At 73.4% G+C, this 53,947-nt stretch carries 46 protein-coding genes (1 of these 46 only partly in view); 20 read left to right on the top strand and 26 right to left on the bottom strand.

The genetic code is table 11. From position 1 onward, the window contains the following. The 6 genes from IH00_RS0104080 to IH00_RS0104105 form a co-directional block, all read right to left on the bottom strand. On the bottom strand, positions 1 to 1,198 hold the 5' portion of the coding sequence (locus tag IH00_RS0104080; RefSeq protein WP_031069626.1) for a CHAT domain-containing protein. The gene continues 1,673 nt to the left of window position 1, outside the view; only the first 1,198 of its 2,871 coding nucleotides appear in the window; it begins with the start codon at positions 1,196 to 1,198; its stop codon lies beyond the left edge, outside the window. A 1-nt stretch (position 1,199) separates the two neighbouring features. After that, the gene (locus IH00_RS0104085) at positions 1,200 to 1,874 is read right to left on the bottom strand and encodes an RES family NAD+ phosphorylase (RefSeq protein WP_031069629.1); all 675 of its coding nucleotides are present in this window, start codon (positions 1,872 to 1,874) and stop codon (positions 1,200 to 1,202) included. Positions 1,875 to 1,877: 3 nt separating this feature from the next. Continuing rightward, complete coding sequence (locus IH00_RS0104090; protein ID WP_234334762.1) at positions 1,878 to 2,573, bottom strand: hypothetical protein; 696 nt, start codon at positions 2,571 to 2,573, stop codon at positions 1,878 to 1,880. Continuing rightward, entirely contained in the window at positions 2,564 to 3,706 is a 1,143-nt protein-coding gene (locus tag IH00_RS0104095) for a macro domain-containing protein (protein WP_052411161.1), read from the bottom strand. Before IH00_RS0104095 ends, IH00_RS0104090 begins: the two co-directional genes overlap by 10 nt. A gap of 75 nt (positions 3,707 to 3,781) precedes the next feature. Further along, the gene (locus IH00_RS0104100) at positions 3,782 to 5,143 is read right to left on the bottom strand and encodes an NAD(P)/FAD-dependent oxidoreductase (protein WP_031069635.1); all 1,362 of its coding nucleotides are present in this window, start codon (positions 5,141 to 5,143) and stop codon (positions 3,782 to 3,784) included. Positions 5,144 to 5,467: 324 nt separating this feature from the next. Beyond that, positions 5,468 to 6,370 (bottom strand): TIGR01777 family oxidoreductase, encoded by a 903-nt coding sequence (locus tag IH00_RS0104105; protein ID WP_031069638.1) that lies wholly within the window; start codon positions 6,368 to 6,370, stop codon positions 5,468 to 5,470. A 44-nt stretch (positions 6,371 to 6,414) separates the two neighbouring features. Between IH00_RS0104105 and IH00_RS0104110 the strand changes: the two genes are divergently transcribed. Beyond that, entirely contained in the window at positions 6,415 to 6,924 is a 510-nt protein-coding gene (locus tag IH00_RS0104110; protein ID WP_031069640.1) for a GNAT family N-acetyltransferase, read from the top strand. On the opposite strand, the gene IH00_RS0104115 is transcribed toward IH00_RS0104110, so the two are convergent. After that, on the bottom strand, positions 6,911 to 7,540 hold the full coding sequence (locus tag IH00_RS0104115) for a TetR family transcriptional regulator (protein ID WP_031069642.1): 630 nt from the start codon (positions 7,538 to 7,540) through the stop codon (positions 6,911 to 6,913). The two genes, IH00_RS0104110 and IH00_RS0104115, sit on opposite strands and share 14 nt — an antisense overlap. 76 nt (positions 7,541 to 7,616) lie before the next feature. Here IH00_RS0104115 and IH00_RS0104120 point away from each other — a divergent pair, with 76 nt between their 5' ends. Then, positions 7,617 to 8,381, top strand: coding sequence for an SDR family NAD(P)-dependent oxidoreductase (locus tag IH00_RS0104120; protein ID WP_031069643.1), 765 nt, complete (start codon positions 7,617 to 7,619; stop codon positions 8,379 to 8,381). 29 nt (positions 8,382 to 8,410) lie between these two features. On the opposite strand, the gene IH00_RS0104125 is transcribed toward IH00_RS0104120, so the two are convergent. After that, positions 8,411 to 8,929, bottom strand: coding sequence for a DUF4240 domain-containing protein (locus IH00_RS0104125; protein WP_031069644.1), 519 nt, complete (start codon positions 8,927 to 8,929; stop codon positions 8,411 to 8,413). 98 nt (positions 8,930 to 9,027) lie between these two features. Between IH00_RS0104125 and IH00_RS0104130 the strand changes: the two genes are divergently transcribed. Beyond that, entirely contained in the window at positions 9,028 to 9,957 is a 930-nt protein-coding gene (locus tag IH00_RS0104130) for an SDR family oxidoreductase (RefSeq protein ID WP_031069645.1), read from the top strand. On the opposite strand, the gene IH00_RS0104135 is transcribed toward IH00_RS0104130, so the two are convergent. The 6 genes from IH00_RS0104135 to IH00_RS0104160 all read right to left on the bottom strand — a co-directional run bounded on the left by IH00_RS0104135 (position 9,958) and on the right by IH00_RS0104160 (position 19,968). Continuing rightward, positions 9,958 to 10,926 carry a helix-turn-helix transcriptional regulator gene (locus IH00_RS0104135; protein WP_031069646.1) on the bottom strand — a complete coding sequence of 323 codons (969 nt, stop codon included), beginning with the start codon at positions 10,924 to 10,926 and terminating at the stop codon, positions 9,958 to 9,960. A 64-nt stretch (positions 10,927 to 10,990) separates the two neighbouring features. Then, complete coding sequence (gene aceE / locus IH00_RS0104140) at positions 10,991 to 13,681, bottom strand: pyruvate dehydrogenase (acetyl-transferring), homodimeric type (protein ID WP_031069648.1); 2,691 nt, start codon at positions 13,679 to 13,681, stop codon at positions 10,991 to 10,993. A 475-nt stretch (positions 13,682 to 14,156) separates the two neighbouring features. Next, a complete protein-coding gene (locus IH00_RS0104145; protein ID WP_031069650.1) occupies positions 14,157 to 14,780 on the bottom strand; it encodes a GntR family transcriptional regulator in 624 nt (207 codons plus the stop codon). 158 nt (positions 14,781 to 14,938) lie between these two features. Further along, positions 14,939 to 16,714, bottom strand: coding sequence for a 2-oxoglutarate dehydrogenase, E2 component, dihydrolipoamide succinyltransferase (gene sucB / locus IH00_RS0104150; protein WP_031069652.1), 1,776 nt, complete (start codon positions 16,712 to 16,714; stop codon positions 14,939 to 14,941). Positions 16,715 to 16,800: 86 nt separating this feature from the next. Next, a complete protein-coding gene (gene lpdA / locus IH00_RS0104155) occupies positions 16,801 to 18,189 on the bottom strand; it encodes a dihydrolipoyl dehydrogenase (RefSeq protein ID WP_031069654.1) in 1,389 nt (462 codons plus the stop codon). Positions 18,190 to 18,432: 243 nt separating this feature from the next. Beyond that, positions 18,433 to 19,968: a leucyl aminopeptidase gene (locus tag IH00_RS0104160; protein ID WP_031069656.1), complete on the bottom strand. Its 1,536-nt coding sequence runs from the start codon at positions 19,966 to 19,968 to the stop codon at positions 18,433 to 18,435. 328 nt (positions 19,969 to 20,296) lie between these two features. On the opposite strand from IH00_RS0104160, the gene IH00_RS0104165 reads away from it, so the two are divergent. The 5 genes from IH00_RS0104165 to IH00_RS0104185 are packed head-to-tail and all read left to right on the top strand — an operon-like array spanning position 20,297 to position 26,793. After that, positions 20,297 to 22,339, top strand: coding sequence for a hypothetical protein (locus tag IH00_RS0104165; RefSeq protein WP_052411162.1), 2,043 nt, complete (start codon positions 20,297 to 20,299; stop codon positions 22,337 to 22,339). Positions 22,340 to 22,362: 23 nt separating this feature from the next. Beyond that, entirely contained in the window at positions 22,363 to 23,901 is a 1,539-nt protein-coding gene (pelF, locus tag IH00_RS0104170; protein WP_039946205.1) for a GT4 family glycosyltransferase PelF, read from the top strand. Beyond that, a complete protein-coding gene (locus IH00_RS0104175; protein ID WP_031069662.1) occupies positions 23,902 to 25,359 on the top strand; it encodes a hypothetical protein in 1,458 nt (485 codons plus the stop codon). 43 nt (positions 25,360 to 25,402) lie between these two features. Continuing rightward, a complete protein-coding gene (locus IH00_RS0104180; protein ID WP_031069664.1) occupies positions 25,403 to 26,011 on the top strand; it encodes a spherulation-specific family 4 protein in 609 nt (202 codons plus the stop codon). After that, on the top strand, positions 26,008 to 26,793 hold the full coding sequence (locus IH00_RS0104185; RefSeq protein ID WP_031069666.1) for an endo alpha-1,4 polygalactosaminidase: 786 nt from the start codon (positions 26,008 to 26,010) through the stop codon (positions 26,791 to 26,793). Before IH00_RS0104180 ends, IH00_RS0104185 begins: the two co-directional genes overlap by 4 nt. A 55-nt stretch (positions 26,794 to 26,848) precedes the next feature. On the opposite strand, the gene IH00_RS0104190 is transcribed toward IH00_RS0104185, so the two are convergent. Beyond that, positions 26,849 to 27,655 (bottom strand): adenosylcobinamide-GDP ribazoletransferase, encoded by an 807-nt coding sequence (locus tag IH00_RS0104190; RefSeq protein ID WP_199819697.1) that lies wholly within the window; start codon positions 27,653 to 27,655, stop codon positions 26,849 to 26,851. A 37-nt stretch (positions 27,656 to 27,692) separates the two neighbouring features. On the opposite strand from IH00_RS0104190, the gene IH00_RS0104195 reads away from it, so the two are divergent. Then, positions 27,693 to 28,469 carry a hypothetical protein gene (locus IH00_RS0104195; RefSeq protein ID WP_052411163.1) on the top strand — a complete coding sequence of 259 codons (777 nt, stop codon included), beginning with the start codon at positions 27,693 to 27,695 and terminating at the stop codon, positions 28,467 to 28,469. Here the strand turns inward: IH00_RS0104195 and IH00_RS43240 are convergent. From IH00_RS43240 to IH00_RS0104210, 3 genes are all read right to left on the bottom strand, one after another. Continuing rightward, positions 28,384 to 29,091 carry a hypothetical protein gene (locus IH00_RS43240; RefSeq protein ID WP_031069674.1) on the bottom strand — a complete coding sequence of 236 codons (708 nt, stop codon included), beginning with the start codon at positions 29,089 to 29,091 and terminating at the stop codon, positions 28,384 to 28,386. The two genes, IH00_RS0104195 and IH00_RS43240, sit on opposite strands and share 86 nt — an antisense overlap. A gap of 616 nt (positions 29,092 to 29,707) precedes the next feature. After that, on the bottom strand, positions 29,708 to 30,799 hold the full coding sequence (gene cobT, locus IH00_RS0104205) for a nicotinate-nucleotide--dimethylbenzimidazole phosphoribosyltransferase (protein ID WP_031069676.1): 1,092 nt from the start codon (positions 30,797 to 30,799) through the stop codon (positions 29,708 to 29,710). Positions 30,800 to 30,882: 83 nt separating this feature from the next. Then, positions 30,883 to 32,082 carry a bifunctional adenosylcobinamide kinase/adenosylcobinamide-phosphate guanylyltransferase gene (locus IH00_RS0104210; protein ID WP_031069678.1) on the bottom strand — a complete coding sequence of 400 codons (1,200 nt, stop codon included), beginning with the start codon at positions 32,080 to 32,082 and terminating at the stop codon, positions 30,883 to 30,885. A 90-nt stretch (positions 32,083 to 32,172) separates the two neighbouring features. Between IH00_RS0104210 and IH00_RS0104215 the strand changes: the two genes are divergently transcribed. Then, positions 32,173 to 32,385 (top strand): hypothetical protein, encoded by a 213-nt coding sequence (locus IH00_RS0104215; RefSeq protein ID WP_031069680.1) that lies wholly within the window; start codon positions 32,173 to 32,175, stop codon positions 32,383 to 32,385. A 156-nt stretch (positions 32,386 to 32,541) separates the two neighbouring features. Then, the gene (locus IH00_RS0104220) at positions 32,542 to 33,528 is read left to right on the top strand and encodes an NAD-dependent epimerase/dehydratase family protein (RefSeq protein WP_031069683.1); all 987 of its coding nucleotides are present in this window, start codon (positions 32,542 to 32,544) and stop codon (positions 33,526 to 33,528) included. A gap of 168 nt (positions 33,529 to 33,696) precedes the next feature. Here the strand turns inward: IH00_RS0104220 and IH00_RS0104225 are convergent, their stop codons facing one another. The 4 genes from IH00_RS0104225 to IH00_RS0104240 are packed head-to-tail and all read right to left on the bottom strand — an operon-like array spanning position 33,697 to position 38,154. Continuing rightward, positions 33,697 to 34,794 carry a S1C family serine protease gene (locus IH00_RS0104225; protein WP_078887549.1) on the bottom strand — a complete coding sequence of 366 codons (1,098 nt, stop codon included), beginning with the start codon at positions 34,792 to 34,794 and terminating at the stop codon, positions 33,697 to 33,699. Between the two features lie 50 nt (positions 34,795 to 34,844). Further along, positions 34,845 to 36,716 carry an ABC transporter ATP-binding protein gene (locus IH00_RS0104230; protein WP_078887584.1) on the bottom strand — a complete coding sequence of 624 codons (1,872 nt, stop codon included), beginning with the start codon at positions 36,714 to 36,716 and terminating at the stop codon, positions 34,845 to 34,847. A 47-nt stretch (positions 36,717 to 36,763) separates the two neighbouring features. Continuing rightward, positions 36,764 to 37,498 (bottom strand): class I SAM-dependent methyltransferase, encoded by a 735-nt coding sequence (locus IH00_RS0104235; RefSeq protein ID WP_078887585.1) that lies wholly within the window; start codon positions 37,496 to 37,498, stop codon positions 36,764 to 36,766. Between the two features lie 59 nt (positions 37,499 to 37,557). After that, positions 37,558 to 38,154: a DUF3043 domain-containing protein gene (locus tag IH00_RS0104240; protein ID WP_078887550.1), complete on the bottom strand. Its 597-nt coding sequence runs from the start codon at positions 38,152 to 38,154 to the stop codon at positions 37,558 to 37,560. A 243-nt stretch (positions 38,155 to 38,397) separates the two neighbouring features. On the opposite strand from IH00_RS0104240, the gene IH00_RS0104245 reads away from it, so the two are divergent. The 5 genes from IH00_RS0104245 (at position 38,398) to IH00_RS0104265 (ending at position 44,749) form a co-directional block, all read left to right on the top strand. Beyond that, positions 38,398 to 39,189, top strand: coding sequence for a PspA/IM30 family protein (locus IH00_RS0104245; RefSeq protein ID WP_078887551.1), 792 nt, complete (start codon positions 38,398 to 38,400; stop codon positions 39,187 to 39,189). A 12-nt stretch (positions 39,190 to 39,201) separates the two neighbouring features. Next, positions 39,202 to 39,480 carry a PspA-associated protein PspAA gene (gene pspAA, locus IH00_RS0104250; protein ID WP_031069696.1) on the top strand — a complete coding sequence of 93 codons (279 nt, stop codon included), beginning with the start codon at positions 39,202 to 39,204 and terminating at the stop codon, positions 39,478 to 39,480. 61 nt (positions 39,481 to 39,541) lie between these two features. Next, complete coding sequence (locus IH00_RS0104255; protein ID WP_078887552.1) at positions 39,542 to 40,828, top strand: sensor histidine kinase; 1,287 nt, start codon at positions 39,542 to 39,544, stop codon at positions 40,826 to 40,828. After that, positions 40,825 to 41,502, top strand: a complete 678-nt coding sequence (locus tag IH00_RS0104260; protein WP_031069701.1) for a response regulator — start codon at positions 40,825 to 40,827, stop codon at positions 41,500 to 41,502. The genes IH00_RS0104255 and IH00_RS0104260 overlap by 4 nt, the downstream gene beginning before the upstream one ends. A gap of 130 nt (positions 41,503 to 41,632) precedes the next feature. Continuing rightward, positions 41,633 to 44,749 (top strand): efflux RND transporter permease subunit, encoded by a 3,117-nt coding sequence (locus IH00_RS0104265; protein WP_031069702.1) that lies wholly within the window; start codon positions 41,633 to 41,635, stop codon positions 44,747 to 44,749. A gap of 126 nt (positions 44,750 to 44,875) precedes the next feature. Here the strand turns inward: IH00_RS0104265 and nadA are convergent, their stop codons facing one another. Beyond that, entirely contained in the window at positions 44,876 to 46,063 is a 1,188-nt protein-coding gene (gene nadA / locus IH00_RS0104270; protein WP_031069704.1) for a quinolinate synthase NadA, read from the bottom strand. A 286-nt stretch (positions 46,064 to 46,349) separates the two neighbouring features. Between nadA and erpA the strand changes: the two genes are divergently transcribed. Further along, a complete protein-coding gene (erpA, locus tag IH00_RS0104275; RefSeq protein WP_031069706.1) occupies positions 46,350 to 46,706 on the top strand; it encodes an iron-sulfur cluster insertion protein ErpA in 357 nt (118 codons plus the stop codon). 88 nt (positions 46,707 to 46,794) lie between these two features. Here the strand turns inward: erpA and IH00_RS0104280 are convergent, their stop codons facing one another. Beyond that, a complete protein-coding gene (locus IH00_RS0104280) occupies positions 46,795 to 48,216 on the bottom strand; it encodes a hypothetical protein (RefSeq protein ID WP_031069708.1) in 1,422 nt (473 codons plus the stop codon). A gap of 82 nt (positions 48,217 to 48,298) precedes the next feature. Next, on the bottom strand, positions 48,299 to 48,520 hold the full coding sequence (locus tag IH00_RS0104285) for a hypothetical protein (RefSeq protein ID WP_031069710.1): 222 nt from the start codon (positions 48,518 to 48,520) through the stop codon (positions 48,299 to 48,301). A gap of 129 nt (positions 48,521 to 48,649) precedes the next feature. Here IH00_RS0104285 and IH00_RS0104290 point away from each other — a divergent pair, with 129 nt between their 5' ends. After that, entirely contained in the window at positions 48,650 to 49,624 is a 975-nt protein-coding gene (locus tag IH00_RS0104290; RefSeq protein ID WP_031069712.1) for a carbohydrate kinase family protein, read from the top strand. A 38-nt stretch (positions 49,625 to 49,662) separates the two neighbouring features. Here the strand turns inward: IH00_RS0104290 and IH00_RS0104295 are convergent, their stop codons facing one another. After that, complete coding sequence (locus IH00_RS0104295) at positions 49,663 to 51,045, bottom strand: cysteine desulfurase/sulfurtransferase TusA family protein (RefSeq protein ID WP_031069714.1); 1,383 nt, start codon at positions 51,043 to 51,045, stop codon at positions 49,663 to 49,665. 340 nt (positions 51,046 to 51,385) lie between these two features. Between IH00_RS0104295 and coxB the strand changes: the two genes are divergently transcribed. Both coxB and ctaD read left to right on the top strand, forming a co-directional pair. Next, entirely contained in the window at positions 51,386 to 52,354 is a 969-nt protein-coding gene (gene coxB / locus IH00_RS0104300) for an aa3-type cytochrome oxidase subunit II (protein WP_031069715.1), read from the top strand. Then, on the top strand, positions 52,351 to 53,947 hold a 1,597-nt coding region (ctaD, locus tag IH00_RS37000; protein ID WP_039946214.1), incomplete at its 3' end, for an aa3-type cytochrome oxidase subunit I. The genes coxB and ctaD, both read left to right, overlap by 4 nt.

Genomic DNA, 53,947 nt, shown 5'->3' on the forward strand with positions numbered 1-53,947 from the left:
TGCGGTACGCCATCGCCAGCGACATCCCCAGCGCGCCCCACAGCGGGTACTCGGGGCCGCCGGCGAGCCGCCGCGCGTGGACCAGCCAGGAAATGCCCTGGTCCAGGTGGTCGCCGCGCTGCTGCAACGTACCCGTCATCCCCGCCACGGCGCAGTGGCAGTTGCCGAGGACGCACGCGTAGCGGATCCACCGCTCGTCGTCCGGCTCGATCAGGTCCAGGGCGTCCCCCAGCAGCTCGACGGCCTCCAGGACCCGCTCCGGGCAGCGGGTGAGCAGCCCGCGGACGGTACGGCCGATCGCCGCCTCCCCGAGCTTGTCGGCCCGGGCGCCCGCCGGCAGCGGCGCGAGCTGCCGGCGCACCTCCTCCACCGGCGGCGCGTCCGGCGTACCGGGGTCGTCGACGACCCCGGTACGCCGGCCCCGCAACACCGCCAGACTGCCCCGGGCCGCGTCGAGGTACGACTCGAACGTGACCCGGTCCATGTGGTCGGGCGGCAGCCGCGCCAGCACGGACTCCAGCTCGGGGATCAGCGCCGCGAGCCCGGCCTCGTCGTCGCGGCGCGCGGCCTGGCGCGTCCGGAACGCGGCGAGCTGGCCGGCCATCTCCAGGCGCCGCATGCCGTCGAGCGCGGGTGTGTCGACCAGTCTGCCCAGGTCGTCCAGGGCCGAGTCGAACTCGTCCTCGCCGCCGCCGTACTGCGCGAGGAGCACCCGCAGATGGGCGTGGGTCAGGTCGTACGCGTCCCGTTCCGGGCTGTCGGGGGGCAATTGGGCGCGCGCCTCCTCCACCCGCGCCAGGGCCTGCTCGAGATCGGCGGGGCCGGCGGTGGGCTGATTGAGGACGGACTGGCCGGCGATGCCCGCGACGGCGGCCTGCCAGCGCTCGTCCCGCGGCCCGTGGGCGCGCGCCTCGGCCAGCAGTTCGTCCCGCTGCCGCGTCGTGGCGGACGGCAGGCCGAACTGCAGGACCGTCAGGAGCATGAGGATCTGTCCCGCGCGCAGGCCCGACTCCGCCGATCCGCGCCGCAGCGCCCGCCAGTCGGTGTACAGGCGCTCGAACGCCTCCGCCGGGGTGGCGCGGCCCAGCCGGTCGCAGACCAGCGCGTTCACCCGGGCGAGCTCCTCACCGCTCGTCAGGGGGCCGGTCTTCTGCAGTTCGGACAGCACCGCGTCCAGGTCGTAGGGCCTCACCGTCACGTCAGATCCCCCGCCCGGTCGCTCGCGGCGCGGCCTGCGCCAGGTAGGGCGCCAGCACCCCGTTCAGCCAGCGCTCTCCCTCCGGCGTGCCGAAGTCGACCGGCGGCGCCCCCGCGGGCTCCAGCGGCGGCACGGGGCACCGGTCCTCGAAGAGAACCGCCACCCGGTCGGCGGGCTCCCGCTTCGACGGCCACACGAACCCCTGCGACCAGGGCTTCGTCCGCTGCCGGATCCAGTGGCCCCAGTCCCGCGTCTGCGGGTAGTCCGCGCTCTCCGCGTGCACCAGCCAGGTGTCCTGGCCGACCGCCGCCAGGTCCGCGCCGGACATCAGCGACACCACCTCCAGGTCGGCGGCCAGCCGCAGGAAGGACAGGCTGCGCCGCTCGAAGGCGACCCGGGGCAGCAGGCGCACCCCGCCGTCCCCGTCGAACGGCACCGAGCGCAGCAGCACCTCGCTGACCGCCGCGCCCACGCCGAAGCCCACGTACAGGAAGCCGTAGCGGTCGTACGGCGTGCTGTCGAACCGGCCGCCGTCGTAGAAAGCGCGCGCGGGGTGCGGGTTGAAGGCCGCGGCGGCCCGGTGCGTGGCGTGCACGCGGTACACGGCCGTGCCCGCCGGCAGGGTGGCCCTCGTCGGCGTCCCGGGCAGGACGTCCGGGGGCGGGTACTTGGGCATGCCCTACCACCCCCCGTCCGGACCGTCGGGACCGTCGGGGTCTTCGGTGCCGGCCAGCGCCCGGGCCGCGGCCAGCAGTTCGTCGTCCCGGCCCCGTCCCAGCAGCCCTGCGGGCGGGGTGCCGTTCCACCACGTGTGGGCGGACAGCCACCAGTCGGCCGCGCCCCACGGGTCCGCGCCGGCCCGCAGGACCGTGTTGACCTCCAGGACCACTGCCCACGGCATGGTCCCGGCCTCGAACTGGAAGGCCGGCAGCCGCCGTCCGCCGTCCGGGGCCGACAGCACGATCAGACGCGGATCGGCCGCCCCGGCACCGGTCCACGGCAGGGCGGGGGCGCTCAGCAGCCGGTCCCGGACGGGCCCCAGCACCGGGCCCACCATGGGGTTGCCGTCCACCACGAGCAGGCACAGGTCGGCGGCGCTCCAGCCCTGGTACAGCGCGGCGGGCGACGCGGTGCCCGTGAACCGCCCGCCGTCCCCGTGGCGGCGCAGCCGGGCCGCCTCGTCGTCCGGCAGCGCCTCCAGGACCGTCCGTACGGCCCGTACGGCGCGGTCGGCGTCCCCGGTGCCCGCCGCGCGCAGTTCGGCGAGCAGACCGCTCAGCGCGCTCCGCGCCTCCGGGTCGAGCAGCCGGGACAGCCGGGGCCAGTCGGCCGCGAAGGCGGCCAGCATCACGAAGGGGTTCCCGTTCACCCGCACCCGCACCCGCGTCCTTCCGCCGCACCCTCGGCGTCCCCGGGGAGCGGCTCGGCCCCGAGCACCTCGACCACCAGATCCGCGATCAGCGGTCTTCGTACGATCAGATGCAGCTCCCGGTCCGGGTCGGCGTCCGCGGCCAGTGCCGACCACAGGGCGCTCACGCTCGTCCCCGGCGCCAGCCCGCCGCGGCCGGCCCCCAGCAGCGGGAAGCAGACCGACCGCAGGGGAGGGGTGAAGCCGTCCCGCTCCAGCGACATCAGTGCCAGGGCGCGGGCCGCCGTGCGGGCCACGTCCTGCGGGGTGACGTCGTAGTCGTTCGTACCGGGCCGGGGGACCGTCACCGCGGCGTGGTAGATGCGGCGCACCCCCTGCTCGGCCAGGGCACCCGGCGCGGTCGGCGCCACCGTCCCCGGCAGGGCCGGGCGGCGCGCCACCCCGTGCTCCGCGCGCCACTGCGCCAGCGCGTCGTGCACCGGGTCCGCGATCACGTCGCCCGCCGTGTCCCGCACGGCCCCCGCCCGCCGCAGCGCCGCCGACACGGACGCCTTGTACGGCTCCGGTAACGCCAGGTGCGTATTGGTCGGCGAGACGATCACGTCCATGTCCCGGACCAGCTCCACCGGGTGGACGTGCAGGACGACCGTCCGGGGCCGCCCGGCCCGCGGCACCCGCAGCGCCCGGTGCTGGAGGTGCGGCGGCAGCAGCGCGATCTCGGGGGCCGCGGCGGTCCGGGCCCCGGAGCCGGTGCCCGCGAGCCAGCACACCTGCTCGGCGATCTGGCCCAGGACCATCTCCTCCTGGCTCTTGCGGAAGCGCTCGACACTCAGGCGGTACACCTCGGCCGCCAGCCGGCGCCGGTCGGCCGCCGCCCGGTCGCGCATCCCCGGCGCCAGGCCCAGCGTGCGCTCCGCGGCCTCCTGGAGATCGCCCCCGCCGAGCCGGGACACCGCGGCACGCAGCAGGTTCTCCACCTCGACCGGCCATGCGTCGGTCACGGCGCCGGGAACCGCCACGGCGGCCCGCCGCAGCAGCGGGAGGTCGAGATCGCGGATCCGCACCACGCCTTCCAGGCGGACCATCTTCACCTCCCGCAGAACCGACGCCACGTCAAAAGGCTGTGCTCCGAGGGACATGCGTCCATGATCGTGCTCGGGTGACCGGCGTCACAAGCCCTGTGGACAACGGCTCACGCGGCCCACACGCCCACGCTACGCGGCCGCGCGGCGGCCCTCGGGTCCCTCCGCGGTCGACATCCGGTCGTCCCCGGGTCGCCGGTCCGGGACCCCCAGGTCCCGCAGCACCGCGCGGGCGGCCCGGCGGCCCGAGTGGAGGGCACCCTGCGCGGTACTGGTGTCCCGGTGGTCGCCGCAGACGTACAGTCCGGCCAGCAGCCGCACCGGCCGGCGCAGGTCGTGCGGCGGGGGCATCGCCGGGACGGCCTCCGGGTCGTGGTGGACGGCCAGCAGCTCCCAGTCCGCCGTGCCCGTGCCGTACAGGCCGGCCAACTGCCCGCGCACCAGCGGCTCCAGACCCTCCGGCGGTGTCCCGAGCACCGTGGAGGTGACCAGGACGCGGCCCTCCGGCGCCCGGGCCGGGTCCACCGCGCTCATCACGGCGGTGTACGTGACGGGTCCGGTGCGGTCGGCGTCGAGCAGCAGCGCGGCATCCGCCGGCGGCGGCGCGGGCGCCGTGTGGTGCAGCACCGTCACCGGGTGGAAGTCCGGTACGCGCAGCCCGGGCAGGAGGTCCGCGGCGGCGCGGGCGCCGGTGGCCACGACCAGGGCGCGGCAGGCCAGTTCGCCGTGCTCGGCCGTGACGACCCGGTTGATCGAGGCGTCCTTCACATGGACGCCGGTCTTCACCGTGCCGGGCGGCAGCGCGGCCGCCAGCCGCTCCGGCAGCGCCGACGCGCCACCCGCCGGCACGCACAGCCGGCCCCGCGCGAAACCGCGCAGCGCGAGGTCGGCCGCCCGGCTGGAGGTGGCCGTCAGGTCCGGGTCGCCGAGCAGTGCCGAAAGCAGGGGCCTGAGGAAGCGGTTGACCGTACGGGGCGGCAGGCCGCGCCCCGCCGCCCCCGCGCCCGGCGCATCCGCGGCGGACCGCTCCGGGCGGGCCAGCAGCCGTGTGGCCGGGGTGCTCGCCAGCCTCCCCAGCGCGGCACCCAGACGTGCCTGGTCCAGCGTCCGGGGTGCGTGGGCGAGGGCGCGCGCCCGGGTGAGCGCCGCGTACGGGGTGCGGGCCGCGTCGCCCGCCTCGACCGGGCGGACCGGCGCCATCCGGTGCAGCCGGCCTTCGCTGTGCACCATGACCCCGGGCCGGAACGTCCGCAGCGCGGCGGCGTCGACGCCCGGAGCCCGGCGCAGTTCGGGATACGCGGTGCTGAGCAGCTGACCGATCCGGTCCAGCCGGAACCCGTCGACGTGTTCGGTGCCCATCCTGCCGCCGACCCGCGGGGCGGCCTCCAGGACGCTGACCGTCAGCCCGGCACTGGCCAGCTGGTGGGCCGCGGACAGTCCCGCGAGCCCTGCTCCTACGATGACGACGTCCGCGTGCTGTGCGGTACTGAGCACGTGTCCCTCCCCGGGGTGGCGGTTCGGTGCGTGGGGGGCTCATGCCCTCTGCGAGGCGACGGAATGCCGCGTTCGAGCCCGAGCGTAGGAGCGCCCCGTCGTACCGGTCAGTCGCGCGTGCGGGGGGTCACCGGTGCATGGAGGGGTCGCACGGGCGTGCGACCTCTTGCGCACCCGACGGATCACGCCACGGCTGCCGGCTCCCCGCTGTCCCCCGCGCCGGGGCGTACGGGCGGCCGGCGACCTCCCGACGGGCCGGAACGGTCCGCGTGCCGCTCGTGAGGGCGGCGACCGGATCCCGCCGGGCGGGCTCCCGACCCCCGGTCACGCCGCCGCGATGGCCCCGTCGATCGTCGGGAAGGCGAAGCGGAACCCGGACTCCAGCAGACGGGCCGGCAGGACCCGCTGACTGCCCAGGACGTCCTGGGCGAAGTCGCCGAGGACGATCCGCAGGGCGGGGGAGGGGACGTGCAGGAACGCCGGGCGGCGCAGGACGCGCGCCATCGCGGAGGTGACCTCGCGGTTGGTGACCGGCTCGGGCGCGGTCAGGTTCACCGGCCCGGAGAGCGACCCGGTGTCGAGGATGTGGCGCAGGGCGGCGATCTCGTCGTGCAGGGAGATGTAGCTCCAGTACTGCCGCCCGGAGCCGAGCCGCCCGCCCAGGCCCGCGCGGAACAGCGGGAACAGACGGCCCCACGCGCCGCCCTCCCGGGCCACGACCAGCCCGGTGCGGGCGTACGCCACGCGGATGCCCGCCTCGTGGGCGGCGGCCGCGGCCCCCTCCCACTCCACGCACACCGACGGCAGGAAGCCCTCCCCCGCGGGCGCCGTCTCGTCCACCGCGCGGGCGCCGGTGTCCCCGTAGTAGCCGAGCGCCGTCCCGCACAGCAGCACCTTCGGCGGGGTGTCCAGGGAGGCGACGGCCTCCGCGATCGCCGCCGTCCCGAGCACCCGGCTGTCGCGGATCTCCTTCTTGTACGCCTCGTTCCAGCGGCGCTCGCCGACGCCCGCGCCCGCGAGGTGGACGACGGCGTCGCAGCCGACCAGGCCGGCCACGTCGACGTAACTCCGCCGGGGGTCCCACTCCACCTCGTCCCCGGCCCGCGCGGGACGCCGCACGAGGCGGACGACCTCGTGGCCGTCCGCCCGCAGGGAGCGGGTGAGGGCGGAGCCGATGAGACCGGAGGAACCGGTGACGGCGATACGGGCGGTGTCGGTACGGCGCATGGGCCCATCCTGCCCCGGGGACCCCTCATGGCACAGTGGCGGTCATGACCGACCCCAACATAAGCATCCGGATCGCTCTTCCGGGCGATGAGGAGCCGCTCGGCGAGCTCGACCGGGCCACCTGGTCGCCGCTGCACGCGGTCGCGCCGCGGCCGCAGCCGCCCTACGACCCCTTCTTCGACTCCACCCACCGCCCGCAGGACTTCCTGGTGGCGGAGGCGGAGGACGGCCGCCTCGCCGGTTACGTGCGGGTCGTCCCGCCGACGCGGCTCGCCTGCAACACCCACGTGCGGCAGATCCAGGGCCTCGCCGTCGCCGAGTGGGCGCGCGGCCGCAGCGTCGGACGGGCGCTGCTGCGCGCCGCGTGCGACGAGGCGCGCCGCCAGGGCGCCACCCGCATGACGCTGCGGGTGCTGGGGCACAACGCGCCCGCACGCGCCCTGTACGCGTCCGAGGGGTTCGTCGTCGAGGGCGTGCTGCCGGGCGAGTTCTTCCTGCAGGGGCGGTACGTCGACGACGTCCTCATGGGGCGCAGCCTGCTCACCGGCGACTGAACAGGCGCATCCCGCCGGTCAGCTCGCGCAGGCACCGCACCGCGAGCGCGGCCACCTCGCCGGGCGGCGCCTCGGTCGGTGCCCACGCCTCCAGCGCCACCCGGATCGCGTCCGTGGCCGCGGCCGCCGCGAGCCGGATCTCCAGCGGATCGGCACCCTCGCCCGCGAGCGCCGCGAGCACCGGCCGCAGCCGCTCCTCCGACTCCTGGTTGGCCCGGTACCAGACGGCCCGCAGCGCCGGGTCGCCGTCCGCCGCGCGCAGCAGCCCGCGGGTCCACCGCAGGCCCTCCGCGGCTGTCGCGTCCGGGACGGACAGGGCGTCGGCGACGGAACGCTCCAGCGCCTCGGCCAGGGGCACGGTGCCGGGTTCCGTCGCCGCCAGGCGGGCCCGCCAGCGGTCCGCGCCGCCCGCGAGCAGCGGGGCGACGGCGTCCTGCTTGTTGCGGAAGTACCGGTAGAAGGTGCGCAGCGCGACCCCCGCCCGGTGGGCGATCTCCTCGGCCGTCGTGCCGTCCGGGCCGCGCTCGGCGAAGAGCTCCGCCGCGGCGCGGGCGATGTCGAGCTGCGTCGCGGCCTTGCGGCGTTCGGTCAGCGTCAGCGCGGGCTCGGTGCTCATCGCGGCCCAGCGTACGCCCGCCGTACGGCGCCGTGAGACGGTGGCAAAACGTGCCAGTGCGGCGTAACGTGTCGCCATGAAGCGCTATGAGAACCGCCGCGTCCTGATCACCGGCGCCGGCTCCGGCATCGGCCGCGCCACCACCCTGCGCGTGCTCGCCGAGGGCGGCCGGGTCGTCGCCGCCGACGTCGACGCGGCGGGGCTGGCGGAGACGCACGCCCGGGCCGGGGCGGACGCGGCGCGCCTCACCACCACCCTCCTCGACGTCGCGGACGAAGCCTCGGCTACCGCCGGTACGGCCGGCGCCGTGGAGACGCTCGGCGGGCTCGACGTCCTGGTCAACGCCGCCGGGATCCTGCGCTCCGAGCACACCCACCGCACGAGCCTCGACCTCTTCAACACGGTCCTCGCGGTCAACCTCACCGGAACCTTCCTCATGATCCGCGAGGCCCTCCCCGCCCTCCTCGACGGCGACCGGCCCGTCGTCGTGAACTTCTCCTCCACCTCCGCGAGCTTCGCCCACCCCTACATGGCGGCGTACGCGGCCTCCAAGGGCGGCATCCGGGCGCTGACCCACACCATCGCGAGCGAGTACAGCAAGCAGGGCCTGCGCGCGGTCTGCGTGGCCCCCGGCTCCATCGCCTCCGGCATGACCACCGGCAAGGGCCCCGGCCTGCCGCAGGACGCCGACATGAGCCTGTTCATGAAGCTGATCCCGGCCATCGGCCAGGGCTTCGCCGCACCCGAGACCGTCGCCGGGGTCGTCGCCATGCTCGGCTCCGAGGACGGCGCGTTCATCACCGGCACCGAGATCCGCATCGACGGCGGCACCCACTTCTGACGGCCCCGCCGCCGCACGGCACCCTGCCGTCACACACCGAAGCGCTCCCAGAGCCGGGGGAACCTCTCCTCCAGCGCCGCGTCGTCGTCGAAGTCGAACGGCGTGCCCTCCGGCTCCGGCGGCTGCGGCGGAATGCCCAGGTCCGGCGCGACCGTCCCGGTGAGCTGCTCGTACGCCTCGTCCGCCGCGTACCCCAGCTCCTCGCCGTCCCCGTCGATCTCCTCGTCGAAGTCGCCCAGCAGCTCCGCCAGCGAATCCGGGTCGTGCACCGCGCCCTCGAACACCTCCCGGCCCTGGCCGATCAGCCAGCAGCGGAAGTAGTCGAACGCGTCGTCGCTCGCGCCGCCCAGCAGCACGGCGGCCGCGCCCCACAGGTCCCAGGTGTAGGCCCGTTGGTAACGGGACTCGAAGTGCCGTGCGAAGTCCAGCACGGAGTCGGGGTCGAGCTGCAGCAGCCGCTCCACGAGCAGCTCGGCATGGTCCTCGGGGTCGCCCTCGGCGGCCTCGCGGGTCGTGTCGATGATCTCCCAGAACTCCGTTTCGTCCATCACGGGACCAGCATCCTGGCTCACGGCGAGCGCCGCACGCGGAGCGACCGAAATGAAACGGGACAGAGGATGTCGCCTTTGGGTGACACCGTCGTCGTATGAAGCATCCGAACCAGGACAAGCCGCTCAGCGGGAAGATCGCACTCGTCGCGGGCGCCACGCGCGGCGCGGGCCGCGCCATCGCCGTCGAACTCGGCGCCGCGGGTGCCACCGTGTACGCCACCGGCCGCACCACCCGGACCCGTGTCAGCGAGGTGGGCCGGCCGACCGAGACCATCGAGGAGACCGCCGAACTGGTCACCGCCGCGGGCGGCCGGGGCATCGCCGTCCCGGCCGACCACCTCGTACCCGACCAGGTCCGCTCCGTGGTCGCCCGCATCGACGAGGAACACGGGCGGCTCGACGTCCTCGTCAACAGCCTCTGGGGCGGTGACCACCTCATCCCCTGGGGCAAGAAGATGTGGGAGACGGACCTGGACCAGGGCCTGCGGATGCTGGAGCTCGGCGTCCGCAGCCACGTCATCACCAGCAGCTGCGCCCTGCCGCTCCTGATCCGCCACCCGGGCGGGCTGGTCGTCGAGATGACGGACGGCACCACCGAGTACAACAAGCGCTTCCGCGAGAACTTCTACTTCGACCTGGCGAAGAACGCGCCCCTGCGCATGGCCTTCGCCCTCGGCGAGGACCTCGAGGAGGTGGGCGGTACGGCGGTGGCGCTGAGCCCCGGATACCTCCGCTCCGAGATGATGCTCGACATCTACGGCGTCACGGAGGAGAACTGGCGCGACGCCCTCGCGAAGGAGCCGCACTTCGCCGTCGCGGAATCGCCCGCGTACGTCGGCCGGGCGGTCGCCGCGCTCGCCGCCGACCCCGACAGGGCCCGGTGGAACGGGCAGTCGCTGTCCAGCGGGCAGCTCGCCAAGGTGTACGGCTTCACGGACACCGACGGCTCGCGGCCGGACGGCTGGGCGTACTTCCTCGACGTCGTCCACGGCGGCAAGGACGCACCGGTCGAGGACTACCGCTGATCAGGGTGCGTAGAGGCGGCACATCCGGTCCGCCGCCCGTGCGAACAGCGCGCGCAGCGAGGCCGGCTCCAGCACCTCGGCCTCCGGGCCGAGCTGCAGGAGCTGGCCGTACGCCACCTCCTCGGACTCCACCCGCAGGGTGACCGTCACCCGGCCCTCCGCGTCCGGCGGACCGGCCGCCTCCAGGGCCTCCCGGGCGGCGGCCCGGTCCGTCACGTACGGCAGGCCGCGCGCCCCCGCCTCCGTCAGCCGCACCACGGCTTCCGCCCGCAGGATCGAGCGGGCGAACTCGGCCGCCCGCTCCTCCCAGAACCCCGGCAGGTCGAAGTCCTCCTCCCGGACGAACCGGTCGTCCCCCACCGCCACGGCGGTGAAGCGGTCCACCCGGTACACCCGGAACGCCTCCCCGGCGCGGGCGCACAGGTACCAGACACCCGCCTTCAGCACGAGCCCGTGGGGCGCCAGCTCCCGCTCCACCTCGGTGTCGTCACGGCGGTAGCGGACGGAGACCAGCCGGTCGTCCCACACCGCTTCCGCGATCGCCGGCAGCAGCTCCGGGGTCTCCGGCTCCTGGTACCAGCCCGGCGCGTCCAGGTGGAAGCGCTGGGCCGCCGCCACCGGCGCGTCCCGCAGCGACGGCACCAGCGCCGCCGACACCTTCAGCCGGGCCGCCGACGCCGCGTCGTCGAGCCCCATCTCCCGCAGCGCCCCCGGCACCCCCGACAGGAACAGCGCCTCCGCCTCGCTGCGCGCGAGGCCCGTCAGCCGCGTGCGGTAACCGCCGATCAGCCGGTAGCCGCCCGCGCGCCCCCGGTCCGCGTACACCGGGACCCCAGCCTCGGACAGGGCGAGCGCGTCCCGCGTGATGGTGCGCTCCGACACCTCCAGCTCGCGCGCCAGCTCGGCGGCGGTCATGGACGGCCGGGACTGGAGCAGGAGCACCATCTTGATCAGCCGGGCAGCGCGCATGCCCCACATCATGCAGGAGTCCCCCCACGCCCGGGTGGGCGTGGGGGGACTCCTGGAGGCGGCTCTACAGGCCGTAGCGCTCGCGAGCGTCCTTCACCAGCGACGCCGCGACCTCACCGCGCTTGGCGAGCTGCGCCAGGGCGGCGACCACGATCGACGGGGCGTCCACGCCGAAGTGGCGGCGTGCCGCCTCACGGGTGTCCGACAGGCCGAAGCCGTCCGCGCCGAGCGAGCTGTAGTCCTGCTCGATCCACTGCGCGATCTGGTCCGGGACCTGGCGCATGTAGTCGCTGACCGCCAGCACCGGGCCCTGGGCGTCGGCCAGCGCCTCGCGGACGTACGGCACCCGCTCCTCGCCGCGCAGCAGCGCCGCGTCGGCCTCCAGCGCGTCGCGCCGCAGCTCCGACCACGAGGTCGCGGACCACACGTCGGCGGTGACGCCCCACTCCGCGGCCAGCAGCTCCTGGGCCTCCAGGGCCCAGTGGATCGCCGTACCCGACGACAGCAGCTGGATGCGCGGCGCGTCGGCCGTGACCGGCGTGCCCTCCTTGAAGCGGTACAGGCCCTTGATGATGCCCTCGTCCACGCCCTCCGGCTTGGCGGGCTGCGGCATCGGCTCGTTGTAGACGGTCAGGTAGTAGAAGACGTTCTGGTCCTCGCCCGGCGCGGTCTCGCCGTACATCCGGCGCAGACCCTCCTTGACGATCACCGCGACCTCGTACGCGAACGCCGGGTCGTACGTCAGGGCCGCCGGGTTCGTCGCCGCGATGACGGGGGAGTGGCCGTCGGCGTGCTGGAGGCCCTCACCGGTCAGGGTGGTGCGGCCGGCCGTGGCACCGATGAGGAAGCCGCGGCCGAGCTGGTCGCCGAGCTGCCACATCTGGTCGGCCGTCCGCTGCCAGCCGAACATCGAGTAGAAGATGTAGAAGGGGATCATCGGCTCGCCGTGCGTGGAGTACGCGGTCGACGCGGCGATGAAGTCGGCCATCGAGCCGGCCTCGGTGATGCCCTCGTTGAGGATCTGGCCGTTCCTGGCCTCGCGGTAGTACATCAGCTGGTCGCGGTCGACCGGCTCGTACGTCTGGCCCTTCGGCGAGTAGATGCCGAGCGACGGGAACAGCGACTCCATGCCGAAGGTACGGGCCTCGTCCGGGACGATCGGGACCCAGCGCTTGCCGGTCTCCTTGTCGCGGATGAGGTCCTTCATCAGCCGTACGAACGCCATGGTCGTGGCGACCGACTGGCTGCCGGAGCCCTTGTCGAACGCGGTGAACGCCTTCTCGGCCGGGGCCGGCAGCGGCGCCACGGGCTGGACGCGGCGGGCCGGGGCCGGGCCGCCGAGGGCCGCGCGGCGCTCCTGGAGGTAGCGGACCTCGGGGGAGTCGGCGCCGGGGTGGCCGTAGGGCACCTGGCCGTCGGCGAAGGCGGAGTCCGGGATCGGCAGGCCCAGCAGGTCCCGCATGTCCTTGAACTCCTCCACCGAGAGCTTCTTCATCTGGTGGTTGGCGTTCTTGGACTCGAAGCCCTTGCCGAGGGTGAAGCCCTTGACGGTCTGGGCGAGGATCACGGTCGGCGCGCCCTTGTGCGCCAGGGCCGCCTTGTACGCGGCGTACACCTTGCGCGACTCGTGACCGCCGCGGGAGTGGTGGAAGCACTCGACGATCTTGTCGTCGGACAGCAGCCCGGCCATCTCGACGAGCGCCGGGTCCTTGCCGAAGAAGTCCTCGCGGATGTAGGCCGCGTCGCGCGTCTGGTACGTCTGGATCTGCGCGTCCGGTACCTCGCGCAGCCGGCGTACGAGCGCGCCCGTGGTGTCGAGCTGGAACAGCTCGTCCCAGGCGGTGCCCCACAGCGACTTCACGACGTTCCAGCCGGCGCCGCGGAACTGGGCCTCCAGCTCCTGCACGATCTTGAAGTTCGCGCGCACCGGGCCGTCGAGGCGCTGCAGGTTGCAGTTGATGACGAAGGTGAGGTTGTCCAGACCCTCCCGGGCGGCGAGCGCGAGGGCCGCCGTCGACTCGGGCTCGTCCATCTCGCCGTCGCCGAGGAACGCCCACACGTGCGATCCGGAGACGTCCTTGATGCCGCGGTTGGTCAGGTAGTGGTTGAAGCGCGCCTGGTAGATCGCGGAGAGCGGGCCCAGCCCCATCGACACGGTCGGGAACTCCCACAGCCACGGCAGGCGGCGCGGGTGCGGGTACGACGGCAGGCCGTTGCCGCCGCTCTCCTGGCGGAAGTTGTCCAGGTGCTGCTCGGTGAGGCGGCCGTCGAGGAAAGCGCGGGCGTAGATGCCGGGCGACGCGTGGCCCTGGATGTAGAGCTGGTCGCCGGAGCCGTCCTGCTCCTTGCCGCGGAAGAAGTGGTTGAAGCCCGTCTCGTAGAGCCAGGCGGCGGAGGCGAAGGTGGCGATGTGGCCGCCGACGCCGTACTTGGAGCCCCGGCTCACCATGGCGGCCGCGTTCCAGCGGTTCCAGGCCGTGATGCGGGCTTCCAGCTCCTCGTCGCCGTCGAAGCCGTACGCGGCTTCGGCGCCGGTCGGGATGGTGTTGACGTAGTCGGTTTCGAGCAGCTTCGGCAGCGCGAGACCGGCGCCCTCGGCGCGCTCCAGGGTGCGACGCATCAGGTACGCGGCGCGGTGCGGCCCGGCGGCCCGGGCGACGGCGTCGAGGGACGCCTGCCACTCGGCGGTCTCCTCGGGGTCGCGGTCCGGCAGCTGGTCGAGCTCGCTCGGCTGGATGCGGGTGGGGTCGGTCATGATCGCCGCCTTCCGGAGTCGAAGGGGTGTGGAGCCCTTGGTCTTGGCAGGACAGGGCGAGGGAACCTCTGTTGAAGTCCGCGCACGACTGTACGACTGTGATCGATGATCGATCAAAGCGTTGGGCGAAAAATCTTTACCCAAAGCCCAAAGTCGGCATCCGGTGCCACATTTCCGGGCACCCGGTGCCTTGTTTTCGCAGGTGACCCGTCACTTTGAGCGCCCGCCCCACCCGATGAGCGGCGCGGTTTTTTCTGCCGCTCGGTTCGCCTCCGGGGCGCCCAAGTCGGTGTCGACGGTCGATCGGCTCGGCTGCTCGTTCCTCGCAGCGTCCGCGCGCTCTCCCTTTCGACACTGCCGCGCCCCTTCGGCTCACTCGCCGTGGGCGCCGGGGGTCGGCGCAGAGGATCACCGACAGCAGGGGCCACGGGCACGCACGCGCGGGCGCCCCGGAGGCGAACCGAGCCCCGAGAAATCAAGCCCGCGGGGCGCAGCCGAGGACGTGTTGCTTCACCAGGACGCCGATCCGGGGGTCGCGGCGCCGGAAGGCCTGGACGAGCTCGTCGTGCTCCTCGGCGTACGACTTCTGTACGGTGCCGAGCCAGCGGATGGACAGGGCGGTGAAGACCTCGATGCCGAGGCCCTCCCAGGTGTGCAGCAGCACGCCGTTGCGGGCGGCGCGCACCAGCTCCCGGTGGAAGGCCACCGTGTGCCGCACCTGTGCGGTCCCGTCGGCGCGCGCGTCCGCCTCGTAGAGCGCCGCGACATGGGGTTCCAGGGCCGAGCAGTCCGCACCGAGCCGGTCGGCGGCGAGTTCCGCGGCGATCTGCTCCAGTCCGGCCCGTACCGGGTAGCTCTCCTCCAGGTCGGCCGCGGTCAGGTTGCGCACGCGGACACCCTTGTTGGGCGCCGACTCGATGAGCCGGAGGCTTTCGAGTTCGCGCAGCGCCTCGCGCACGGGTGTCTGGCTCACCTGGAGCTCGGTGGCGATCCGCCGTTCCACGATCCGCTCGCCCGGCTTCCAGCGGCCGCTGACGATGCCCTCCACGATGTGCTCGCGGATCTGCTCGCGCAGCGAGTGGACGACGGGCGGGGTCATGGGGGCTCCTTCGCTGCTGCGGCGGTCGTCCGCCATTATTCCGCCCGGTCAGCCCGTACGGCTGCCCCCCGTGCGAGACACCCGTCACTCCGGGTCACCTATGACGGCGCCCCCGGCCGGAGAGCTCCGGACCGGGGGCGCCGCTCGCACCGGGGTGACTACAGGCCGAGGTCGACCTCGAACTCGCCGGCCTCCAGGATCGCCTTGACGGCCGTCAGGTAGCGGGCCGCGTCGGCGCCGTCCACCAGACGGTGGTCGTAGGAGAGCGACAGGTAGGTCATGTCGCGCACCGCGATGGTCTCGCCGAGGTCCGGGTGGTCGATGACCACCGGGCGCTTGACGGTGGCGCCGATGCCCAGGATGGCGACCTGGTTCGGCGGCACGATGACCGTGTCGAACAGCGCACCGCGCGAGCCGGTGTTGCTGATCGTGAAGGTGGCGCCGGACAGCTCGTCCGGGGTGATCTTGTTCCCGCGGACCTTGCCCGCGAGCTCGGCGGTGGCCTTGGAGATGCCCGCGATGTTCAGGTCGCCCGCATTCTTGATGACCGGGGTCATCAGGCCCTTCTCGGAGTCCACGGCGATGCCGATGTTCTCCGAGTCGAAGTACGTGATCGTGCCCTCGTCCTCGTTGATCCGGGCGTTGATGACCGGGTGGGCCTTCAGCGCCTGGGCGGCCGCCTTCACGAAGAACGGCATCGGGGAGAGCTTGACGCCCTCGCGGGCGGCGAACGCGTCCTTCGCGCGGCCCCGCAGCTTCATCAGCTTGGTGATGTCGACCTCGACGACCGAGGTCAGCTGGGCCTGCGTGTGCAGCGCCTTCAGCATGTTGTCGCCGATGACCTTGCGCATGCGGGTCATCTTGACCGTCTGGCCGCGCAGCGGGGACGCCTCGAGCGCCGGCGCCTTCGGGGCGGCGGCGGACGGAGCGGCCGCGGCGGGGGCCGGCGCGGCGGCGGCCTTGGCGGCCTCGGCGGCGGCCAGGACGTCCTGCTTGCGGATGCGGCCGCCGACACCGGTGCCCTTGACGGCCGACAGGTCGACGCCGTTCTCGGCGGCCAGCTTGCGGACGAGCGGGGTCACGTAGGCGCCCTCGTCCGCCGGCTGCGCGGGAGCGGCGGGGGCGGCAGCCGGAGCCGGAGCGGCCGGAGCCGGGGCAGGTGCCGGAGCGGCGGCCGGAGCCGGGGCGGGAGCGGCCGGAGCCGGAGCAGCCGGGGCGGGGGCCGGAGCGGCCGCCGGAGCAGCCGGAGCCGGGGCCTCGGCTGCCGGAGCCGGAGCGGCGGGGGCCTCGGCGGCGGCCGGAGCCGCACCCGGGGCGCCGATGACGGCCAGCTTGGCGCCGACCTCGGCGGTCTCGTCCTCGCCCACCACGATCTCCAGCAGCACACCGGCGGCCGGGGCGGGGATCTCGGTGTCGACCTTGTCCGTGGAGACCTCGAGCAGCGGCTCGTCGGCCTCGACGGACTCGCCGACCTGCTTCAGCCAGCGCGTCACGGTGCCCTCGGTGACCGACTCGCCCAGCGCGGGCAGGACGACGTCGGTGCCCTCGGCGCTGCCGGCCGGAGCGGCGGCGGGGGCCTCGGCCGCGGGAGCCGGGGCGGGGGCCTCGGCGGCCGGGGCCGGAGCCGCGGGGGCTTCGGGGGCGGGCGCGGGGGCCTCGGCGGCGGCCGGAGCCGGAGCCTCGGCCGGCGCGCCGGTGCCGTCGTCGATGATGGCCAGCTCGGCACCGACCTCGACGGTCTCGTCCTCGGCGACCTTGATGGAGGACAGCACACCGGAAGCCGGGGCCGGGATCTCCGTGTCGACCTTGTCGGTCGACACCTCGAGCAGCGGCTCGTCGGCCTCGACGCGCTCGCCCTCGGCCTTCAGCCAGCGGGTGACAGTGCCCTCGGTGACGCTCTCGCCGAGCGCCGGCAGGGTTACGGAAACCGACATGGTTTCAGTTGCTCCTAACGAATTGCGGTAAGTGGTCGTCGCGCCCGGACCGGGCCTCCCGGGGCCACCGGACCCCGGGGAGCGCGTCAGTCGTGGGAGTGGAGGGGCTTGCCCGCCAGCGCCAGGTGCGCCTCGCCGAGCGCCTCGTTCTGCGTCGGGTGGGCGTGGATGAGCTGGGCGACCTCGGCCGGCAGCGCCTCCCAGTTGTAGATCAGCTGCGCTTCGCCGACCTGCTCGCCCATGCGGTCACCGACCATGTGGACGCCGACCACGGCACCGTCCTTGACCTGGACGAGCTTGATCTCGCCCGCGGTCTTGAGGATCTTGCTCTTGCCGTTGCCCGCGAGGTTGTACTTCAGAGCGACGACCTTGTCCGCGCCGTAGATCTCCTTGGCCTTGGCCTCGGTGATGCCCACGGAGGCGACCTCGGGGTGGCAGTACGTCACCCGCGGCACGCCGTCGTAGTCGATCGGGACGGGCTTGAGACCGGCCAGACGCTCCGCCACCAGGATGCCCTCGGCGAAGCCGACGTGCGCGAGCTGGAGGGTCGGGACGAGGTCGCCGACCGCCGAGATCGTCGGCACGTTCGTGCGCATGTACTCGTCGACCAGGACGTAGCCCCGTTCCATCGCGACGCCCTGCTCCTCGTACCCGAGGCCGGCCGAGACCGGGCCGCGGCCGATGGCGACGAGCAGTACCTCGGCCTCGAAGGTCTTGCCGTCCGCGAGGGTGACCTTGACGCCGTCCTCGGTGTACTCGGCGCTCTGGAAGAAGGTGCCGAGGTTGAACTTGATGCCGCGCTTGCGGAAGGCGCGCTCAAGAAGCTTCGAGCTGTTCTCGTCCTCGACCGGGACGAGGTGCTTCAGGCCCTCGATGATGGTCACGTCGGTGCCGAAGGACTTCCACGCCGAGGCGAACTCGACGCCGATGACGCCGCCGCCCAGGATGATCGCGGACTGCGGGACGCGGTCCAGGGTCAGCGCGTGGTCCGAGGAGATGATGCGGTTGCCGTCGATCTCCAGACCCGGCAGCGACTTCGGTACGGAACCGGTGGCGAGGAGGACGTGGCGGCCCTCGATCCGCCGGCCGTTCACATCGACCGAGGTGGGGGAGGACAGCCGGCCCTCGCCCTCGATGTAGGTCACCTTGCGGGAGGCGACCAGACCCTGCAGGCCCTTGTACAGGCCGGCGATCACGTCGTCCTTGTACTTGTGGACGGCCTTGATGTCGATGCCCTCGAAGGAGGCCAGCACGCCGAACTGGTCCGCCTCGCGGGCCTGGTCGGCGATCTCACCGGCGTGGAGCAGGGCCTTGGTGGGGATGCATCCGTTGTGCAGGCAGGTGCCGCCGAGCTTGTTCTTCTCGATCAGTGCGACGTCCAGGCCCAGCTGCGCACCCCGCAGGGCCGCGGCGTAACCGCCACTGCCACCGCCGAGGATCACTAGGTCGAAAACGGTGCTGGCGTCGTTCGCCACGTCACGTCCTCCATGCATGTGCGCCGGTCGCCGGGTCCCCTTCCTCGGGGGACGACCGGCCGGTCGGCTGGTGTTCGGCCGCTTTTATTTCGGCCCTGTGGTGGGGGCCCTGTCCTGCCGAGAACCCATCTTCGCACTTGTTGCCGGAACAGGAGACGCCGGGCCCGTGGTGTGAGACGGCAGGGCGGCGGCCCCGGACTCGCCGTCCGGGACCGCCGCGCCTCGGGCTCGCGGGGGCTCTCCCTAGCCCAGGTCGCCCGCCGCCGTGCGCTCGGCGAGCCGGACCAGGGTGCGGATCGCCGAGCCCGTGCCGCCCTTGGGGGTGTAGCCGTAGGGGCCGCTCTCGTTGAAGCCCGGGCCCGCGATGTCCAGGTGCGCCCAGGTGATGCCCTCGCCGATGAACTCCTTCAGGAACAGGCCGGCCACCAGGCCGCCGCCCATCCGCTCGCCCATGTTGGCGATGTCGGCGGTGGGCGAGTCCATGCCCTTGCGCAGGTCCGCCGGGAGCGGCATCGGCCAGGACGCCTCGCCGACCTCCTCCGCGGTCTCGTGGACCGCGGTGCGGAAGGCGTCGTCGTTCGCCATGATCCCGAAGGTGCGGTTGCCCAGCGCCAGCACCATGGCGCCGGTGAGGGTCGCCACGTCGACGATCGCGTCCGGGTTCTCCTCCGAAGCGCGGGTCAGGGCGTCGGCCAGCACCAGGCGGCCCTCGGCGTCGGTGTTCAGCACCTCCACCGTCTTGCCGCTGTACATGCGGAGCACGTCACCCGGGCGGAGGGCCGAGCCGGACGGCATGTTCTCGGCGAGCGCCAGCCAGCCCGTGACGTTGACCTCCAGGCCGAGGCGGGCGGCCGCGACGACCGCGGCGAACACCGCGGCGGCACCCGCCATGTCGCACTTCATCGTCTCGTTGTGACCGGCCGGCTTCAGGGAGATGCCGCCCGAGTCGTACGTGATGCCCTTGCCGACCAGGGCCAGGGTCTTCTCGGCCTTCGGGTGCGTGTAAGCGAGCTTCACCAGGCGCGGACCGTGCACGGAACCCTGGCCGACGCCGAGGATGCCGCCGTACCCGCCCTTGACGAGCGCCTTCTCGTCGAGCACCTGCACCTTGAGGCCGTGCTCCTTGCCGGCCGCGGTGGCGATGGCGGCGAAGGACTCGGGGTAGAGGTCGTTCGGCGGGGTGTTGACCAGGTCGCGGGCGCGGTTGACCTCCTCGGCCAGCGCGGCCGCGCGCTCCGCCGCCGCCTTGTACGCCTTGTCGCGCGGCTTCCCGCCGAGCAGCGTCACCTCGGCGACCGGTCCCTTCGCGTCCTTGGCCGCCGTGCCGTTCGCGGCGGACCGGTACGCGGTGAAGGCGTACGCGCCGAGCAGCGCGCCCTCCGCGATCGCCTCCGCGTCCTCGACGGCCTCGACCGGCAGGGCGAACGCGGCCTTGCGGGTGCCGGCCAGCGCGCGGGCGGCGGACCCCGCGGCGCGCCGCAGGGTCTCGGCGGCGTACGCGTCGTCCTTCTCCGGAGCCTGGCCGAGGCCGACGGCGAGCACGACGGGCGACTTGAGGCCGGACGGCGCCGGCACCTTGGTCACCTCTCCCTCGGCGCCGGAGGCACCCAGGGTCTCCAGGACGGTGGCGAGCTTCCCGCCGAACGCCTTGTCGACGGCCTCGGCGCCCGGCGCGACGACGAGCCCCTTGCCGCCCTTCGGGCTCTTGGCGACGCCGACGACGAGAGCGTCGGCGCGCAGTGTCGCCGCGCCGGCGGTGCTGAGAGTGAGAGCAGTCACGGTGGTGAAATCTCGCTTCCGTTTGAGTTCCGAGGCGGCCTGCGCGGTCGAGGCTGCGGTCGAGGGGTGGGCCGACCCTGCCCGTCGCATCGTAATTCGGCCGGAGAATCGCCGGGAACGAGCCTACGCTCACGCCCCTGTTTCGCTCGGGCCGCCCGCAATTCACTCATCCGCGGCGTCTCTTAGGGGTTTGCCGTCCATACGGGTGAGAGCTCGGTCACACTCGGCTGAATCACGCTGGGCAGCGATCCGGCCCTTTGCATCATCTCCACAGATCCTCCGGACGCCCCCACGCGTCTTCGGGGGTTCCCGCGAGGGGGGAAAGAACATGCACGTACCCGCGTTCCGGGCCGGACGAGTCACCGGCACACTGCTCGCCGCACTGCTGGTCGCCGGCACCGTCCCGGCGTCCGCCGCCGCCGAGCCTGCGCCACGCATCGACCTCACGGTCCTCGTCGTGGACGACGGCGGCGGCGCCGTCGGGGCCATCACCTCCGAACTGAAAGGTTCCGGCACGCCGTACCGCACCGTCCGCCTGAACGACCCCGGACGGCCCGTCATCGACGCCGCGTTCCTGTCGGAAGCCCGCGACGAGGCGACCGGACGCCCGCGCGCCAAGTACCAGGGCGTGGTCCTGCCCGACGAGGCACCGGCGGCCCTGACCGAGGCGGAACGATCCGCCCTCGCCTCCTACGAGCGGACGTACGCGATCCCGCAGATCGACGCCTACACCTGGGCCCACCCCGGCGTCGGGCTCGACCACACGAGTGACGGCGGGCGCTCCGGAGTGCTCGACGGCGCCGTCACCGCCGTCACCGCCGCCGGCCGGACGGGTCCCTTCCGCTACCTCGACGGGCCGGTCGTGTTCGAGGACAACGACCCGGAGATCTCCGAGAGTTACGGCTACGCCGGACGGCCCCGCACGGGCTACACCAGCTACCTCGACGTGCCCGTCGACGGCGGCGGCCGGGCCAGCCTCGTCGGCGAGTACGCCCACGACGGACGCCGCGAACTGGTCGTCACCTTCGCCTACAACCAGCACCAGCGGCAGTTCCGGGCGCTGGCCAGAGGCATGGTGGAGTGGCTCACCCAGGGCGTGCACCTGGGGCAGAGCCGCAACTGGTTCTCCGTCCACGTCGACGACGTCTTCGCGCCCGACGCCCGCTGGGACACCGCACGCAACTGCACCCCCGGCGATTTCGACTGCGTCGGCGGCGACGGCGAAGGCACCGCGCCCATCCGCATGACCGCCGCGGACGCGCAGTACGCCGCCCAGTGGCAGCGCGCCAGCGGCTTCACCCTCGACATGGTCTACAACGCCGGCTCCGGCGAGGAGTGGAAGGCCGAGAACGGCGGCAGCGACCCGCTCGCCGCCCAGCTGGTGGCCGACCGCGCCCAGTACCGCTGGATCAACCACACCTGGACGCACCCCTTCCTCGGCTGCGTCCAGGACACCTCCACCGTCCCGTGGAGCTGCGCCAAGGACGCGTCCGGGAACATCCGCTGGATGAGCCGCGCCGAGATCGCCGCCCAGATCCGCGACAACCACACCTGGGCCGTGAACAAGGGCCTCGCCGTCGACCGCACCGAGCTCGTCACCGGCGAGCACTCCGGCCTCAGGACCCTGCCGCAGCAGCCCGCCGACAACCCCGGCCTCGCCGGAGCCCTCGCCGACACCGGCGTGAAGTGGATCGCGAGCGACAACTCCCGCGAGCCGCAGCAACGGGCCGTGGGCGCCGCGAAGACCGTGCCCCGCCACCCGATGAACGTGTACTACAACGTCGGCACGGCCGAGGAGATGACCGACGAGTACAACTGGATCTACACCTCCGCGGAGGACGGCGGCAGCGGTGTCTGCGCCACCAACCCCGCCTCCACCTGCCTCGACCAGCCCCTGGACGTGCGCACGGGCTACGCCGACCACATCGTCCCCCAGGAGGCCCGCATCGCCCTCGGGCACATCGTCGCCAACGATCCCCGCCCGCACTACGTCCACCAGTCCAACCTGGCGGAGGAACGGCTCCTCTACCCCGTCCTCGACAAGGTCCTCGCCGACTACCGGGCCCTGTTCGCCGACAACACCCCGCTCGTCAACCCCCGCCAGCGCGACACCGGTACGGAACTGACCCGCCGTGCCGCTTGGGACCAGGCCCTCGCGGCCGGCCGGGTCACCGCGTACCGCATCGGCGGCACCGTCACCGTCAAGGCGCCGGCCGGCGTGACCGCCCCGGTCACCGCGCCCGAGGGGACCCGCAAGCAGCAACTGCTCGGCTCCACCGCCTTCGGCACCCCGTACGCGGGGGCGCGTTCCGCCTGGACCGCTCCCGACGTCCTCCAGTCGGCGATCACGCTCACCCTGCCGACCGCCTGACCAGCTCACTTCCGGGGGAACCGATGCCGACCACAGGCCGCCATGTCACCATGCTCACCGAAGGCACCTACCCGCACGTCCACGGGGGCGTCTCCACCTGGTGCGACCAGCTCGTGCGGGGCATGCCCCAGGTGGACTTCGAGATCCTCGCCCTCACCGGCAGCGGCCGCGAACCGGTCACCTGGGAGCTGCCGCCCAACGTCCGCCGGCACACCGCCTTCCCGCTGTGGGGACCGGCGCCCGGGCGCGGGCGGCCGCTGATCGGCCGGGAGAAGCGCCGCTTCACCGACACCTACGAGCGCTTCCTGCTGTCGATACTCGACCCGTCCGCCGGCTGCGACTTCGGCGAGAGCCTCTACGGCCTCGCCGAGACCGCCCGCCGCGGACGACTGTCGGCCGCCCTGCGCTCCGAACCGGCGCTGCGGTCCCTGATGTGGATATGGACCATGCCGCACCTGCAGACCGCCGCGGCCCGCCCCACCGTCCACGACGCCCTGACCGCCACCGACCTCCTCGAACACGCGCTGCGGCCGCTCGCCGCCCGCATCCCCGCCGACAGCGTCGCCCACGCCGTCTCCAGCGGCCTCGCCACCCTCCCCGCCCTCGCCGCCCAGCGCTTCGACGGCGTACCGTTTCTTCTCACCGAGCACGGCATCTACCTGCGCGAGCGCTACCTCGGCTACCGCTCCGCCGCGCAGCGCTGGCCCGTCAAGGCCCTGATGCTCGGCTTCTACCGCGAGCTCAACACCCTCGGCTACCGCCAGGCCGACCTCATCACCCCGTGCAACCAGTACAACCGGCGCTGGGAGGAGCGCGGCGGGGCGCCCGCCGCCCGCATCCGCACCGTCTACAACGGTGTCGACCCGCACGCCTTCCCGCTCGCCGGGCCCGAGCCCGCCGTGCCCACCCTCAGCTGGTGCGGCCGCATCGACCCCATCAAGGACCTGGAGACGCTGATCCGGGCGTACGCCATCGCCCGCGCCGAAGTACCCGAACTGCGGCTGCGGCTCTTCGGGCCCGTCCCCGCCGGCAACGAGGATTACCGCACCCGGCTGGAGAAGCTCGCCGCCGAGCGGGGCGTCACCGACGGCATCACCTACGAGGGCCGGATATCCGACGTGGCGAGCGCCTACGCGGCGGGCACCCTCGTCATGCTCTCCTCCATCAGCGAAGGCTTTCCCTTCTCCCTCATCGAAGCCATGTCCTGCGGCCGGGCCACCGTCTCCACCGACGTGGGCGGGGTACGGGAAGCGGTCGGGGACACGGGCCTCGTGGTGCCGCCGCGCGAACCCGCCGTGATGGCCGAGGCCGTCGTCGCGCTGCTGCGCGACGCCGAGCGGCGCGCCGAGCTGGGCCGGCGGGCCCGGCAGCGGGTCGTGGACCGGTTCACCCTGCACCGCTCCGTCGACGGCTTCCGCCGCATCTACCTGGAGCTGGCCGGGCTGCCCGAACCCGAGCCCCTCGACAGCGACGACTGGACCCTGCAACTGCGGATCGCCGACCTCCCCTCCGGTTTCGCCGGAGGGACCCCCAGGATCCGCGAGCTCGATCGGACGATGTGAATGAGCGGCTCCCTCTGGCTCACCCCGCCCCCCTCCGGCACCGCCACCGACACGCTGCCCGCCCTGCCCCGCCCGCGCCCCGGATGGGCCGCGGCCGACCCGATCGACGAACTCACCCACCGCCTCGAGGACGTGATAGCGGCCGCCGTCCACCCCGACGAGATAGCCGCCATCCTCGAATCCGACGGCATGACGGACGACCACATACGGCTCACCTACGGCCGGGAGGACTCCTTCGCCCTCGCCGAGGACCTCTACGCGCGCGTGGACCGGCGCTTCCCCGAACCGGAAGGCCCGCCCGCCGACCGCTGGCACACCGGCCTCGCCGGGTGCCTGCTGCGCGGCCTGGTCTTCGCCCTGCCCGGCCTCGCGTACGTCGTGGGGGCGCCCTTCCTGGCGGGGCCGCCCGGCGCGCTCGGCCTGCCCGCCGGCACCGTCCCGCTGCTCGCCGGCGCGGTCACCGGCTGGGTCTGGAACCAGGCCCTGTCCCACCGCGCCTACTCCTGGCTCGGCCTCGGCGACCGGCGGGCCGCCGCCCGTGCCCTGCTCATTGGCGCCCCCGCCGGCGCCCTGACCGGCGCGGTCGCCGCCGTCGCCGCGGCGAGCCCGGGGGAGTGGCGCGCCGCCGCCTTCGCCGCCGGGCAGGCCCTGTACCTGGCGGCCGCGACCGTCCTGCTGGTCCTGCACCGCGAGAAGGCGCTGCTGTACGCGCTGCTGCCGCTCGCGGTGGGCGCCCCGCTCGCCTTCTGGTTCGACCTGCCCCTCGCCGTGCGCACCGCCCTGCTGCTCGTCCCCCTCGGCCTGTCCCTCGCCCTCACCCTGCGCGTCCTGCTCCCCGCCGCCGCACCCGGCGTACCCGGGCGCGCCGCGCCGAGACTCGCCGCGTCCCTGCCGTACGGGCTGTTCGGGCTCGGCACCGGCGGGCTTGTGCTGTACGCGGCGGCCGGCGACGTCCTCGCCGACGGGCCGGGCGCCGCGGTGGCCGCGCCCTCGGCGGTGGCGCTGACGCTGTCCATGGGGCCCGCCGAGTGGCTGCTGCACCGGTTCCGCAGCGAGAGCCTCGCCGGGCTGCGGGCCAGCACCAGCGCCCGCGCCTTCCGCCGCGACACGGCCGCCACCCTGGCGCTCTGCCTCACCGCGTACCTGACGGTGCTCCTGGTCCTGGCCGCCGCCGGGACCGCGCTGTGGCCCGGGGCGCCCGAACTCGGCGGAGTGCGCCTGGTGTCGCTGCTGCTGATCGGCGCGGTGCTGTGGGCGGCGCTGCTGCTGCAGTCCTTCGGGGCGGTGCTCAGCGCGGCCCTGGTGTGCGCGGCCGCCACCGGCGTCCAGTCGGTGGCCCTGGCCACCGGCACCGGGGACCCGGAGCTGGTCGGCGCGGGCGTCGCGGGGGCCGCGGCCGCGGTGCTCGCCGTACTGGGCTGGATATTGCTCGGACGGGCGACCAGCCACCGTCACTGAGCACCCTCCGCACGCGTCACGACCCGCACGAAAAGGAACGCCCGTGGACCTCCTTGTCCCGTACTACGAGCACCCCGCCCTCCGGCCCGCCGAATGGGACGCGCTCATCTCCGCCGCGCCGCTGCTCTACGGGGTGGTGCTCAACCCCGCCAGCGGCGCCGGCGACGCCCCCGACCCCGCCTTCGTGACCGTCGCCGACCGGCTGCGCGCGGCCGGGGTGTGCGTCCTCGGCTACACCGACACCGACTACGGCCGCCGCCCGCACGCCGACGTCCTCAAGGACCTGGTCCGCCACCGCGACTGGTACGGCGCCGACGGCGCGTTCCTCGACCAGGTCCCGACCGACCCGCACTTCGTCGAGCACTACCGCCGCCTGGGCGTGGCCGCCCGCGCGGCCGGGGCCGCCACCCTCGTCCTCAACCACGGGGCGCACCCCCACCCCGGGTACGCCCCGCTTGCCGATCTGCTGGTCACGTTCGAGGGGCCCTGGGACACCTACCGCGCGCTCGACCTGCCCGTCGCCGACCACTACTGCCACCTGGTCTACGCGGCCCCGCCCGACGCCCGCGTCACCACCCGCGTGCGCTGCGCCGTCCCCGGCGGCGGCGCGCACCCCTGGGGCACCCTGCCGCACCCCCTGGAGCGCACATGAGCCGCCGCGCCCTTCTCCTCGTGGCCGCGCTGCTGCTGGCCGGCTGCACGAGCCCGTCCGACGACACGCCCGCCCCCCGCACGGGCCGCTGGCGGCCCGAGCCGGGCCAGGAGTGGCAGTGGCAGCTCAGCGGCCGCCTCGACCCGGCCGTCGACGTGCCCGTGTACGACATCGACGGCTTCGACCACAGCGCCGGCACCGTCGCCGACCTGCACCGGCGCGGCCGCAAGGTGATCTGCTACCTGTCCACCGGCGCCCACGAGGACTGGCGCCCCGACGCGGGCAGGTTCCCCGGGGAGGTCCTCGGGCGCGGCAACGGCTGGGAGGGCGAGCGCTGGCTCGACATCCGCCGCACCGACGTCCTGGAGCCGCTGATGGCCGCACGCCTCGACATGTGCCGGGACAAGGGCTTCGACGCCGTGGAGCCCGACAACATGGACGGCTACGCCAACGACACCGGCTTCCCCCTCACCGCGTCCGACCAGCTCCGCTACAACCGGCTGATCGCCCGCCTCGCCCACGAGCGCGGCCTCGCCGTCGGCCTCAAGAACGACCTGGACCAGGTCCCCGAACTCCTCGGCGACTTCGACTTCGCCGTCAACGAGCAGTGCGCCGAGTTCCGCGAGTGCGAGCTGCTCAGCCCGTTCGTCCGGGCCGGCAAGGCGGTCTTCCACGTGGAGTACGAGCTGCGCAAGCGTGACTTCTGCCCCGACGCCGAGCGGCTGCGGATGAGCTCGATGAGGAAGCGGTACGAGCTGGGGGTCTGGCGCGACCCCTGCTGACCCGGCACCTGACCCGGCACCGCCGGTAGGCCGGGGACGGCCGGGAACCTCGACCTCACCGCCCGAACGTCAGCACGACGAGGGCCACCGTCGCGGCCGTCTCGGCCACCGCCCCGAAGACATCGCCCGTCACCCCGCCGAAGCGCCGCACACAGCGCCGCAGCAGCAGCTCCGCCGCCCCGACCGCCGCCACCGCCGCCAGCGCGCCCAGGACGGCGCCGTACGGCCCCGCGCCGAGCAGTCCGCCCGCCGCGCACACCGTTCCCACCAGCACGCCCGCGCCGAGGGCCGCCCGTGCCGGGACCGTCCCCGCGACGACCGCCCCCAGGCCCTCCGGCCGGGCCGCCGGGACCGAGGCGCGGGACGCGAGGGTGAGCGCGAGCCGGGCCACCGTCCCCGCGAGGACCGCGCCGGCCGCGCCGACGGCCCAGCCCTCCGCGTACAGCTCGTGGCCCGCGGCGACCTGGGCGAGCAGTACGAACAGCAGCGTGATGACCCCGAACGGCCCGATGTCCGACTGCTTCATGATGCGCAGCGCGTCCTCGGCGGGCTTGCCGCTGCCCAGGCCGTCCGCCGTGTCCGCGAGCCCGTCGAGGTGCAGGCCCCGGGTCAGCACAGCGGGGACGGCGGCGGAGGCGACCGCGGCGAGCAGCGGTCCGGCGCCCAGCAGCAGCACCAGTCCGCCGGCCGCCGCCGCGCACACCCCCACCACGAGCCCGGCCAGTGGGGCGCAGAGCATTCCGGCGCGGGCCGCCTCGCGGTCCCAGCGGGTCACGCGGGCGGGCAGCACGGTGAGGGTGCCGAAGGCGAACCGTATGCCGTCGACGGTCGTACGGGTGCGGGAAAGGGTCACCGCGCGCAGGGTAGTCGCTAGAAGGCGCGATCCTGGAGCGAGTGGGATGGGTCACTGGTTTTACCGCAACATCATCGAACCGGGGAAGCTCCCGCTGCTCGTCGCCCTGTCCTCCTTCGTCCTGACCTTCCTGATCACCCGGACGGTCACCCGGCTGATCCGGGCCGGCAAGGGGCCCTTCCGCAACGTCACCCCCGGCGGGATGCACATCCACCACGTGGTGCCCGGTGTGGTGCTCACCCTGATCGGCGGTTTCGGCGCGGTCGCCGTCGGGCGGCACGGCGCGGCGACCATCGTCTGCGCGGTGCTCCTCGGCATGGGCGCGGGCCTCGTCCTGGACGAGTTCGCGCTGATCCTCCACCTCGACGACGTCTACTGGAGCGAGCAGGGCCGCCAGAGCGTGGAGGTCGTGGTCCTCACGACCTCGCTGCTCCTGCTCGTCCTGCTCGGGTTCTCACCGCTCGGCGTCGACCAGGTCAGCCCGGAGGAGCGGCAGAGCCGCGCCAGCCTGCTCGTCAACTTCGGACTGAACTTCGTCTTCGTGCTGGTCGCGCTGTTCAAGGGCAAGTTCCGCATGGCCGTCATCGGCCTGTTTCTGCTCCCCGTCGCGATCTTCGGCGCCCTGCGGCTGGCCCGCCCGGGCTCCCTGTGGGCCCGCCGCTTCTACGGCCGCCGGCCCCGCGCCCGCGCGAAGGCCGGGCTGCGCGCCTACCACCACGACCGCCGCTGGAACCGGGTCAGGCACCGCTTCCAGGACCTGATCGCCGGCGCTCCCGACCGCGGCCGGCAACTGCGGCGCTCCTCCCGCGACGAGAGGCGCTGAGCGCTTCCCCGAGCGCGCACGCCACCAGCACCGCGGCGATCGCCGCCAGGTGCTCCTTGCCCGCGAGGTTGTTCTTCACCAGCACCTCGACCACCATCGCCACGACCACCAGGGAGCCGGTCAGCCAGGCCCGGTGGCGCCAGCAGACGACGACCGCCAGCCCCACCACGGCCGCCGACGGACCGGTGTCGACGACCCGCGCGTCGGACGCGGGCAGTCCGAGCACGCTGTCGGGGCCGAGCGCGATGCCGAGGCGCGCGTACATCGTCCCGGCCAGCGTCGCGGCGTACGCGACCAGCAGGGTGAGCCGCCGGCCCAGGCAGATCTCGGCGATGCCGAACACCAGCAGGATCTGTGCCAGGGCGCCCCAGACGGGCAGGTCGAGAGCCGGCACGAACAGGGACAGCGGGGTGCGCAGCAGCGCCTGCCACAGCGGGTCCTGCGCCCGCACCGACCCGATGTCCTGCACGGGCTGGTAACCCCAGGGCTGGTTCTGTACGAGCTGGAACAGCGCGGTGAGAGTGACGGCCCCGAGGGTCATGGTGATCGCGCGCCACCCCCGGGCGGCGAGCCCCGTGCGTACCGCCGCGAGCAGCGGCCCCCACTCGCGGCGGACGGACATGTGGGCTCCCGATCGGTCGGTATGGCTTCGAGCACGTTCGAAGACCGTGACGACCATCGGGAAGTTGACCCGGAGGGGAGTGATCCAGATCTCCCCGCGCGGGGGCGCTACGGCCATCCGCCCGGCTCGGTGCCGCTCCCGGGCGGGAATCCTTTCGACCGGTCCGCCTCCCGCGGCGGCCCTCCGCCCGGCCGGTTCCTGCGTCCGTGTGGCCGTCGGTCCGGCCGATTCCTGCGTCCGTGCGACCGGTGCCTGCGCGGAGCGGCTGTCGGTCCGGTCGGCGCCGGCGCCCGTGCGGCCGGCCGTCCGCCCACTGCCGCACATGTGGCCATCCGTCAGTCCCGTTCAAGCGCTGCCGCTCCGGTCACGGCCATACCTTCGGCCGGTCCGCCTCCCGCCGCGGCCATACGTCCAAGCCCTGCCGCTCCGGTCGCGGCCATCCATCCAGCCGGTCACGCTCCCGCGCGGCCATCCGTCCAGCCGGCCCGCGCCCCGCGCGCCGTCCGTCCCACCCGGTGCCCGCGCCCGCGCGGTTGTTCCGCCCGGGTGCGTCTCCCGCCGGTGCCGTGCCGGTGCCGCGCCGGTCCGGGCGCGGCCGCGGGCGGCGGCGCGCCGGTCAGGCCCCCGGCTCGTCCTGCGCCTTCTCCTGCGCCGTCTCCCGCTCCGCCCGGGGCTCCTTCTCCGGCAGCTCCGCCGCCAGCGCCGCGGCGGCCCGGACCAGGGGCAGGGCGAGCAGCGCCCCGGTCCCTTCCCCGACCGTGACGCCGTGGTCGAGCAGCGGGTTGAGCGCCATCCGGTCCAGCGCCTTCGCCTGCGCGGGCTCGCCGCTCACCTGGCCCGCCAGCCACCAGTCCGGCGCGCGGAAGGCCGCCCGCTGCGCGACCAGCGCGCACGCCGCCGACACCACGCCGTCCAGGATCACCGGCATCCGCCGCACCGCGCTCTGCAGCAGGAACCCGGTCATCGCCGCCAGGTCCGCCCCGCCGACCGCCGCCAGCAGCTCCAGCTGGTCGCCGAGCACCGGGCGCGCGCGGCGCAGTGCGTCACGGACCGCCGCGCACTTGCGCATCCACGCCAGGTCGTCGATCCCGGCCCCGCCACGGCCGGTCACGACCGAGGCGTCGGTGCCGCACAGGGCGGCGATCAGCGTGCTCGCGGGGGTCGTGCCGCCCACGCTCAGGTCGCCCAGCACGACCAGGTCGGTCCCCGAGTCCGCCTCCTCGTCGGCGAGCGCCATGCCGAGGCGTACCGCCTGCTCGGCCTCCTCCGGCGTCAGCGCGTCCTCGACGTCGATGCGGCCGCTGCCGCGGCGCACCCGGTGGCGCACGACCTCCTCGGGCAGCAGCTCCGGGTCGCAGTCCAGGCCGGCGTCGACGACCCGCACCGGGACACCCATCCGGCGGGCGAGTACGGCGACGGGGCTCGCGCCGTCCAGCACGGCCCGTACGAGCGCGTGGGCGCCTCCCGCCGGGCGGCCCGAGACACCCAGCGAGGCCACCCCGTGGTCCCCGGCGAACAGCACCACACGCGGCCGGTCGACCGGCCGGACCGGGACGGCGCCCTGGGCGGCCGCCAGCCACTCGCCCAGCTCGTCGAGGCGGCCGAGCGCCCCGGGCGGGACCACGAGGCGCTCCCGGCGTTCCTCGGCGTCACGCCGGGTACCGCTGTCGGGGCGCTCGATCAGTTCGGAGAAGTCGTCGAGATCGATCCTGCTCATTCGCCGAACAGTACCGTCCGCCGCCCGCGCCGCGCCGGGCGCCGGCGGGACCGGCAGCCGCCCCGCCCGGGCGGTCAGCCGCGCAGCACCAGGGCCTGGCCCGCGACCACCAGCAGGACGTGCTCGCACTCGTCCGCGAAGGCCGCGTTGAGCCGCCCCAGCTCGTCGCGGAACCGCCGCCCGGAGGCGGTGGCGGGCACCACCCCGGACCCCGCCTCGTTCGTCACGGCCACGACCGTGCGGCGCGTGGCGCGCACCGCCGCCACCAGCTCGGCCACCCGCTCCCGCAGCTCGCGCTCACCCCGCTTCGCCCAGACGTCGTCGTCCCAGGCCCCGGCCCGGTCCATCGCGTCCGTCAGCCACAGCGAAAGGCAGTCGATCAGCAGCGGTGGCCCGTCCTGCCGCAGCAGGGGCACCAGCTCGCACGTCTCCTCCGTGCGCCACGACCCGGGCCGCCGGTCGCGGTGGGCGGTCACCCGGGACGCCCACTCCGCGTCGCCGTCCCGGGTGCCGCCCGTCGCGACGTACACCACCTCGGGGCAGGACTCCAGGCGCCGCTCGGCCTCCAGGGACTTGCCGGACCGGGCCCCGCCGGTCACGAGGGTCCGGCGCGGCACGTCGGGCACGTCCCCGTGATCGCCGACGACCAGGGTCGTGCCGTCCGGCACCGCCCGCGCCCCGGCGGCGGCCAGCCGCCGGTCCAGCTCGGTGCCGGGCGGTACGTCGTGGTCCAGGTGCACGGCGACGACGTCGGTCGCCGCGCCGATGCGGCCGGCGCCCCGCAGCCGTGCCACAGCGTCCGGCCGTCCGAGCACGTCGCCGACGACCATGTCGTACGGCCGCCTCGCCTCGGTGACCCCGGCGGGGGCGCCGCCCGGCGGCAGGTACAGCAGCCGCAGGCCCTCGGGGGAGGTCACCTCGTACCCCGTGCCCGGCGAGTCCATCGCCACCGCACGCACCCGGTGCCCGCTGATCAGCGTCAGCTCCCGCCCGTCGGGCACCCGCCCGGCTGCCGGCAACCCGGCGGGCACCTCCACGGCCGGCCCGTCGTGCGGGTGTGTCAGCAGCACCTGCCGTACGCCGGTGAGGGACCGCCCCGCCCGCGCGGCGGCCAGCGCGGCCCCCGGCGTGAGGTCCAGCAGCAGCGCCCCGTCCACGAGCAGAGCGGTCGCGGCACGCACGGCAGCGCCGCGGGCGGCGGCGCACCGGGCGCAGGGGCAGTCGGGGCGGGGCAGCCCGTCGGGGGCGCCGGTGCCGAGCAGAGTCAGTTCCACGGGAAGATCCTCCCGCGTCCCCGCACGGGCTGCGCGCCCGGCTACGCTGCGGGCAGGAAACCGATCACCTGGTGAACCCGGGAGGCGCACATGGCATGGACGTGGCGATTCGAGAAGTCCGACGGCACGGAGGCCCGGCCGGCGTCCCCGCCGGAGGAGTTCACCACGCAGGGCGACGCCGAGTCCTGGATCGGTGAGACCTGGAAGGACCTCCTCGAGGAGGGCGTGGACCAGGTCCGCCTCTACGAGGACGCCACCGAGATCTACGGCCCCATGAGCCTGCACGAGGCCGCCGCCGGGTAGCGCACCGCGCCGCGCCCCGTCGAGGGACCAGGCCCCGCCCGGCCGTGCCGGGCGGGGACTGCGCGTGTGCAGGAGGGCACGGGTGCCGCCGCCGCGGTCGTCTGCTGTGGGCTAATCCGTGCCCGGACCCGGTGCTTCCGGTGCTTGGGTGGCGGGATGGAGATCCTGATTCTGGGCGGGACGGCATGGCTGGGCCGCGAGCTGTCGCGGCAGGCGGTCGCGCGTGGCCACCGGGTGACGTGTCTGGCGCGCGGAGAGAGCGGCCCGGTCGCGGCCGGAGCGGCACTGGTGACCGCCGACCGGCGCGACCCCGCGGCGTACGCGCCGCTGCTCGACCGCCGGTGGGACGCGGTCGTCGAGGTGTCGTGGCAGCCGGGCTTCGTCCGGGACGCGCTGGACGCCCTGGGCGGACGGGCCGCGCACTGGACCTACGTCTCCTCCATCAGCGCCTACGCCTCCCACGCGGCGCCCGGCGCGGACGAGTCCGCGGCCCTCCTCCCCCCGACCGACCGGAGGGAGGCAGACCGCTCGCTCTACGGCGAGGCGAAGGCCGCCTGCGAGCAGGCGTCCGCGGCCGTCGTGGGCGACCGCCTCCTGACGGCCCGAGCCGGTCTCATCGGCGGCCCCGGCGACCACAGCGGCCGCTCCGGCTACTGGGTGGTCCGCGCCGCACGCGACCCGCACGGGCCGATGCTGGTCCCCGGCACACCGGACCTGCCGACCCAGGCGGTCGACGTCCGGGACCTGGCGGCCTGGCTGCTCGACGCCGCGGAGAAGGGGATCACCGGGACGTACGACGCCGTGGGTCCGGCGGTTCCGTTCGGTGAGTGGACGGAGCTGTCGAGGGCCGTCGGCGGGCACACCGGCCCGGTGGTCACCGCCGGCTCCGCCTGGCTGCTGGCCCGGGGCGTGGCCCAGTTCATGGGCGAGGAGTCCCTGCCGATGTGGGTGGCCGACCCGGACCTGCTGGGCTGGTCGGCGCGGGACGGGTCCGCGGCGCGCGCCGCGGGGCTGCGGCACCGGCCCCGGGAGCGGATGCTGGCCGACACCCTGCGCTGGGAACGGGAGGAGGGCCTGGACCGGCCCCGCCGCTCCGGCCTCGGCGCGCGGCGCGAGCGGGAGCTCCTCGACGCCCTCCGATGACGCCCCCCGGCAACGCCCTTTGATGACGCCCCCGGCAACGCCCTTTGATGACCTCCGGCGACCGCGGCCCCGCAGGGGAGGGCCGCGGTCGCCGGTGCAAGGCCGCGGTCACCGCTGCATGGCCGCCCGGGGGGCGGGCCCGGTCCTGGTGGAGTCCCGGACCTGCGGTCAGATCTCGCCCAGCGTGACCGTGACCGTGGCCTCCCGCCCGTCCCGTACGTAGGTCACCGGCAGCCGGTCGCCGGGCTTCGCCGACGCCAGCACCTCCAGCAGGGAGGTGATCGTGGTGATGTCCGTGTCACCGATCCGGATGATGATGTCGCCGGTCCGCAGCCCCGCCCGCGCCGCCGCCCCGCCCTCGGCGGCCTCGACGACCGCCACGCCCGCCGGCCGGTACCGGTCGTCCAGGACGGTGCGGCCGGAGATGTCGAGGGCGGCCCGGCCCGAGTCCGTGACGCGGCCCGTGCGGACGATCTGGTCCGCGACCGTGCGCACCAGCGAGGCGGGGATCGCGAAGCCGATGCCCGGCGCCGCGCTGCCGCCCGTCCCCGGGTCGGTCGCGGCCAGCGTCGGGATGCCGATGACCTCGCCGTCCAGGTCGACCAGCGCGCCCCCGCTGTTGCCGGGGTTGATGGCCGCCGACGTCTGGACCATGTTGCCGATCGTCGCGCCGGTCCCGCCGCCCACGCCGGGTTCGCTCACCGTGCGGCCGGTCGCCGAGACGATGCCCTGGGTGACGCTGCCGGCCAGCCCGAGCGGCGACCCCATCGCCAGCACGATCCGGCCCACCTCGACCGCGGACGAGTCGCCGAACCGTGCCGGTTTCAGACCCGGCGGCGGGGCGTCCAGCTTGATGACGGCGAGGTCCTGCTCCGGATAGCTGGAGACGAGCCGGGCGCCCAGCTCGTCCCCGCCCGTCGCGACGGTGACGCGGAACGACCGCTGCTCGCCGACGACATGGGCGTTCGTCACGATGTGACCCCGCTCATCCCAGACGACCCCGGAGCCGAGGGCCGGGCCCGCCTCGATCTGGACGACCGACGGCAGGACGTCCCTGATGACCCTGAGGTAGTCGGCCTCCAGCTCCTGCGCCGCCCGCGGGGCCCCGGCAGGGGTCGCCGACGTCGACACGGCGGGTGACGCGGGCGGGGCCGCGGCCGGCGGGCTCACGGCGCACCCGCCGGCCAGGCCGACGGCGGCGATCACCGGCAGCGGCACCAGCACACGTACGGCGGCACTCACCGGCACACGTACGGCAGCACTCATGCCGCGAGTTTCCTCCGTGTCCCCCGTCGCGGCCCGTGCAAGGCACCCGATCAGGGGGCGGAGGCGAGGAACTGAGTCGCCGCCAGCTCCCCGTACAGCGGATCGCCGGCCACCAGCTCGGCGTGCGTGCCGACCGCGCGCACCCGCCCCGCCTCCATCACCACGATCCGGTCGGCGAGCGTCACCGTCGACAGCCGGTGCGCCACCACCAGCACCGTCACCTCGCGCGCCGCCTCCGCCACCACGTCCCGCAGCGCCAGCTCGTTGACCGCGTCGAGCTGGGAGGTCGCCTCGTCCAGCAGCAGCAGCCGGGGCCTGCGCAGCAGCGCCCGGGCGATCGCGACGCGCTGCCGCTCACCGCCCGACAGCTTGGAGCCCCGGTGCCCCACCACCGTGTCCAGGCCGTCCGGCAGCCGCTCCACCAGGGCGTCCAGCTTCGCCCGGACCAGCACCTCGCGGATCCGCTCCTCCGTGGCGTCCGGCGCGGCGAACGCCAGGTTCTCGCGCAGCGTGCCCGCCAGCACCGGAGCGTCCTGCTCGACGTACCCGATGGCCGCCCGCAGCTCCGCCAGGGGCCAGTCCCGTACGTCCCTGCCGTCGACGAGGATCCGGCCGCCGGTCGCCTCGTAGAACCGCTCGATCAGCCCGAACACCGTCGTCTTGCCCGCGCCCGACGGCCCGACGAACGCCGTCATCCCGGCACCCGGTACCTCGAAGGAGACGCCGTGGTGCACGTACGGCAGGCCGTCGCGGTACCGGAAGGACACGTCCTCGAAGACGACCGTCGCGGGGCCCGCGGCGGCCGGGGCCGGCGCGGGGGACACCGGCTCGGTCTCCAGCCGCTCCGCCTCCTCGATCCGGGCGATCGCCGCCGCCCCCACCTGGTACTGCGTCGCCGCCTCCACCAGCTTCGTCACCGGATCGATCAGGTAGAAGAGGTACAGCAGGAAGGCGACGAGCGTGGCCACCGAGATCGCGCCCGACGCGACCCGCGCGCCGCCGACGCCCAGCACCGCCAGGAACGACACCTGCACGGCCAGCCCGACCGACGACCAGGCGACCGACTGCCACTTCGCCGACGTCAGCCCGTGCCGCCACGCGTCCGTCGCGGCCTCGTCGACGACCGCCGCCTCCCGCTCCTCGGCGCCCGACGCCTTGACCGTGCGGAACGCCCCGAAGGCCCGCTCCAGCCGGGTGGAGATCTCGCCGACGGCCTCCTGGGAGCGCTTCGTCGCCTGTGAGATCTTCGGCATGACGAGCGCGAAGGAGCTGCCGATCACCACGATCACGGCGAGGGTGACGCCGAGCAGCACCAGGTCCATCACCGCCATCATCACGATCGTGGCGAGGAACCCGAGGCCGCCCACCGCCGCCGAGACGATCGAGTCGGTCGTGACCGCCCGCAGCAGGGTGGTGTCCGAGGTGATCCGCGACATCAGGTCGCCCGGCTGGGTGCGCTCCACCTCCGGCAGCCGCAGCCGCAGCAGCCGTCCGATCAGGGTGCGGCGCGCGGCGAGCACCACGGATTCGGCGGTGCGCTCCAGGACGTACGCGCCGACCGCCTCGATCGCCGTGCCGAGCACCACCAGCGCGGTCAGCGCCAGCAGGACGGCGGTGATCGGCTCCTCCTGCCCGAGCCGCTCCACCAGCGCCTTGGCCGCAAGCGGCTGGGCGATGCCGGTGGCGGCACCGATCAGGGCGAGCAGGCCGCCGAACGCGACGGTCCAGCGGTGCGGCCGGAAGTGCCGGTACAGGGCCCGCCAGGTCTCGCGGGCGGGCAGCTTCGGGGTCTCCGCGGGGCTCAGCGCCCCGGAGCCCCGGGTTCCGGAATCCTCGGTCCCCGGCTTCCGCGGCCCGGGGTCGCGGCCTGCCGGGATCCTGCCCCCGGAGGGCGTCCGGTGCGTCTCGGGGTTCTGCTCCATGCTCACGTCGGCAAGGACGCGTCAACCCCCGCCGCCACCTGAGTGGATCAGCCGCGTACCCCGCACAAGTGCAGCAGCGCCGCCACCCGCCGGTACGGCTCGGTGCGCGCGGCGCGGTCCTCCGCCGCCAGGAGCCGCTCCAGCTCCTCGGCCGCGGGCAGCCCCTCCTCGTTCGGCACGAGGTCGGTGAAGACCCGCACCCCGTACCAGGCCTGCAACGGCGCGGCGATCCCCGCCAGCGTCGCCGTCAGCGCCTCCAGCCGGTCGGCCCGCACCTGGAGCCCGAGCCGGTTGACGTACACGTCGGACTCGAACGCCGCCAGCGCCCCCGACCAGTCCCCGGCCAGGCCCGGCCGCATCGCCAGCGCGTCCGCGTTCCGCACCAGCAGGGACAGCAGCCCGCCCGGTGCCAGCATGCGGGCGAGCCCCGCCAGCATGGCGTCCGGCTCCTCCACGTACATCAGCACGCCGTGGCACAGCACCACGTCGAAGCTGCCCGGCAGGAAGTGCACGCCGGTCTCCCGGCCGTCCCCCTCGATCAGCCGGACCCGCTCCCGTATGCCGGCGGGCTCGGTCGCCAGCGACTCCCGCGCCACCTTCAGCATCTCGGCGTCGGACTCCAGGCCGGTGACCGTGTGCCCGGCCCGGGCCAGGCGCAGCGCCTGCGTGCCCTGGCCCATCCCGACGTCCAGGATCCGCAGCCGCTGCCCCACGGGGTAGCGGGCGGCTATCTGCTCGTCCAGCTGGCGGGCGACGAGCTCCTGGCGCACCGTGTTGCGCAGTCCGCCCAGCCCGTCCAGCCACACCCCCGATGCGCCTCCGAAACCGGAGACCTGGGTGCTCAGGGCCGCTCTCCGCGCTTGACCTGCGGCTTCGGCAGCCGCAGTCGGCGCATCTGGAGCGAACGCATCAGGCCGTAAGCCACGGCGCCGCGCTTCGGCTCGTTCGGGAAGCGCTCGTTCAGCTGCTTCTTGAGCCGGATCCAGATGCCGATCGAGTCGACCACGATCATCGCGATCACACCGAGCCACAGCAGCAGCGCGATGTTCTGCAGCTGCGCGACCCGGACCATGGACAGCACCAGGATGACCACGGCCATCGGCAGGAAGAACTCGGCGATGCAGAACCGCGAGTCGATGAAGTCGCGGACGAAGCGGCGCACCGGCCCCTTGTCACGGACGGGCAGGAAACGCTCGTCACCGCTCGCGAGCGCCTCGCGCTGCTTGGCCAGGTCCGCGCGGCGGGCCTCGCGCTGGCGACGCATGGCCTCCTTGCGGTCGAGCGGCACACTCTGGGCGCGGCGGCGCTGCGTCTGGGCCTCACTCCGCTTCGGGGTAGGGCGGCCCTTGGGGGCCTGAGGGTCGCGGGGCTGCTTGGAGAGGTCCGCCGTCACCTTGTCGGTGGGGGCCTTCTCTTCCTTCGAACGGCTACGGAACACAAAGCCCAAGGGTACGGGGTACCCGGCATGGACCCCACCCCCGCGGGGAACGATCCGGCAACAGCCTGCGTCCCCACCGGACAAGGGCCCCTACTCCTTGCGCCGGATCACAGCCGTACCCAGTCGTCCTTGGGGATGAGCGCATCACCGCTCGAACAGTGCGGTAATGGATGCAGGGCCCGTACTGTGGGTTCTGTTGGAGTGCTGGAGAGAAGTCCGTCACGAAGGGGGCGCGCGAAGCCCATGAGCGGTGTCATGAAGCGTATGGGGATGATCTTCCGCGCGAAGGCGAACAAGGCCCTCGACCGGGCCGAGGATCCGCGCGAGACCCTCGACTACTCGTACCAGAAGCAGCTGGAACTGCTGCAAAAGGTGCGCCGCGGCGTCGCCGACGTGGCGACCTCGCGCAAGCGTCTGGAGCTCCAGCTGAACCAGCTCCAGAGCCAGTCGGCCAAGCTGGAGGACCAGGGCCGCAAGGCGCTCGCCCTCGGCCGTGAGGACCTGGCGCGGGAGGCGCTGTCCCGCAGGGCGGCGCTCCAGCAGCAGGTCACGGACCTGGAGACGCAGCACCAGACCCTCCAGGGCGAGGAGGAGAAGCTCACGCTGGCCGCGCAGCGGCTCCAGGCCAAGGTGGACGCCTTCCGTACGAAGAAGGAGACCATCAAGGCCACCTACACCGCCGCCCAGGCGCAGACCCGGATCGCCGAGTCCTTCTCCGGCATCTCGGAGGAGATGAGCGACGTCGGCGTCGCCATCCAGCGGGCCGAGGACAAGACCGCGCAGCTCCAGGCGCGGGCGGGCGCGATCGACGAGCTGCTCGCCTCCGGTGCGCTCGACGACCAGTCGGGGCTTCAGAAGGACGACATCCAGGCCGAGCTGGACCGCCTGTCGGGCGGTACGGACGTCGAGCTGGAGCTCCAGCGCATGAAGGCGGAGCTGGCCGGGGGCACCACCCCGCAGCAGGCCATCGAGGGCGGCACCCCGCAGGACCAGGCCCAGCAGCAGTCCTCCCACCCGAAGTTCGACAAGCAGTAAGGACGAGGCGTCATGATCGTGAGGATCATGGGGGAGGGCCAGGTGAAGCTGGCGGACAGCCACTTCGCCGAACTGAACAAGCTCGACGACGAGCTGCTCGCCGAGATGGAGAACGGCGACGGGGAGGGCTTCCGCCGCACGCTCCACGCACTGCTGGAAACGGTGCGTCAGCTCGGCGAGCCGCTTGCCGACGACTCCCTCGAACCCTCCGAGCTGATCCTGCCGGCCCCCGACGCGACCCTCGAAGAGGTCCGCTCCCTCCTCTCCGACGACGGCCTCTTCCCGGGCTGACACCCGCGTCCGGCGCCGCCCGCCGCCCCGCGGGGTCCGGGGGCGCGGCGGCGCCGTAGCGTTGCGAGGCGTGACCTCTCTCGGAAACCGGGTGGGGCGCGGACGGCGCTGGCTGCGCGAGCATCCCCTCGCGTTCGACGGCGCCCTCGCCCTCGCCGTCCTCGTCTGCATGGTCGTCGGCTCGTTCGTCGATCCGCACGGGCATCGCCACGGTCCCTCCTTCGGCGAGCGCACCCCGGACGCGCGCAGCGTGCTGCTCATGCTCACCGGCGCCGCCGCGCTGGTGTGGCGCCGCCGCAGGCCCCTGCCGGTCCTGCTGCTCACCGGCGCCGCGGGGGTCGTCGAGTACGCCGAGGGCGACCCGGCCGCACCCGTCGCCATGAGCGCCGTGATCGCGCTGTACACCGTCGCCTCGCGCACCGACCGGCCCACCACCTGGCGGGTCGGCCTGCTGACGATGACGGTCCTCACCGGCGCCGCCATGCTGCTGGGTGCCGCGCCCTGGTACAGCCAGGAGAACCTGGGCGTCTTCGCCTGGACCGGCATGGCCGCGGCGGCCGGGGACGCCGTGCGCAGCCGCCGCGCCTTCGTCGACGCCATCCGCGAGCGCGCCGAACGCGCCGAGCGCACCCGGGAGGAGGAGGCCCGCCGCCGGGTCGCCGAGGAGCGGCTGCGCATCGCGCGCGACCTGCACGACGTGGTCGCGCACCACATCGCCCTGGTCAACGTGCAGGCCGGGGTCGCCGCCCACGTCATGGACAAGCGGCCCGACCAGGCCAAGGAGGCCCTGGCACACGTCCGCGAGGCGAGCCGTTCCGCCCTCGGCGAGCTACGGGCCACCGTCGGTCTGCTGCGCCAGTCCGGCGACCCCGAGGCGCCCACGGAACCGGCCCCGGGGCTCGCCGTCCTCGACGAGCTGCTCGCCACCTTCCGGCACGCCGGCCTCCCGGTGGACCTGGCCCGCACCGACCGGGGCACGACGCTCCCCGCGGCCGTCGATCTCGCCGCGTACCGGATCATCCAGGAGGCGCTGACCAACGTCCGCAAGCACGCGGGCCCGGACGCGAAGGCCGAGGTGAGCGTCGTCCGGGTGGGCCGCACGGTCGAGGTCACGGTCCTCGACGACGGCGCACCCGCCACCGCCCCGGACGGCGCCGCCCACCGCGACGGCCACGGCGACAGGCACGGGGACGGCCCCGACCGCGGGCACGGGGGCCACGGGCTGATCGGCATGCGCGAGCGCGTCACCGCCCTCGGCGGCTCCCTCACCGCGGCCCCCCGCTACGGCGGCGGCTTCCGCGTCCACGCGATACTGCCCCTCACCGCACCGACCGGGGAGGCCACGTGACCATCAGGGTGTTGCTCGCCGACGACCAGGCGCTGCTGCGCAGCGCGTTCAAGGTCCTGGTGGACTCCGAGCCCGACATGCGGGTGGTCGGCGAGGCGGCGGACGGTGCCGAGGCGGTGGCCCTGGCCCGCTCGCGGCGGGCGGACGTCGTCCTGATGGACATCCGGATGCCGGGCACGGACGGCCTGGCCGCCACCCGCATGATCAGCGAGGACCCCGACCTCGCCGGGGTCCGGGTGGTCATGCTCACCACCTTCGAGGTGGACGAGTACGTCGTGCAGTCCCTGCGCGCCGGCGCCTCCGGCTTCCTCGGCAAGGGCGCCGAGCCCGACGACCTGCTGGACGCCATCCGGGTGGCGGCCGCCGGCGAAGCGCTCCTGTCGCCCGCCGCGACGAAGGCCCTCATCGGCCGGTTCCTCGCCCAGGCCCCGGACGGCACCGGCACCTCGGCCCACTCCGACCGGATCGCCGCCCTGACCGTCCGGGAACGGGAGGTCCTGGTCCTGGTCGGCGGCGGCCATTCCAACGACGAGATCGCCGACCGCCTGGAGGTCAGCCCCCTCACCGTCAAGACCCACGTCAACCGGGCCATGGCGAAGCTCGGTGCCCGCGACCGCGCGCAGCTGGTGGTCACGGCGTACGAATCCGGTCTGGTCCGACCACGGGTGGAGTGACGGAGCACCCGCGTGTACTCCATTCGGTGTATGCCGCGGATAAGCAAACGGGACCTGGGGGCGACGGATACCCCCTCCCTGATGGCTGATCGTATGAAGACCTGCCGATCCGCCACGGAAGAGAGACCCCATGTCCTGGCTGTCCAGATTCAGCCTCGCGCAACGGGCCCTGATCGGGCTGATGTCCATCGTGGCGATCGTCTTCGGGGCGATCGCCATCCCGCAGCTCAAGCAGCAGCTGCTGCCCTCCATCGAACTCCCGATGGTCTCCGTCCTCGCGCCCTACCAGGGCGCGTCGCCCGACGTGGTCGAGAAGCAGGTCGTCGAACCGCTCGAATCGGCCCTCAAGGCGGTCGACGGCATCAAGGGCATCACCTCCACGGCGAGCGAGGGCAACGCCGTGATCATGGCCACGTTCGACTACGGCGACGGGGCCACCAAGCAGCTCGTCGCCGACGTCCAGCAGGCCGTCAACCGCGCCCGGGTGCAGCTGCCCGAGAACGTGGACCCGCAGGTCGTGGCCGGCTCGACCGACGACATACCGACGGTCGTCCTCGCCGCCACCTCCGACAAGGACCCGCAGGCGCTCGCCGACCAGCTGGAGCGGACCGTGGTCCCCGCCCTGGAGGACATCGACGGGGTCGGCCAGGTCTCCATCGACGGCGTCCAGGACCTCCAGGTCTCGGTCATCCCGGACACCGCCGCGCTCGCGAAGGCCGGGCTGGACACCATGGCCCTGGCCGAGGCGCTGAAGTCGGGCGGCGCGACCGTCCCGGCCGGCTCCTTCTCCGAGGACGGCAAGAGCCGCACGGTCCAGGTCGGCGGCGGCTTCACCTCCCTGTCCGCGATACAGAACCTGCGCATCCCGGCGGGCAAGGGCCCGGCGGTGCGCCTCGCGGACGTCGCCACCGTGAAGGAACAGGAGGCGGCCCGCGTCTCCATCACCCGCACCAACGGCAAGCCCAGCCTCGCCGTCATGGCGACGATGGACAACGACGGCAGCGCCGTCGCCATCTCCGAGGCCGTCCGCGACAAGCTCCCGGAGCTGCGCGAGGACCTCGGCTCCGGCGCGGAGCTGACCGTGGTCAGCGACCAGGGCCCGGCGGTCTCCAAGTCGATCTCCGGCCTCACCACCGAGGGCGCGCTCGGCCTCCTCTTCGCCGTGATCGTCATCCTGGTGTTCCTGGCGTCCGTGCGCTCCACCCTGGTGACGGCGGTCTCCATCCCGCTCTCCGTGGTCCTCGCCCTGATCGTCCTGTGGACGCGGGACCTCTCCCTCAACATGCTGACGCTGGGCGCCCTGACCATCGCGATCGGCCGGGTCGTCGACGACTCGATCGTGGTGCTGGAGAACATCAAGCGCCACCTCGGCTACGGCGAGGAGCGCCAGGCGGCGATCCTCACCGCCGTGCGCGAGGTCGCCGGCGCGGTGACCTCCTCCACGCTCACCACCGTCGCCGTGTTCCTGCCGATCGGCCTGGTCGGCGGCATGGTCGGCGAACTCTTCGGCTCCTTCAGCCTCACCGTCACCGCGGCCCTGCTCGCCTCGCTGCTCGTCTCGCTCACCGTCGTACCGGTCCTGTCGTACTGGTTCCTGCGCGCCCCCAAGGGCACGTCCGAGGACCCGGAGCAGGCGCGCCGCGAGGCCGAGGAGAAGGAGTCCCGCAGCCGGCTGCAGCGGCTGTACGTTCCGGTCCTGCGCTTCGCCACCCGGCGCCGCCTCACCAGCGTGGCCATCGCGGTCGTCGTCCTCGTGGGCACCTTCGGCATGGCGCCGCTGCTGAAGACCAACTTCTTCGACCAGGGCGATCAGGAGGTGCTCTCCATCAAGCAGGAGCTCGCCCCGGGCACCAGCCTGGAGGCGGCCGACGCCTCCGCCCGCAGGATCGAGAAGGTCCTCTCCTCGCTCGACGAGGTGAAGGACTACCAGGTCACCGTCGGCTCCTCCGGTTTCATGGCGGCGTTCGGCGGCGGTACGGGCGCCAACCAGGCCTCGTACCAGGTCACCCTCAGCGACTCCGCGTCGTACGAGAAGACCCGCGACCGCATCGACGAGGAGCTGGCCCGGCTCGACGGCATCGGCGAGACGACCATCGCGGCCGGTGACGGCTTCGGCAACCAGGACCTCAGCGTCGTCGTCAAGGCGGCCGACGCCGCCACCCTGCGCAAGGCGGCGGACCAGGTCCGTACCGAGGTCGCCGAGCTGAAGGACGTCACCGACGTCCAGAGCGACCTGTCGCAGTCCGTCCCGCGCGTCTCCGTCACGGCCAACGCCAAGGCCGCGGACGCCGGCTTCAACGACGCCACCCTGGGCATGGCGGTCGCCCAGGCGGTACGCGGCACCCCGGTCGGCACGGCGATCCTGGACGACACCGAGCGCGACATCGTCATCGCGTCGGCCTCCCCGGCGCGCACGATCGCCCAGCTCGAGGCCCTGCCGCTCGGGCCGGCGAAGCTCGGCGACCTCGCCGAGGTGAAGCTTGTCCCCGGCCCGGTGTCCATGACCCGGATCGACGGCTCGCGGGCCGCCACGATCACGGCGAAGCCGACCGGTGACAACACCGGCGCGGTCAGCACCCAGCTCCAGTCGAAGATCGACGCGCTGGACCTGCCCGACGGGGCGACGGCCACCATCGGCGGCGTCTCCGAGGACCAGCAGGAGGCCTTCGCCAACCTGGCCCTGGCCATGCTGGCGGCGATCGCGATCGTCTTCATGCTGCTCGTCGCCACCTTCAAGTCGCTGATCCAGCCGCTGATCCTGCTGGTCTCCATCCCGTTCGCGGCCACCGGCGCCATCGGCCTGCTGATCGCGACCGGCACCGCCATGGGCGTCCCGGCACTGATCGGCATGCTGATGCTGATCGGCATCGTCGTCACCAACGCGATCGTGCTGATCGACCTGATCAACCAGTACCGGGCCCAGGGCCTCGGGGTCGTCGAGTCCGTCATCGAGGGCGGCCGCCACCGGCTGCGCCCCATCCTCATGACGGCACTCGCGACGATCTTCGCCCTGCTCCCGATGGCCCTCGGCATCACGGGTGAGGGCGGCTTCATCGCCCAGCCGCTCGCGGTGGTGGTGATCGGCGGCCTGGTGACGTCCACCCTGCTCACCCTGCTGCTGGTGCCGACGCTCTACGCGATGGTCGAGCTCCGCAAGGAGCGCCGCCGCGCCAAGCGTGCCGCCAAGCGTGGCGCCAAGCGCGACACGCCCGCCCCCGCGCCGGAGCGCACCCCCACTCCGGCGTGACCCTCCCCGCTCCGGACCCCGGCCCGGCCCCGCACCCGCGGGGCCGGGCCGGGGCCGTCGGGCGGGCACACGGAAGGGGCGCCCCGCACCGGCGGGACGCCCCTCACAGCACTGCGGCGGCGCGCTCTACGGCAGCGCCAGCATCCGCTCCAGCGCCAGCCTCGCGAAGCTCTCCGTCTCCCGGTCGACCTCGATGCGGTTGACCAGGTTGCCCTCGGCGAGCGACTCCAGCGCCCACACCAGGTGCGGCAGGTCGATGCGGTTCATCGTCGAGCAGAAGCAGACCGTCTTGTCGAGGAAGACGATCTCCTTGCCCTCGCTGGCGAAACGGTTCGCCAGACGGCGGACCAGGTTCAGCTCCGTACCGATGGCCCACTTCGACCCGGCCGGCGCCGCCTCCAGCGTCTTGATGATGTACTCGGTCGACCCCACGTAGTCTGCCGCGGCCACGACCTCGTGCTTGCACTCCGGGTGCACCAGCACGTTGACGCCCGGGATCCGCTCCCGCACGTCGTTCACGGAGTCCAGCGAGAAGCGGCCGTGCACCGAGCAGTGGCCGCGCCACAGGATCATCTTCGCCGCGCGCAGCTCGTCCGCCGTCAGGCCGCCGCCGGGCTTGTGCGGGTTGTAGACGACGCAGTCGTCCAGCGACATGCCCATGTCCCGCACGGCGGTGTTGCGGCCGAGGTGCTGGTCCGGCAGGAAGAGCACCTTCTCGCCCTGCTCGAAGGCCCAGTCCAGGGCGCGCTTGGCGTTGGAGGAGGTGCAGATCGTGCCGCCGTGCTTGCCGGTGAAGGCCTTGATGTCGGCGGACGAGTTCATGTACGAGACCGGGACGACCTGGTCGGCGATGCCCGCCTCGGTGAGCACGTCCCAGCACTCGGCGACCTGCTCGGCCGTGGCCATGTCGGCCATGGAGCAGCCAGCCGCCAGGTCCGGCAGGACGACCTTCTGGTCGTCGCCGGTCAGGATGTCGGCCGACTCGGCCATGAAGTGCACACCGCAGAAGACGATGTACTCGGCCTCCGGCCGCGCCGCCGCGTCCCGGGCGAGCTTGAAGGAGTCACCGGTGACGTCGGCGAACTGGATGACCTCGTCGCGCTGGTAGTGGTGCCCCAGCACGAAGACCTTGTCCCCGAGCTTCTCCTTGGCCGCGCGGGCGCGCTCCACCAGGTCCGGGTCGGAGGGCGACGGCAGATCGCCGGGGCACTCGACGCCGCGCTCGCTCTTGGGGTCGGCCTCGCGGCCGAGCAGGAGCAGGGCGAGCGGCGTCGGCTGGACATCCAGGGGCTGGGCGGTGGTCACGTCACGCACCCTTTCTTCTCTCGATAAGCGCGGCGAAGCCGCTCCAGGGGGGAGCCGGTGGCTTGCACCGGAGAGCCTTTTCGTCTAAATGACGCTATCTATCATAACCGCTTCATGTCACTTTGACGATGTCCATAGCGTCGATGTGACACATCACCCCTCGGCGGACCGGCGCTTGCCCGGAACGCGGTGTGCGAGCATGGAGAGGTCAAGCACTCGGCCCGGAATGAATCCGCGGCCCCGCCGGTTGCAACCGTCGGCAAAGCAGTCTCCGTACACACCGGGAGAGAAGCAGATGTCCGTATCGGACGAGAAGACCACTGTCAGCGACGGCATCCTCCTGACGGACGCCGCGGCGGCCAAGGTCAAGGCCCTGCTCGACCAGGAAGGCCGTGACGACCTGGCGCTGCGCGTCGCCGTTCAGCCCGGCGGCTGCTCCGGCCTGCGCTACCAGCTCTTCTTCGACGAGCGTTCCCTCGACGGCGACGTCGTCAAGGACTTCAACGGCGTCAAGGTCGTCACCGACCGCATGAGCGCCCCCTACCTGGGCGGCGCCTCCATCGACTTCGTCGACACGATCGAGAAGCAGGGCTTCACCATCGACAACCCGAACGCCACGGGCTCCTGCGCCTGCGGCGACTCGTTCAGCTGACGCGCCGGCCTGCGCGCAGGCCCTCCGCGTACGAAGGCGGCGGCCCCGGTATCCCAGGGCCGCCGCCTTCCTCGTACCGCCGTACGGGCTATTTCCGCGGCACGGCCCCGCCGGTCGCCGCGTCCACGACCTCGCGGTCGCCCAGCGGAGCCTTGAGCGTCACCGTGACGGTCTGCTCCTCGGCGATGGCGATGCAGTAGCGCTCCGGCTCCGGCGGCGACTCGACCACCGTCACCTTCACCTGCGCCGCGCTCTCCTCGGCCTCGGCCGTGTACGTGCTGCACACACCGGCCCAGAAGGTGACGGTGAGCTTCCGCCCGCTGCCGTCCACGCGGTACGACTCGGCCTGCCGCCCCGACGCGTCGGGCAGCTCCGGCCGCGACGCGGTCGGGGTGGGCTTCGGCGTGGGCACCGGCGCCAGGTGCTCCGGCGACACCGCCGGATAGGTGATCGTGAACGGCAGCGCGCCGCCCTGCGGCTTCACCTCGAACAACCACGACGGCACGAGCGCGGGGCGCCCCTGCGTGAACTGCGCCGCCAGGCCGAAGACGGCCTTGCCGATCGTCACCGTCTCCCGCGCTGGTGTCCGCTCCGGGTCGCACGCGACGTCCCGCTCGGTGGCCTCGCCCTCCAGCGGCGCGGGGGTCGCGCAGCCGCCGATCCCGACGCGGCCGTCCCGCGCGGACCCCGCGTTCAGCAGCTTCAGCGCCTCGCCGGCGCCGATCACCGGGTACTCGGCGCCCCGGACCGGCTCCTTCAGCCGCCCGCTGCCGCCCACGAGCCGCCCGTCCGGGCCCACCTGGATCCCCGTCGACCAGCCGTACGTCGGCAGCCCGCCGACCACCGGATCGGCGTTCACCACCCGGACCGAGCCCATCACCTGCGTGGCGTCCAGCTTCGCCGCGTCCTGACCGAGCGCCTTCAGCAGGGGCGCGGCCGCCCTCTTCGCGGCGTCCTCGCCCACCGGCCGCCCGCCCGAGGCCGAGCCGCCCGCGGGGCACCGGGTGCCCTTGCCGCAGTCGTCACCCGTCGGCGCCGCCCCGAAGGTCCATGTGCCCGGCGCCTCCTTGCCGACCTGGAGCACCGCGCCCGAGCCGTCCTTCTCCGCGACCTTCCAGGCGTCACCGTCCAGCCGCGGCGTGCCCGGCACGCCCAGGGCCCGCGCCAGCCGCGCGACCTCGTCCGCGCCGACCGCGCCCTGCGCCCGGTACACGGGCGCCGCCTCCGGCCCGTCCGGCAGGTCGCCCGCCGCCCGGTAGACCACCCCGCGGGGGTCCGGCTCCCCGGGCGCGATCCCGGAGCCCTCCGTGTGCCCGTCCAGCACCAGCGGCGGCGGGTTCGTGCCCTCCGCCGCGGGCCGGGCCGTGCCGCCGTCCGACGCGCTCGTGGCGAGGTACGCACCACCACCCCCGGCGAGCAGCACCGCCGCCGCCACCGAGGCGACGACCAGCGGCGAACGCCGCCGACGGGGGGTGTCCTGCGTGGGTCCGGGCTCCGTACTGCTGCTCACCGCAACGCTCCTTCGTCCGTCGTATCCCCTTGACGGGGGACACCCATGGGACGGAACGGGGGAGCGGCCGGTTCCCCCGGTCTCAGGCGCCGTACTCCGCGGTGGCGGCGATCAGCCGGGCGGAGGCGGGCGGCACGACCACCCCGTGGATCAGGGACGGCGAGACGGGGGCCGGGGGCGCGTCCTCGGCCGGCACCACCCAGTGCCGCACCATCCGGGCGCTGTCCCCGCGCAACTCCGCCAGGCCGAACTCCCGGCTCGACTCGGACTCCCACTGCCCCCGCGAAGCGATGAAATTGGTCATGTCCGCACCGTACGCACGCCGACCGCCACCGAAAAAGACCTACTATCGGGTAGTTTCCGCACTTCGGGACCGGTTGCCGACCCGGTAGCGTTAACCGTCAACTCCACCTCCCAGCAGGAGCTCCCAGCCGTGCGTATCGCAGTCACCGGCTCCATCGCCACCGACCACCTGATGACCTTCCCCGGCCGATTCGCCGACCAGCTGGTCGCCGATCAGCTGCACACGGTCTCCCTCTCCTTCCTCGTCGACACCCTCGACGTCCGCAGGGGAGGCGTCGGTGCCACCATCTGCTTCGGCATGGGCCAGCTCGGGACCCGCCCGATCCTGGTCGGCGCCGCGGGCTACGACTTCGACGAGTACCGCGCCTGGCTCGACCGGCACGGCGTCGACACCGGCTCCGTACGGATCTCCGAGGTCCTGCACACCGCGCGCTTCGTCTGCACCACCGACGCCGACCACAACCAGATCGGCTCCTTCTACACCGGTGCCATGAGCGAGGCCCGGCAGATCGAGCTCCAGGCGGTCGCCGACCGCGTCGGCGGCCTCGACCTGGTCCTCATCGGCGCGGACGACCCCGAGGCGATGCTGCGCCACACCGAGGAGTGCCGCTCGCGCGGGATCCCGTTCGCCGCGGACTTCTCCCAGCAGATCGCGCGCATGGACGGCGACGAGATCCGCATCCTGCTGGACGGTGCGACCTACCTCTTCTCCAACGAATACGAGAAGGGGCTCATCGAGAACAAGACCGGCTGGACCGACGCGGAGATCCTCGGCCGGGTCGGCCACCGCGTCACCACCCTCGGCGCGCGCGGCGTCCGCATCGAGCGGGCCGGCGAGCCGGCCATCGAGGTCGGCTGCCCCGACGAGGAGGCGAAGGTCGACCCGACCGGCGTCGGCGACGCCTTCCGCGCCGGCTTCCTCTCCGGCCTCTCCTGGGGCGTCAGCCTGGAGCGCGCCGCCCAGGTCGGCTGCATGCTCGCCACCCTCGTGATCGAGACGCTCGGCACCCAGGAGTACACCCTGCGCCGCGCCCACTTCATGGAGCGGTTCATCAAGGCGTACGGCGACGAGGCCGGCGCCGAGGTCCAGGCGCACCTCGCCTGACCACCTGCCGGGAGGGGTACGCCGTGCCCCTCCCGTGCTCAGGCCAGGCGGCGCACCTCGTACGCCGAGCCCCGCTCGGCCGGGCGCTCGCCCAGGTACTCCTGGCCGCGCATCCCGCACCACGCCGGGATGTCCAGGCGGGCCGCCTCGTCGTCACTGAGGACCGTCACGGTCCCGCCCACCGGCACGTCGCCGATCACCTTCGCCAGCTCGATCACCGGGATCGGGCAGCGCCTGCCGAGCGCGTCCACCACGAGGCTCCCGCCCCGGGCCGCCGCCGCCGCGGACGCCGCGGGCGCGCCCAGCCGCTCCCGCACCCCCGCCACCGCCTCCGGCAGCACCTCCAGGAACCGCTCGACCTCCGCCGCGGCCGTACCCGACGGCAGCGACACCCGTACGTTCCCCTCCGACAGCACGCCCATGGCGCGCAGCACATGGCTCGGCGTCAGGGTCGAGCTCGTGCACGAGGAACCGGACGAAACGGAGAAACCCGCCCGGTCCAGCTCGTGCAGCAGTGTCTCCCCGTCGACATAGAGACACGAGAAGGTCACCACGTGGGGCAGCCGCCGCACCGGGTCACCGACCACCTCCACGTCCGGCACCGACTGGGGAACGCGCGCCCGGATCCGCTCCACCAGCTCCCGCAGCCGTGCGGCCTCGGCATCGGCCTCCGCCCGTACGGCCCGCAGCGCCGCCGCCGCGGCCACGACGGCCGGGATGTTCTCGAACCCGGGAGCCCGCCCCGACTCCCGCTCGTCCACCGGCCCCCTGGGGGCGAACCGGACCCCCTTGCGCACCACCAGCAGCCCCACGCCCGGGGGGCCGCCCCACTTGTGGGCGCTCGCCGCCAGCAGCGACCAGGCGCCCGGCACCGGCCCCCAGGGGAGCGACTGCGCCGCGTCCACCAGCAGCGGCACCCCGGCCGCCCGGCACTCCTCGGCGACCTCGGCGACCGGCTGCTCGGTCCCGACCTCGTGGTTGGCGGACTGGAGGCACGCCAGCGCGGTGTCGTCCCGCAGCGCCGCGGCGTACCCGGCCGCATCCACGCGCCCGGCCCGGTCCACGGCCACCTCGGTCACGGTGCCGCCGTCCGCCTCGTGGGCCGCCGCCGCGTGGAGCACCGACGAGTGCTCGACCGCCGACACGACCAGGTGCCGCCCGACCCGCCGGCGCCCGGCGAGCGCCCCGGCAACTCCGGAGTGCACCGCCCGTGTCCCCGAAGGAGTGAAGACGAGCTCGTCGGCCCGGCAGCCCACCGCCTCCGCCGCGGCCTCCCGCGCGGCGTCGAGCAGCAACCGGGCCCGCCGCCCCTCCCGGTGGAGCCGCGCGGGATCGGCCCACCCCTCGTCGAGCGCCGCGACGAGCGCCTGACGCGCGACGGGATGGAGGGGAGCGGACGAAGCGGAATCGAAGTAGGCCACGCCCCCACGCTAACTCCGGGGACCCGTCCGCCTCAGGGCCCGGCACCTGTGGCGGGTGAGCCGAAGGGGCGCGCGGGCGCCGAAACGGACGGGCTCCCACTCCGCCGGGCACAGGGGGGATCGGCCGCCGACGCCCGCGAAAAGCGCCCCGGAGACGGACCGGGCCCCCAAAAAGAGTGGCGCGCGGCGCGTTGGGCACCCTCCCCGCGCGACCCCAAATAGCGTCCAGTAGGGTTTGGTCCGCATAAACATCCAAACCCCTGCCCGCGTCAGGGCCGGCGACCGACCAGCGTGACGGCCGCAGCCGACCGCGCGGGCGAGACTCTCGGGAAGGCGCTACGTGAGTCCCAACGGCTCCGACCGCTCGTCGCGGCGCCCGATGCGGCGGAAGCTGCCGCAGGTGCTGACTGCGGGCCTGATCCTGGCTACCGCCTCCGGTTGCTCGTACAACTGGGAGGACTTCCCCCGTCTTGGTATGCCCACCCCGGTGACGGAGGAGGCTCCGCGGATCCTCTCCCTCTGGCAGGGCTCGTGGGCGGCTGCGCTCGCCACGGGCGTGCTGGTCTGGGGCCTGATCCTGTGGAGCGTCATCTTCCACCGGCGCAGCCGCACCAAGGTCGAGGTTCCTCCGCAGACCCGGTACAACATGCCCATCGAGGCGCTGTACACGGTGACCCCCCTCATCATCGTCTCGGTGCTGTTCTACTTCACCGCGCGCGATGAGTCGAAGCTCCTCGAGCGCTCCAAGAACCCTGCGCACACCATCAACGTGGTGGGCTACCAGTGGAGCTGGGGCTTCAACTACGTCGAGAACGTCGACGGCAAGGCCGACACGGACGCCAAGTCCGCCAAGGAGCTCGGTGCCATCCCGGAGAGGTTCCAGAAGGACTTCCCCGCGGGCGCCGAGGGCGTGTACGACTACGGCATCCCCGGTACCCGCAACCCCCAGAACGGCAACCCGGGTCCGACCCTGTGGCTGCCGAAGGGGGAGAAGGTCCGGTTCGTCCTGACCTCTCGTGACGTCATCCACTCCTTCTGGGTGGTCCCCTTCCTGTTCAAGCAGGACGTCATCCCGGGCCACACCAATGTCTTCGAGGTGACTCCCACCCAGGAGGGCACCTTCAAGGGCAAGTGCGCCGAGCTCTGCGGCGTCGACCACTCCCGGATGCTGTTCAACGTCAAGGTGGTCTCCCCGGAGCGCTACCAGCAGCATCTGAAGGAGCTGGCCGAGAAGGGGCAGACCGGCTTCATCCCGTCGGGCATTGAGCAGACGGACCCGGCCAGGAACTCGGAGACGAACCAACTGTGAGCATCCTCAACGAACCTCAGGGTGCCGCCACGGCAGCCGACGGCTCGGTGACCGAGCCGTACGAGAATGAGCACCCCGTACGGCGCAGGCGGCCCGGCAATGTCGTCGTGAAGTGGCTGACCACCACCGATCACAAGACGATCGGCACGCTGTACCTGGTCACGTCGTTCGTCTTCTTCTGCATCGGTGGTCTGCTGGCGCTCTTCATGCGCGCCGAGCTGGCCCGTCCGGGTACGCAGATCATGTCGAACGAGCAGTTCAACCAGGCGTTCACGATGCACGGCACGATCATGCTGCTGATGTTCGCGACGCCGCTGTTCGCCGGATTCGCGAACTGGATCATGCCGCTGCAGATCGGCGCGCCCGACGTGGCGTTCCCGCGGCTGAACATGTTCGCGTACTGGCTGTACCTCTTCGGCTCGCTCATCGCGGTGGCCGGCTTCCTCACCCCGCAGGGTGCGGCCGACTTCGGCTGGTTCGCCTACACGCCGCTGTCGGACGCGGTCCGTTCGCCGGGTGTCGGCGCCGACATGTGGATCATGGGTCTGGCCTTCTCCGGCTTCGGCACGATCCTCGGCTCGGTCAACTTCATCACCACGATCATCTGCATGCGCGCTCCGGGCATGACGATGTTCCGCATGCCGATCTTCACGTGGAACGTGCTGCTGACCGGTGTGCTGGTCCTGCTCGCCTTCCCGGTCCTCGCCGCCGCGCTCTTCGCGCTGGAGGCCGACCGCAAGTTCGGCGCACACATCTTCGATCCCGCCAACGGCGGATCGCTGCTGTGGCAGCACCTCTTCTGGTTCTTCGGCCACCCCGAGGTGTACATCATCGCCCTGCCGTTCTTCGGCATCGTCTCGGAGATCATCCCGGTCTTCAGCCGCAAGCCGATGTTCGGTTACATCGGTCTGGTGGCCGCGACCATCGCGATCGCCGGTCTGTCCGTGACGGTGTGGGCGCACCACATGTACGTCACCGGTGGTGTGCTGCTGCCGTTCTTCTCCTTCATGACCTTCCTGATCGCGGTACCGACCGGTGTGAAGTTCTTCAACTGGATCGGCACCATGTGGAAGGGCTCGTTGTCCTTCGAGACGCCGATGCTGTGGACGATCGGCTTCCTGATCACCTTCACCTTCGGTGGTCTGACCGGTGTCATCCTGGCGTCGCCGCCGATGGACTTCCACGTCTCGGACTCGTACTTCGTGGTCGCGCACTTCCACTACGTCGTGTTCGGCACCGTGGTGTTCGCGATGTTCGCCGGATTCCACTTCTGGTGGCCGAAGTTCACGGGCAAGATGCTGGACGAGCGGCTCGGCAAGATCACGTTCTGGACGCTGTTCATCGGCTTCCACGGCACGTTCCTGGTGCAGCACTGGCTGGGTGCCGAGGGCATGCCGCGCCGGTACGCGGACTACCTCGCCGCGGACGGCTTCACCGCGCTGAACACCATCTCGACGATCGCGTCCTTCCTGCTCGGCATGTCGATCCTGCCGTTCTTCTACAACGTCTGGAAGACGGCCAAGTACGGCAAGCCGGTCGGCGTGGACGACCCGTGGGGCTACGGCCGTTCGCTGGAGTGGGCCACGTCCTGCC

Source organism: Streptomyces sp. NRRL S-118, from assembly GCF_000716335.1.
Classification (GTDB): domain Bacteria; phylum Actinomycetota; class Actinomycetes; order Streptomycetales; family Streptomycetaceae; genus Streptomyces.

Excerpts from the sequence above, each read along its gene's own strand:
- IH00_RS0104085 (WP_031069629.1), bottom strand. The coding sequence starts at position 1,874 with ATGCCCAAGTACCCGCCCCCGGACGTCCTGCCCGGGACGCCGACGAGG.
- IH00_RS0104095 (WP_052411161.1), bottom strand. The coding sequence starts at position 3,706 with ATGTCCCTCGGAGCACAGCCTTTTGACGTGGCGTCGGTTCTGCGGGAG.
- IH00_RS0104105 (WP_031069638.1), bottom strand. The coding sequence starts at position 6,370 with ATGCGCCGTACCGACACCGCCCGTATCGCCGTCACCGGTTCCTCCGGT.
- IH00_RS0104110 (WP_031069640.1), top strand. The coding sequence starts at position 6,415 with ATGACCGACCCCAACATAAGCATCCGGATCGCTCTTCCGGGCGATGAG.
- IH00_RS0104115 (WP_031069642.1), bottom strand. The coding sequence starts at position 7,540 with ATGAGCACCGAGCCCGCGCTGACGCTGACCGAACGCCGCAAGGCCGCG.
- IH00_RS0104120 (WP_031069643.1), top strand. The coding sequence starts at position 7,617 with ATGAAGCGCTATGAGAACCGCCGCGTCCTGATCACCGGCGCCGGCTCC.
- IH00_RS0104125 (WP_031069644.1), bottom strand. The coding sequence starts at position 8,929 with ATGGACGAAACGGAGTTCTGGGAGATCATCGACACGACCCGCGAGGCC.
- IH00_RS0104130 (WP_031069645.1), top strand. The coding sequence starts at position 9,028 with ATGAAGCATCCGAACCAGGACAAGCCGCTCAGCGGGAAGATCGCACTC.
- IH00_RS0104135 (WP_031069646.1), bottom strand. The coding sequence starts at position 10,926 with ATGCGCGCTGCCCGGCTGATCAAGATGGTGCTCCTGCTCCAGTCCCGG.
- aceE (WP_031069648.1), bottom strand. The coding sequence starts at position 13,681 with ATGACCGACCCCACCCGCATCCAGCCGAGCGAGCTCGACCAGCTGCCG.
- IH00_RS0104145 (WP_031069650.1), bottom strand. The coding sequence starts at position 14,780 with ATGACCCCGCCCGTCGTCCACTCGCTGCGCGAGCAGATCCGCGAGCAC.
- sucB (WP_031069652.1), bottom strand. The coding sequence starts at position 16,714 with ATGTCGGTTTCCGTAACCCTGCCGGCGCTCGGCGAGAGCGTCACCGAG.
- IH00_RS0104165 (WP_052411162.1), top strand. The coding sequence starts at position 20,297 with ATGCACGTACCCGCGTTCCGGGCCGGACGAGTCACCGGCACACTGCTC.
- pelF (WP_039946205.1), top strand. The coding sequence starts at position 22,363 with ATGCCGACCACAGGCCGCCATGTCACCATGCTCACCGAAGGCACCTAC.
- IH00_RS0104175 (WP_031069662.1), top strand. The coding sequence starts at position 23,902 with ATGAGCGGCTCCCTCTGGCTCACCCCGCCCCCCTCCGGCACCGCCACC.
- IH00_RS0104185 (WP_031069666.1), top strand. The coding sequence starts at position 26,008 with ATGAGCCGCCGCGCCCTTCTCCTCGTGGCCGCGCTGCTGCTGGCCGGC.
- IH00_RS0104195 (WP_052411163.1), top strand. The coding sequence starts at position 27,693 with ATGGGTCACTGGTTTTACCGCAACATCATCGAACCGGGGAAGCTCCCG.
- IH00_RS43240 (WP_031069674.1), bottom strand. The coding sequence starts at position 29,091 with ATGTCCGTCCGCCGCGAGTGGGGGCCGCTGCTCGCGGCGGTACGCACG.
- IH00_RS0104215 (WP_031069680.1), top strand. The coding sequence starts at position 32,173 with ATGGCATGGACGTGGCGATTCGAGAAGTCCGACGGCACGGAGGCCCGG.
- IH00_RS0104220 (WP_031069683.1), top strand. The coding sequence starts at position 32,542 with ATGGAGATCCTGATTCTGGGCGGGACGGCATGGCTGGGCCGCGAGCTG.
- IH00_RS0104225 (WP_078887549.1), bottom strand. The coding sequence starts at position 34,794 with ATGAGTGCTGCCGTACGTGTGCCGGTGAGTGCCGCCGTACGTGTGCTG.
- IH00_RS0104230 (WP_078887584.1), bottom strand. The coding sequence starts at position 36,716 with ATGGAGCAGAACCCCGAGACGCACCGGACGCCCTCCGGGGGCAGGATC.
- IH00_RS0104245 (WP_078887551.1), top strand. The coding sequence starts at position 38,398 with ATGAGCGGTGTCATGAAGCGTATGGGGATGATCTTCCGCGCGAAGGCG.
- pspAA (WP_031069696.1), top strand. The coding sequence starts at position 39,202 with ATGATCGTGAGGATCATGGGGGAGGGCCAGGTGAAGCTGGCGGACAGC.
- IH00_RS0104265 (WP_031069702.1), top strand. The coding sequence starts at position 41,633 with ATGTCCTGGCTGTCCAGATTCAGCCTCGCGCAACGGGCCCTGATCGGG.
- erpA (WP_031069706.1), top strand. The coding sequence starts at position 46,350 with ATGTCCGTATCGGACGAGAAGACCACTGTCAGCGACGGCATCCTCCTG.
- IH00_RS0104285 (WP_031069710.1), bottom strand. The coding sequence starts at position 48,520 with ATGACCAATTTCATCGCTTCGCGGGGGCAGTGGGAGTCCGAGTCGAGC.